Genomic DNA, 56,589 nt, shown 5'->3' on the forward strand with positions numbered 1-56,589 from the left:
CAGCGCGCCGCCCTGACGCACCAACAGCGGGTCGCCAAGCATATCGCGCAGCCGGGCCAACGCGTGGCTCACCGCCGGCTGGCTCAGGTGCAGGCGCTCGGCGGCGCGGGTCACGTGTTGCTCGCTGAGCAAGGCGTCGAGGATCACCAGCAGGTTAAGGTCGATGCGGCGTAGATCATTCATCAGCTGCATGGTCTGTATAAGAACTTGGAATTTAAATCTGCGCGACGAATAGCCTAGAGTCCAGCGAAACTTCTGGGAGCATGGAGATGAGCGTGTTGCATTGGATGGGTTTGTTAGCGCTGGCGGTGATCGCCGGAGCCGTGGTGCCGTTTCAAAGTGCAATCAACGCTAATCTTGGGCGCGGCCTCGGCCATCCATTGTGGGCCACGTTGGCGTCGTTGCTGGTAAGTATCATCGTGCTGCTGCCAGTGATTATCGCTTTGCGTCTGCCCTTGCCGAGCCTGACGTTTATCACCAAGGCTCCGTTGTGGATGTGGGCCGGTGGCGCCTTCGGCGTCTGTTTTATTTCACTGGCGTTGATGCTGCTGCCCAAACTCGGTGCGTCAGGGTTTATTGCGTTGGCGATGGCCGGTCAGATTCTAGCGTCGTTGCTGCTCGACCATTTCGGCCTGTTCGGCCTGGTGCAACGCCAACTGACAACGCCGCGGGTGTTGGGCGCGTTGCTGCTGATCGGCGGCGTGGCATTGATCCAGTTCAGTGGCGCTCAGCCGCCAGGCGATTGATCTGGGCCTGCTCTACCACCGGCTGCGGCGCGCCCAGGCTCGCGGCCTGTAACATTGCCCGGCCGACAGTCTCGGTGCTCACCACCCAAGCCGGTTTTACCCGCCGCACAAACGAAAGCACCGGCCCCAGTAGGCTATAGAAAGCTTGATACAAGGGCGTCTTTGAGCGCACGCCGTGCAACGGCTGAATGATCCCCGGACGGAACAGGTACACCGCCTTGAACGGCAGGCGCAGCAAGGCGCTTTCCGTCTTGCCCTTGACCCGCGCCCACATCAATTGGCCCGTCTCGGAACTGTCCGTGCCGGCGCCGGAAACGTAGATAAAGGTCATCTGCGGATTAAGCCGCGCCAGGGTACTGGCAGCTACCAGGGTGAGGTCATAGGTGAGGTGGGTATACCGGGCTTCGTTCATGCCCGCCGACGAGACACCGAGGCAGAAGAAACACGCATCAAACCCTTGCAGCAGGTTCTCCAGGGGCTGGAAGTCGAGCATGTCGCTGTGCAGCACCTGGTGCAGCTTGCTGTGTTGCTGGGTCAGGGGCGTACGGCCGACGGCCACCACTTCCTGCACATCCGCCGCCAGCAGGCACTCGCGCAGCACGCCTTGGCCGACCATGCCAGTGGCGCCGAATAACAGAACTCTCATTAGGTAACCTCAGCGGCACGCCGCAAGCTTGCTCAAGTAGAACGCGTTGAGCGTGTAGCTTAACGCCTGCCGCCTGAGGCTGCCCTATCAAAACGCGCTACGAAATATCTCCTCAATCTGACGCTGATCCGCCCGACGTGGGTTGGTCAGCCCGCACGCGTCCTTCAGGGCGTTGGCGGCCAGCACTGGGATGTCCTGCAACTTGGCACCCAGCTCACGCAGGCCGGTGGGGATTTCCACGTCCTGGGACAGCCGACGGATTGCCGCAATGGCGGCCTGGGCGCCCTCCTCCACGGTAATGCCCTTGATGTCCGCGCCGAGGGCGCGGGCCACGTCGCTCAGGCGCTTGGCACTGACGCTGGCATTGAAGCTTTGTACGTGGGGCAGGAGCACGGCGTTGCAAACGCCATGGGGCAAGTCGTACAGACCGCCCAGTTGGTGAGCCATGGCATGCACAAATCCCAGGGACGCGTTGTTGAATGCCATGCCGGCGAGGAACTGCGCGTAAGCCATGTTTTCCCGTGCGGCCATGTCGTTGCCGTCGCGCACCGCCAGGCGCAGGTTGGCACTGATCAGCTCGATGGCCTTGATCGCACAGGCGTCGGTGATCGGTGTGGCGGCGGTGGACACGTAGGCTTCGATGGCGTGGGTCAGCGCATCCATCCCCGTGGCGGCGGTGAGGCCCTTGGGCATACCGACCATCAGCGCCGGGTCGTTGACCGATAGCAGCGGCGTGACGTTGCGATCGACGATGGCCATTTTCACGTGACGGGTTTCGTCGGTGATGATGCAAAACCGCGTCATCTCGCTGGCAGTGCCGGCGGTGGTGTTGATGGCGACCAGTGGCAGTTGCGGCTTGCTCGACTGGTCAACGCCTTCATAGTCGCCGATGCGTCCACCGTTGGTGGCGCACAAGGCGATGCCCTTGGCGCAGTCATGGGGCGAGCCGCCGCCCAGGGACACCACGAAATCGCAGGCCGTCTGTTGCAACAGCGCCAGCCCCTTCTCGACGCTTTCCACCGTGGGGTTGGGCTTGGCGCCGTCGTAGATCACCGAGTCGATATCCTGCATCGCCAGCTTCTCGGCGATCATGCTGGCCACGCCAGCCTTGGCCAGGCCGGTGTCGGTAACGATCAAGGCTTTACGAAAGCCGTAGGCGCGAATGGCGGTCATGGCTTCGTCGAGGCAGTCGCTGCCCATGATGTTGACGGCGGGGATGAAGAATGTGCTGCTCATGGTCGATCCTCAGAGGCTTTATGCCGACAGAATCCACCGGTACCGCATGGCGCATCTTGATCAGGATCAACTTCAGCTCGTGATAAAGTCACCCTCCAGCCGATTTCGAGTAGACCCGCCGCAATGAAGGATTTCCAGGATATTGACGCCCACCTTGAAGACTGGAGCGCCCTGCGCGACGCCATCGACTTCAACGGGATTCTGATCGGCAACGGCGCCAGCCGCACGATCTGGGAAGACTTTGCCTACGACTCGCTGTTTGAAAACGCTCGCACCGTTGAAGAAAAACCCCTGAGCCAATCCGAACTCAGCGTGTTCGATGCCCTGCAAACCCGCAGTTTCGAGCAAGCCCTGGGCGCCTTGAAAACCACCAGCCGGGTCAACAAGGCCCTGGCGGTCAGTTCGGCGGCGCCGCGTAATCGCTATTACGCGATCAAGGAAGCGTTGATCAACACCATTCACACCGTACACATCCCCTGGCGCCTGGTGCAGCCATCGACCCTGGCAACGATCAACAATGAGTTGGCACGCTACGCCACCGTCTTCACCAGCAACTACGATTTGCTCAACTACTGGGCAATCCTGCACACGCCCGGGATCGACGACCTGTTCCGCAGCGCCGATTCAAGCTTCGACCTGTGCAATACCCACACCGACACCACGCGCATTCTCTACCTGCACGGCGGCCTGCATCTGGTGCGCAACCTTGACGGCACAGCGCGCAAACTGCCGTCCACCGACAGCACCTTGCTCAGCAGTTTCGCGATCAACAACACGATCAAGACGCTGGACGATGTGCCGCTGTTCGTCAGTGAAGGCAAGGTGGAAGAAAAGCTCAAGAGCATTCGCAGTTCGGATTATCTGTCGTTCTGTTATGAGCAGTTGCTGAGCCATGAAGGCGCGTTGTGCATTTTCGGCCATGACTTGGGGCCGCAGGATAAACACTTGGTGGATGCGATTCGCCAGGCCGGTATCACCACCCTGGCGATCTCGGTGTCGGGGCGCACTGATGGCTTTATTCGTCAGCAGAAGCAGCGGTATTCAGAGTTGTTTGAGGGCAGTGGCGCAACGCTGAGATTCTTTGCAGCGCGCACGCATGCGTTGGGTAATCCAGTGCTGTCAGTACCGGTCGAACACTGAGCAAAATGTGGGAGCGGGCTTGCTCGCGAATGCGGTGGGTCAGTCAACATTTTCAGTGACTGACACTGCGCTTTCGCGAGCAAGCCCGCTCCCACATTTGATTGCATTTCAAATCGGGATCAGCGTCATTCCTCAGCGCTGTGCACCACCACCAGCAACTGCGCCTGCACCTCTCCCACCGAGCGAATCCGGTGGGGTTTCTGCGCATTGAAATGCAGCGCATCGCCGCGCTTCAACAGCACCCGCTCGCTCATGAAATCCACTTCCACCTGACCTTCATGCACGAACAGAAACTCTTCCCCCAAATGCTCCTTGAAGGTCTTGTCGGTAAACTCCGCCGGCGGGTAGATGATGAACGGCAACAGGCTGCGCTCGCTCACCTGATGGGCAAGTACCGCATAACCCGGTGACGTGTCGGGCCGTTCATGGCTGCGCACCAGGCTGTAGCTGTCGAGGCTGACGTTGCCTTCGCTGAACAGCTCTTCGACTTTCACGTTCAGCGCCTTGGCCAGTTTCAGCGCAGCGGCAATGGACGGTGTGTTGAGCCCACGCTCCACTTTCGACAGGTAACTCTTGGTCATCCCGGATTTTTCGGCCAGGGCCTCCAGGGTTACGCCAAGTTTTTTTCTCAGTAATTTCAAACGGATAGACATTTGCTGCGGTTAATCCATGCAGAAAGCGATGAGCCGTGCTTGCTAATGACACAAGGTGTCATATAGCATCTTTAGTGTCATTTGCAGTCACCCAACGACCTTGCGAGCAGCGGGCGAGCAGCAAATCCGACGTCCATTGAACTACCCAAAGGACACCGATATGGCCAAGACATTAGCACTCCCAAAAGACCAACTGGTCAAGCAAGCCCTGAGCCAGATGCAAAACAGCCTGGCAGATAATACGTGGACCGAGCGCCAAAAGCTGGCGCTGACTTGCCGAATTCTGTTCGAACACGGCCATGACTCCGGCCTGGCCGGGCAAATTACCGCACGCGGGCCTGCGCCTGGCACCTACTACACTCAGCAACTGGGCCTGGGTTTTGACGAAATCACCGCCAGCAACCTGCTGCTGGTCAACGAAGACCTGGAAGTGCTCGAAGGTCATGGCATCCCCAACCCGGCCAACCGCTTTCACACCTGGGTGTACCGCGGGCGCCCGGATGTAAACTGCATCATCCATACACACCCCACGCACATTGCCGCGCTGTCGATGCTGGAAGTGCCGTTGCAGGTGTCGCATATGGACCTCTGCCCGCTGTATGAAGATTGCGCGTTCCTGGAGGCCTGGCCCGGCGTGCCGGTGGGCAATGAAGAGGGGGAAATAATCACCACGGCGCTGGGCGACAAGCGCGCCATCCTGCTCTCGCACCACGGCCAGTTGTCCACCGGGGCCAGCATCGAAGAAGCCTGTGTCATTGCGCAGTTGATCGAGCGGGCGGCCAAGTTGCAGTTGCTGGCGATGTCTGCGGGCACCGTCAAGCCGATCCTGCCAGAGCTGGGGCGCGAGGCCCACGACTGGATTTCCAAGCCCAAGCGCCACGGCGCTGCGTTCAATTACTACGCGCGGCAGAATCTGCGTAAACATGCCGATTGCCTGAACTGATCGCCCCCTTTTTTCGACCGGAGTTTTCCCATGTCCAATCCAACTATTCACGGCATCATCGGCTACACCATCACCCCGTTCAGTGCTGATGGCCAGCGTGTTGACTTCGACGCACTCGGGCGTTCTATCGACCGCTTGATCGACAGCGGCATCCACGCTATCGCGCCGCTGGGCAGCACCGGCGAAGGCGCTTACCTGAGCGATGCCGAGTGGGACGAAGTCAGTGCCTACAGCATCGAGAAAGTCGCCAAACGCGTACCGACCATTGTCAGCGTGTCCGACCTGACCACCGCCAAGGCCGTTCGCCGTGCGCGCTATGCCGAGGCGCACGGTGCCGATGTGGTCATGGTGCTGCCCGCCTCATACTGGAAACTCAGCGAAGCGCAAATCCTCGCCCACTACGCCGCAATCGGAGACAGCATCGGCGTGCCGATCATGCTCTACAACAACCCGGCCACCAGCGGTACCGACATGTCGGTGGAGTTGATCCTGCGCATCCTCAAGCAGGTCGACAACGTGACCATGGTCAAGGAGAGCACGGGCGACATCCAGCGCATGCACCAGTTAAAACTGGAGAGTGACGTGCCGTTCTACAACGGCTGCAACCCGCTGGCCCTGGAAGCCTTCGCGGCCGGTGCCAAAGGCTGGTGCACCGCGGCGCCGAACTTGATCCCCCAACTCAATCTGGACCTGTATCAGGCAGTGCTGGCCAATGACTTGAATAAAGCGCGAGAGCTGTTCTACCGACAGTTGCCGTTGCTGCAATTCATCCTCAAGGGCGGGTTGCCGACGACGATCAAGGCCGGGTTGCGCTTGACTGGGTTGGAGGTGGGGGATCCAAGGTTGCCGGTGTTCCCGTTGGGTGAGGCGGGGATCGAGCAACTCAAAACACTTCTGAAATAAACTCAGGGCCTGTGTGGGAGGGGGCTTGCTCCCTCCCACAGTTGAATTGAGTACAGCCTTTAAATAGAGACAAATAGCAATAATTCTCGATATCATTCACGACCTTTCCACCTCGTGCTTCGTCAAGAAGGATATCCATGTCTCGTCCCAAGCCCGACCCGTCGTCGGCCGATGCCTGTCGCGGGTTTTATGCAGATATTCTGTATTTCCTGCGTAAACGCACGGACAACGCCAGCGACGCGGCGGACATGACTCAGGATGTCTTTACCCAGTGGCTGGGCTACCGCGACCGAGCCAAGGTCGAGCAGCCCCGGGCGTTTCTGTTTCAGATGGCGCGCAATCTGTTGCGCGATCACTGGCGCAAACAGAAGGTACGGCACACCGCCCATCCCGATCACGCCGAAATGGATACCGAGCCGGTCACCGACGAACAGCACGACCCCATGGCCGCCGCCCTGCGCCTGCAACGCCTGGAACAGTTGAAAGAAGTCCTCGCCGAACTCTCGCCCCGCCGGCGAGAAGCCCTTATGCTGCACCGCTTCGAAGGCTTGAGCCAGGCACAGATCGCCGAACGCATGGGCATTTCGACCAGCATGGTAGAAAAGCACATTGCCTTGGCCCTGCTGCATTGCAAGCGACGCCTTCAATCCGACCCCGGCACGGAGCAGCCAGAATGAACCGCCTGAGCGACATCGACGCCCTGGACAGCCAAGCGAGCGACTCCATCGACGCCCAGGCCGCCAGTTGGTTTGCACGCAACCGCAACGCTGCCAGCCGTGCCGACCGCAAAGCCTTTGCCGCCTGGCAGGCGGTGCCAGCCCATGCGCGTGCCTATGCCGAATTCGAACAGCTGTGGGCCGACCTGGCCCAGTTGCAACAACTGAACAAACCGCTGCCGCTGGCCAAACGCAAACGCCCCCTCTGGCGCCCAGCCCTTGCGGTGGCCGCTGCCGTGCTGTGCGCCGTGTTGGCGACCCACATCGGCGCGCCCCGCGAGCTGTATCACACCCAGGTCGCCGCTCATGCCAAAGGTATGCGTACCTTGAACCTGCCCGATGGCAGCACCCTGTACGTGAATGCCAACACCCGCATCCGCGTGGACTTCAGCGCCCATCAACGTGTCCTGCATCTGGACAAAGGCCAGCTGTATATCGAAGTGGCGGCCGACAAGGAGCGGCCACTCTACGTGCAAGCCGGCGAGTCGATCATACGGGTGGTGGGCACTGGTTTTGACGTGCGTCGCGGCCAGCAGCAACTGGTGGTGAGCGTTGCCCATGGCCAGGTGGCGTTCGAGCCGGACAGCAAAAGCCCCACCACCCTGCTCGGCGCCCGGCAACGTGCCGCTTACAGCTACGCCAAAGGCACCCTGCAACAACAAACCCTCAGCGCTGAAGAAGTGGCCGATTGGCGCAGCGGGCATTTATCGTTTCGCAATCGCGAACTGGCCAGCCTGATCGACGAGCTGAGCCTGTACCGTCCCCAGGCGCCGTTGCAGGTCAGCAAGGCCGTGGCGCAACTCAAGGTGTCGGGCAACCTGGATGTGAATGACCCCGATGCCCTGCTCAACGCCTTGCCCGCCCTGTTGCCGGTAAAAACCGTGGTCTTGGCCGATGGCAGTGTGAAAATCGAGCCGAGCAAATAGCCTGCACACTGCCACATGAGAATATTTTGCATTCGCATGTGTGGTTTTTTTGGTCTGCCCCGTCTTCCTCCTGTCCGTGTTTGATACGCACACCTTTTTGGCTATTTAGCCGCTCCGGGGGATTTCATGTTTCGCGCGCCTCGCCACGCTTCGCACCTGTTTCTTCGACCCACGCTCCTGGCCACGTGCCTGGCCTTCAGCCTCAACGCCCAGGCCGAGTCGTTCACCCTGCACCTGCCGGCCCAGTCACTGGCCACGTCCCTGAGCCTGGTGGCACAGCAGGCGAAAATCCAGCTGCTGTTCGATGAAAGCCTGCTCAAAAACCTGAAAGCGCCGGCGCTCGATGGTGACTACACCGCGGAAGTAGCGATTCGCTCCCTGCTGAAAAACGGCGAGTTCACCCTGATCAAGGTCGGCAGCACCTACGTAGTGCGCCCCGATGAGGGCAAGGCCACCAGCAGCACCGCGATCCAGCTGGACACGCTGAGCGTGATCGGCACCGGCAACGAAGTGAACGCCGGCACCGTCAACCGCTCCACCCTGACCCAGGCCGATATCGACCGCTACCAGTCCAATAACATTCCGAGCCTGTTGCAGACCCTGCCCGGTGTCAGCCAGGGCGGCTCGCTCAAACCTGGCGGGCAGACCATCAACATCCGTGGTTTCGGCGATGCCGAAGACGTGCCGTTGACCGTGGACGGCGCCACCAAGACCGGCTTTGAGCGCTACCAGCAAGGCACGGTGTTTATCGAACCCGAGCTGATCAAGCGCATCGAAGTGGAAAAAGGCCCCAACTCGCCGTTCACCGGCAATGGCGGCTTCGGCGGCACCGTCAACATGATCACCAAGGACGCCCCGGACCTGCTCCAGGACGGTCGCAACAGCGGCGCGATGCTCAAATACGGCTACTCCAGCAATGATCATGAACAGGTCTACAGCGGTGCCGTGTATGGCCGCACCGACGATGGCCGTTTCGACGCCCTGGCCTACCTGACCCAACGCGACGGCGGCGATATGAAGGTGGCCGCCAAGTTGCCCAACGACAACAACGAGTACCCGATCAACCCCCAGCGCTTGCCCAACAGCGCGCAGGATGTGGACGGCAAGTTGTTCAAGGTCAACGCGTACTTCACCGATGAGCAGAGTGTCGGCCTGTCGTACTCGCGTTCTCACAGCAACCGCTGGACACCGTTTTCCGCCGCGAGCTACCCGACGCCGCCCACCCAGTTCAACATCGACCGCTACGGCTACGAAGGGGCGTTGAAGCGTTTCCTCGCGCACCGCGATACGGTCGATACCACCTGGTCGGGCAAGTATCACTACCAGCCGCTGGATAACCCGCTGGTGGACCTCACTGTCAAATACTCCCAGTCCAATACCGAACAGACCGACGAGCGTGACGCTACCGCGTTTTTCCAACTCGCTACCGGCGGGCGCAAGATGGACACCGCCTACACCGACAAAAACCTCGACATCCGCAACGTCAGCTTGTTCGACACCGGGCCCTTGCAGCACGCGGTGACCGTCGGCGGGCAGATCCGCAAGCACATCCGCGAAACCGAAATGTGGATGCCCGGCACCACCTACAACACGCCGCGCTACAACTATGGGCACTTCCAGCCGGGCTTCATGCCCCAAGGTAAGGTCGATACCAACAGCTTCTTTATCCAGGACGCGGTCACCCTGGGCGACGTGACGATCACGCCGTCGCTGCGCTATGACCACGTGCGCAATCGCGGCGAGGGCAACGATGCGCCCTACTACAACAACCCCGACCCCGCGGTTGGCCACGATTACAGCGACCGCACCTACACCGGCTGGTCGCCACGCCTGGCGCTGTTCTGGACCGTGACGCCGAATGTGGGGTTGTTCGCCAACTGGAGCCAGACCTGGCGCGCCCCGGTGATCGACGAACAATATGAAGTACAGGGCCTGGGCAGCCGCACCGCCACCAGCGTGGACCTGGACCCGGAGCGCATCACCTCGATCACCCTGGGCAACATCACCAACTTCGACAACCTGTTGGTCCAGGACGATAACCTGCAACTGCGCACTACCCTGTTCCACAACAAGATCGAAGACGAAATCTTCAAGGCCACCGGCGTGGGCTGCCAGAACCAGGCCATCAACGGCGGCAGCATCTCCTCAGCGTGCCCGCCGGGGCCGATGTCCAACTATCGCAATATCGGTGGCATGACCATCAAGGGTGTCGAACTCGAATCGATCTATAACTCCACCTACCTGTTTGGTTCGGTATCGTTTGCCTATGCCAAGGGCCAGCACCAGGGCGCCTACACCAACCCCTGGGGCCCGGATGTGGCGGCACGGGATATCCCGCCGACCAAATGGGTGCTGGTACTGGGCACCAACATCCCGGCCTGGGATGCCCAGGTGGGCTGGATGGGTCAATTCATCGGCGCTACCGACCGCTTGCCCAGCGACAAATACTCCGGTGGCCCGGGCTCCGGCGTGGGTGATTTGTTCTTCGACCAGTACGGCAACAAGCGTTACAACACCCAGGGCCTGTTCGCCAAATGGAAACCGCAGCAGGCTTACCTCAAAGGCACCGAGGTGAACTTCACGGTGGACAACCTGTTCAACGAAAACTTCCGCCCTGCGTTGAGCGGCGACCGCGCCTATACCAAGGGGCGCGATGCGAAGATCAGCGTGACGCGATTCTTCTGACCACACACGCATTCCAAATGTGGGAGCTGGCTTGCCTGCGATAGCCGTGGTACAGCCACCATCATCATCGCAGGCAAGCCAGCGCCCACAGGGAACGCGCTCACTTCAGGCCAGGTAGCCATCCCCGCGCAGCAGGGTTTCCAGGCAGTGCTCAGTGATGTGGTAGAACGCCTTGAGCTCCTGGATTTTCACCAGCAACTGCGCGTTGTCCAAAGGCTGCGCACGCTTGACCGCAAGAATCATCTTGTTCTTGTTGGTGTGCTCCAGCGAGATGAACTCGAACACCTTGGTCTCGTAGCCACAGGCTTCCAGGAACAACGCACGCAAGCTGTCGGTGACCATTTCTGCCTGCTGGCCCAGGTGCAGGCCGTATTGCAGCATCGGCTTGAGCAGCGCCGGGCTCTGGATCTGCAGGCGGATCTGCTTGTGGCAGCATGGCGAGCACATGATGATCGACGCGCCGGAGCGGATGCCGGTATGGATCGCGTAATCGGTGGCGATGTCGCAGGCATGCAGGGCGATCATCACGTCCAGCTCGCTCGGCGCCACACTGCGTACATCCCCGCATTTGAATACCAGCCCCGGGTGCTCCAGGCGTGCGGCAGCACTGTTGCACAGGGTGACCATGTCTTGGCGCAATTCAACACCGGTAACCTCGCCCTCGGCCTTGAGGGTATTGCGCAGGTAATCATGGATGGCGAAGGTCAGGTAGCCCTTGCCCGAGCCAAAATCGGCAACGCGCACCGGTTGGTCGAGTTTCAACGGCGACGACGTCAGCGCATGGCTGAACACTTCGATGAACTTGTTGATCTGCTTCCACTTGCGCGACATCGATGGAATCAGTGCCTGCCTGGCATCGGTCACCCCAAGATCGGCGAGAAACGGCCGGCTCAGGTCGAGGTAGCGGTTCTTCTCACGGTTATGCTCGGCCGACGGTGCTTCGCGCAGTTGTTGCGGTTTGCTTTTGAACAGCGAGCTTTTGTTCTTCTTGCTGTATTCCAGCTGGGCTTCGTCAGTCAGCGACAGCAAGTGCGCGTTCTTGAATGACGCAGGCAACAGCTCGGCAATCACCGCCACGCCGTCGGCCGAGGGGAAATTCTTGGTGATGTCGCGGGTCTTGTAGCGGTACACGAAGGACAGGCACGGCTGGTCTTTGACGGTGACCGGCTTGATGATCAGCCGTTGCAGCTCGGCTTCCTCACCGACGTACTTGGCCAGCACCAGCTTGATAAAGGCGTTTTGCGCAAGGCTTGCGCTCAGCAATTGGATGAACTGGGCGTGATGATCCGGCGCAGGGTTGGCGGGTTGAGCGGTGACGGACATGAGCAAAAACGCCTCGGGCAAAGAATGCCGGGCATTTTAGGGGGGATAACCCTCAACGGCACGGAGTTATTTGACCAATGGTCAGTTCCAGCAGCCACAGTAGATCCAAATGTGGGAGGGGGCTTGCCCCCGATATAGGTGGATCAGCCAACAGATTCATTGACTGGTGCATCGCCATCGGGAGCAAGCCCCCTCCCATATTTGGAACTGAGTTGGCCGGGCTATTCGAGTACCACCAGGCGATTGGGCAGCTCATTGCGCGTTTGCGTCACCGGCACATGCACCTTGAGCAACTCGCCGCACGCCTCGATGCACGCAATAAACCCGGCCAGCGTCTGCCCCTGTTTCACCTGCTGGGTGAACGTCTTGACGATGGCGTCCCAACTGCTGTCATCCAGGCGTTTGGAAATGCCGTCATCGACGAGGATCTCCACGTAGCGTTCCGCCTCGCTGACAAATATCAGCACGCCAGTACTGCCCAACGTGTGATGCAGGTTCTGCTCCAGAAACTGCCGACGCGCCAGGTTAGAGGCGCGCCAGTGGCGTACGGAGCGGGGAATCAGGCGGGTGGTGACCTTGGGCAAGCGAAACACCAGGCACAACACAATAAACGTCGCCCATTGCGCCAACAGCAAGGTGTACATGGTCAGGTAGCCCGACAAATAATGCACCACGCCCGGTACCACCAACGCGATCAGGCTGGCCCACAGCAACGGGATGTAGGCGTAGTCGTCGGCACGCGCCGCCAGCACGGTCACCAGTTCTGCGTCGGTGTTTTTTTCGACCCGGGCAATTGCTTCGGCGACTTGGCGCTGCTCATGTTCAGTCAGTAATGCCATGGTTGTAGATGCTCTTTTCTCGTTATTGTCATTACCAGCCGCCCGAAGCCCCGCCACCGCCGAAGCCACCACCGCCGCCACGGAAACCACCGCCACCGCCGCCCCCACCACCGCCACGTCCGCTGCTGCTGAGAATGGCCAGCAGGATAGCGCCTACCGGCAAGCCCATGCGATTGCACAGCCACAACACGCCGATCAGCAGAATAAACAGGCCGATGGAAAAACCGGGGTTATCCTTGGCGAAATTCGCATCCGCCACATGGGCGGGCACCGCCAGGGGCTCACCGCCCACCACCTGGATCATCGCCGCCACGCCGTCGCTGATGCCCTGGCTGAAATTGCCGGTCTTGAACTTGGGCAGGATCACCTGGTTGATGATCACCCAGGACTGCGCATCCGTCAGCACGCCTTCCAGGCCGTAACCGACTTCGATGCGCAATTGGCGCTCATCACGGGCAACGATCAACAGCGCGCCGTTGTCCTTGCCCTTCTGGCCGATGCCCCATGCGCGCCCCAATTGATAACCGTAGTCTTCAATCGGGACGCCCTGCAGGTCGGGCACGGTGACCACCACAAGCTGGTCACCGGAGGTCTGCTCCAGCGCCTGCAGCTGTTGAGTGAGCTGCTGGCGCGTTGCCGGGTCGATCATCTGGGCGTTGTCCACCACCCGCCCGGTCAGTGCCGGGAAGGTCAGGGCCGCCTGGGCCATGCCCATGCAGGCCAGTAGCCAGAATGCCAGGCCTATCCGTAATAAACGCATCGACACCTCAAGGCAGCGTTATTTGAATTTCACCTGCGGCGCCTTGTCGGCATCGGCGCTGGTGGCTTCAAACGTGGCGCGGATCGGCAAGTCGCTGTACATCACGCTATGCCACAGACGGCCCGGGAAAGTACGGATTTCGGTGTTGTACGCCTGCACGGTCTGGATGAAATCACGACGGGCCACGGCGATACGGTTCTCGGTGCCTTCAAGCTGGGATTGCAAGGCCAGGAAGTTCTGGTTGGCCTTGAGGTCCGGGTAACGCTCGGACACTACCATCAAACGGCTGAGTGCGCCGCTCAAGCCATCCTGGGCTTGCTGGAACTGCTTGAGTTTTTCCGGGTTGTCGAGGGTGCTGGCGTCCACCTGGATCGAGGTGGCCTTGGCCCGCGCTTCGATCACGGCGGTGAGGGTCTCCTGTTCGTGGGCGGCATAGGCCTTCACCGTTTCCACCAGGTTGGGGATCAGGTCGGCGCGGCGTTGATACTGGTTCTGCACCTGGCCCCAGGCCGCCTTGGCCTGTTCGTCCAGGGTCGGGATGTTATTGATGCCGCAACCGCTCAGTACGGTGCTGATCAATAGCAAAGCCGCGGCCTTGAAGCCCCAACGGTAAGTCTGTGCTGCTTGCATGGTGTTTCTCCTGCCCAATCTTGATGGAATTTGACGACTAACCCTATAAACCACGCGCTTGGGGCATAATCCGCCACCACTGGAATGCATCGAGCCAATCAGCTACAAAGATGCCCAGCGCGAAAAAGAGTTCAGAGTGTGCTGCATTTATCTGAACAACACCCGAACAACAATAGACGTTCCCCACATTTTGGCCGACAGCATGCGTTTAATGCTGCGCAGTAGCCGAAAAAGGATATTCATGAAAAAGCTGTGTTTGCTCGGCCTTGTTGCCACGCTGGCCACCCACCCCGTCTGGGCAGAAACAAAGCCTGCTGCGCTTAAAGACAAGGACGCCTTCGTCAGCGACCTGCTCAAGCAAATGACCCTGGACGAAAAGATCGGCCAATTGCGCCTGATCAGCATCGGCCCGGAAATGCCCCGCGAGATGATCCGCAAGGAAATCGCCGCTGGCCGCATCGGTGGCACCTTCAACTCCATCACTCGCCCGGAAAACCGTCCGATGCAGGACGCGGCCATGCGCAGTCGCTTGAAGATCCCGATGTTCTTCGCCTATGACGTGATCCACGGCCACCGCACCATTTTCCCGATCAGCCTGGCCCTGGCCTCCAGCTGGGACATGGACGCCATCGGCCGCTCCGGGCGCATCGCCGCCCAGGAAGCCGCTGCCGACAGCCTCGACATCACCTTCGCGCCGATGGTCGATATCTCCCGCGACCCGCGCTGGGGCCGTACCTCCGAAGGTTTCGGCGAAGACACCTACCTGGTCTCGCGGATTGCCGAAGTCATGGTCAAGGCGTTCCAGGGCGCAAGCCCGGCGAATGCCGACAGCCTGATGGCCAGCGTCAAGCACTTCGCCCTGTATGGCGCGGTGGAAGGCGGGCGCGACTACAACGTGGTCGACATGAGCCCGGTCAAGATGTACCAGGACTACCTGCCGCCCTACCACGCGGCGATCAAGGCCGGTTCCGGCGGCGTGATGGTCGCGTTGAACTCGATCAACGGGGTGCCCGCCACCGCCAACACCTGGCTGATGAACGACCTGCTGCGCAAGGACTGGGGCTTCAAGGGCCTGACCGTCAGCGACCACGGCGCGATCTTCGAGTTGATCAAGCACGGCGTGGCCAAGGACGGGCGCGAAGCCGCCAAGCTGGCGATCAAGGCCGGCATCGACATGAGCATGAACGACTCGCTGTACGGCAAGGAATTGCCCGGCCTGCTCAAGTCCGGCGAGATCGAACAGAGCGACATCGACAATGCCGTGCGCGAAGTGCTCGGCGCCAAGTACGACATGGGCCTGTTCAAGGACCCGTACCTGCGCATCGGCAAGGCCGAGGATGACCCGGTCGACACCTACGCCGACAGCCGCCTGCACCGCGCCGAGGCCCGCGACATTGCGCGCCGTAGCCTGGTGTTGCTGAAAAACCACAACGACACCCTGCCGCTGAAAAAATCCGCGACCATCGCCCTGGTCGGCCCGCTGGCCAAGGCGCCGATCGACATGATGGGCAGTTGGGCGGCTGCCGGCCGACCTGCGCAATCAGTGACCCTGCTCGACGGCATGAACGCCGTGATCGGCGAAAAGGGCAAAGTGATCTATGCCCGCGGTGCCAACATCACCGGCGACAAGGCGGTGCTCGACTACCTCAACTTCCTCAACTTCGATGCTCCGGAAGTGGTGGATGACCCACGCCCTGCCCAAGTATTGATCGACGAAGCGGTGAAAGCGGCGAAGAACGCCGACGTCATCGTCGCGGCCGTGGGCGAATCCCGTGGCATGTCCCACGAGTCGTCGAGCCGTACCGACCTGAACATCCCGCAAAGCCAGCGCGACCTGATCAAGGCCCTCAAGGCGACCGGCAAGCCGTTGGTGCTGGTGCTGATGAACGGCCGCCCGCTGTCGATTCTCGAAGAGAACCAACAGGCTGACGCGATCCTGGAAACCTGGTTCGCAGGTACCGAAGGCGGCAACGCCATCGCCGACGTGCTGTTCGGGGACTACAACCCGTCGGGCAAGCTGCCGATCACCTTCCCGCGTTCGGTAGGGCAGATTCCCACCTACTACAACCACCTGACCATTGGCCGGCCGTTCACCCCAGGCAAGCCGGGCAACTACACCTCGCAGTACTTCGATGACACCACAGGTCCCCTGTTTCCCTTTGGCTATGGCCTGAGCTACACCCAGTTCAGCCTGTCGGACATGGCACTGTCGTCCACCACCCTGAACAAGACCGGCAAGCTCGACGCCAGCGTCACCGTGAAGAACACCGGCAAGGTCGATGGCGAAACCGTGGTGCAGTTGTATATCCAGGATGTGGCCGGCTCGATGATCCGCCCGATCAAGGAGCTGAAGAACTTCCAGAAGGTCATGCTCAAGGCCGGCGAAGCGCGCACGCTGCATTTCACCATCACCGAGGACGACTTGAAGTTCTACAACGCCCAGCTCAAGTTCGCGGCGGAACCGGGTGAGTTCAATGTGCAGATCGGGCTGGATTCCCAGGATGTGCAGCAGCAGACCTTTGAACTGCTCTAACGCCTGACGCGGTCAAAAATGTGGGAGGGGGCTTGCTCCCGATAGCAGTGGGTCAGTCAATGAATCTGTTAACTGAAACACCGCCATCGGGAGCAAGCCCCCTCCCACATTTGACCTCATTGTTCTTGTTAGCCGCGCCGGTCGAGCAGATTGACCACCAACCGATCAATCCACCCCCACACCCGCTGCTTCACCCGCTTCCACAACGGCCGCGCCTTCCAGGCCTCCAGGCTCACCACCTGGCTTTGGGCAAAATCCGCTTCGAAACTGCCCACCACCGCCGCCGTCAATCCCGGGTCCAACGCTTCGAGGTTGGCTTCCAGGTTGAAGCGCAAATTCCAGTGGTCGAAATTGCACGAGCCAATGCTGACCCAATCGTCCACCAGCACCATCTTCAGGTGCAAAAAGCACGGCTGGTATTCAAAAATCTGCACGCCTGCACGCAGCAGACGCGGGTAATAACGATGGCCGGCGTAGCGTACTGACGGGTGATCGGTACGGGGCCCGGTGAGCAGCAAACGCACATCCACCCCGCGCCCTGCCGCCCGGCGCAAGGCACGACGCACGCTCCAGGTCGGCAGAAAATAGGGAGTCGCCAGCCAGATACGCCCTTTGCTGCTGTTCAACGCGCGAATCAACGACTGCAGGATATCGCGGTGCTGACGAGCGTCGGCGTACGCCACGCGACCAAGCCCAGGGCCCGTCGCTGGCACTTTCGGCAAGCGCGGCAAACCGAAATGGGTCGCCGGTTTCCATTCACGGCGCGCGGCGTTAGCGTGCCATTGCCGGTCGAACAGGGCCTGCCAGTCCAGTACCAGCGGGCCGCTGATCTGCACCATCACTTCATGCCAATCGGCGCTGTCTTGCCCCGGCGTCCAGAACTCATCGGTGACGCCCGTACCACCGACCACGGCAACGCGCTGGTCGATCAGCAGCAGCTTGCGGTGGTCGCGATACAGGTTGCGCATCCAGCGCCGCCAATTCAGGCGGTTGTAAAAACGCAGCTCCACGCCGGCGTCGGTCAAGCGCTTGCGCAGCCCAAGGGTAAACGCCAGGCTGCCGTAGTCATCGAACAAGCAGCGCACCTGCACCCCACGTTCGGCGGCCAGCACCAGCGCCTGCACCATCGCGTCGGCACAGGCGCCGGCTTCGACCAGATACAGCTCAAGATCCACCTGCTGCTCGGCCCGGGCGATGCCCACCAGCATCTGCGGGAAGAAACTCGGCCCGTCGATCAGCAGTTCGAATTGATTGGCGCTGCGCCACGGGAACACTGCGCCACTCATGTCAGCGCGCCGTGAAGATCAGTACCGCACCCACCGGCACCGACAAACTGATCGACTTGAGCCCCGCCGCCTTGCGCAACGCCGCCACACCCGGCGCCAGATCGAAGTCCTCGGCGTGCAACACCACAGGCTCCAGGGTCACCACCTGGAAACGTCGCTCATCCAGGCGCGTGGCAAGCAATTCGGCGCTGTAGGTCTGGGTCTTGCCGTGCAGGGTGACGCTCAGCGGCAGGCGCAACTCCAGTTGCGCGCCGGACGCCAGGTCGTTGATCGGTTGCAGATTGATCTGTGCGCTGATCAATGCGTCGGGAAAGGCCTTGATCTGGAACAGCTCTTTGCGCATGCGCTCATCGCGCAGCGGGATGCCGCTGTTGATCGACTCCATCTCCACTTGCAACTGCGCCGCGCCTTTGGCATCGACTTTGCCGTGCAGCACCAGGAAGCGGTGGACTTCAGCAACCTCTGTGTTTTTGGTGGTGACGAAAGACAGGCGCGAGGATTCGTTATCCAGGTACCAATCGGCGTGGGCAGGCACGGTGGCGCAGGTCAGCAGGGCGAAGACCAGAGGTTTGACATTGAACATAAAGACTCATGGGGCAAAAAACCTGGGCGAACATTAAGCGCAATCTCACGAACGGCGCAAATCCATTGTGGGAGCTGGCTTGCCTGCGATGGCGGTGTGCCAGGCGAGAAATGGTTGACTGATACATCGCCATCGCAGGCAAGCCAGCTCCCACAGGGTTTTGCGGTGTTTTTAATCCAGCGTTCGCTGAACTTCGCACACCGCCTGTTCAAGGCTGGCCATATGCAAATTCAACACCCGCTCCACCGGCGCCTGATGCATGGGCCAATGCAACGCCATGCTCCCCACCAACCGACCATTGGCGCGCACCGGCAACGCCACCGCCCGAATCAGGAAGGGCAAACGCACCGGGTATTCCCAATAGCCCTCGGTACGCTGGCCGAACCCCTGGTGCTGGGTTTGCTCGCAAGCATGGCTTTGCTCATCGGCGGCCACACGATCGCGACACGCCAGCCGTTGCACTTCATCAAGGGGCAACTGCGTCAGGCATGCCTTGCCCATCGCCGAGTGAAACAGGCTGGCGTACTGACCGACGATCTGGCAGTTGTTCGGGTAGAGCTTGCGCAACACGCCGGGAATCGCGCTTTCCATGACTTCCAGGCGCTCGCCGTCGAAACACGACAAGTCCACCACCAAACCCGTGCGCTCGCTGAGCTCCAATAACCAGGGCGCCGCACTTTCCACCACCTGGCGCTTGAAGCGTTGCTGGGTATCGCCGAACAAACGCCGAGCGCGCAGGCGGTAACGCCGATCGCTCAGGCCGCGGTAGACCCAGCCCTGATCCTGCAAGGTCAGTAACATGCGCGACACCGTGGCCTTGGGCAGCCGCGTAAGGTAGTGCAGTTCTTCCAGCCCAAGGGCCTGGTGCTCGCCCAGCAACTCGACGATTGCCAGTGCGCGCTCAACCGAGCGTACCGTGCCTGTCTCCATGTTCGATCTCCCTGTTGCTGGTGGATGATCTGTTTTACACAGCAAGATACAGGCCCGGTCGCAGGTCAGGTGGTGGTGGCAATGCACGCCGGCGGCCGGCGTTGCACCCATTGAGTCAGCTGTTCATGGGCAAATGCCAGTTGCAACACGGCTCGGTCGGCCTGGGCCGGGCCGATGACTTGCAGGCCCATGGGCAGCCCTTGGGGGTTGAAGCCCACCGGGATGCTCATGCTCGGCAAACCGGCGAGTGTCGGGCCGATCACCACTTCCATCCAGCGGTGATAGGTGTCCATTTCGCGCCCGCCAACGAGGCGTGGCCAAGGCTGTTGTGCATCGAAAGGGAACACTTGGGCGGTGGGCAACAGCAGAAAATCGTAACGCTCAAACAACTTGGCCAGGGCCCGATACCACTCGCTGCGATCCACCGACGCCTGGTACACCTGCTGGGCACTCAGGCCCTGGCCGCCCTCCACTTCCCATTGCGCTTCGGGCTTGAGCAATGCGCGTTTTCGCGGGTTGGCGTAGGCCGCGCCGAGGTTGCCGTGCACCAGCCAATGGCGGTGTACCAGCCAGCAACGCCACAGGCGCGCCAGGGAAAAGTCCGGCTGGCAGCTTTGCACCTCGCAGCCCAGCGTGGCGAAATCATCGAGTGCCGCCTCGCACAGGCTCAGCACGCCGTCTTGCATCGGCAGATAACCGTTGTAGTCACCCAGCCAACCCAGGCGCGTGCCTTTGAAGTCGCGCTGTAACGACTGGCCCAGCATCGCGGGATCGTCCTGGGATGACAAGGGCACACGGGGGTCGTAACCGGCCTGGATGCTCAGCAGCCGCGCTACATCCGTGACACTGCGCCCCATCGGGCCTTCGGTGCCCAGTTGCTGCACAAACAGCTCCGGCATCGGCCCGTGGGGCACGCGGCCCTGGGACGGGCGCAAGCCGAACACGTTATTGAACGCCGCCGGGTTGCGCAGCGAGCCCATCATGTCGCTGCCATCGGCCACCGGCAACATCCGCAACGCGAGGGCCACCGCTGCCCCGCCGCTGCTGCCGCCGGCCGTCAGGCGTGGGTCATAGGCATTGCCGGTGGTGCCGAACAGCGTGTTGTAGGTGTGGGACCCCAGGCCAAACTCCGGCACGTTGGTCTTGCCGATGATGATCGCGCCACTGGCGCGCACCCGCGCCACGCTGATGGCGTCTTCGCTGGGCACGTGCTCGGCAAACAACGGTGAGCCCAAGGTGGTACGCAAACCTTGGGTCGCCGCCAGATCTTTGATGGCCTGGGGCATGCCATGCATCCAACCGCGGGATTGACCCTGGTACAGCTCACGGTCGCAGGCCCTTGCCTCGGCCAGCACAACCTCGCTGTCGCGCAACGACACCAACGCATTCACACGGGGGTTGAAACGCTGGATCTGCGCCAGGTACGCCTGCATCACCTCTTCGCACGATACCTGCCGCCCATGGATCGCCTGCGAAAGTTGCGTGGCATCCCAATCGACAATACTCAAGGCTTCACCTCTCTGGAAAACGGCAGCGGTTTGCTCGCTCGTGGTGCCTCGCGCATGCAATAAGTGCCGAGCAGCGTCAGCACGCACGCGAACAATACGTAGAACGACGGCGCCACCGGCGTGCCCAGCACCTTACTCAACCAGGTCACGATCAACGGCGCAAAACCGCCGAACACCATCACCGCCACGTTATAGGCCACTGACACGCCGGTCGAGCGCACCTCGATGGGAAACTGTTCAGCCAACGCCGTCGGCGCCGGGCCGAAGAACCCGCCAATGGCCGTGCACAGCATTACCTGCATCACCAGCAAGCGCTCGATGGACGGCGCGGCAGCCACCCATACATACAACGGGTAGACCATCACGAAGAACGCCAGAGTGAAGGCCATCAACACCGGTCGCCGCCCCAAGCGATCCGAGAGCAGGCCGGACAAGGGAATCACCACGGTCATCAGCGCCACCGCAAACATCTGCACCATCAGCACCTGGTCCAACGGCAGGCCGAGATTCTTGTGGGCGAAGGTCGGCATGTTCACCAACACCACATAGAACGACACCGTCGCCCCGCACGCCAGGCCCATGGACACCAGGATGCTGCGCCTATGTTCACGCAGCACCTGCATCAGGCTCGGCGCCGGGCCGGTAGCGTTTTTACGCGCCTGGATAAACTCTTCCGGGTCCTCCATGTGCCGCCGGATCCACAACCCCACCGGGCCGATCAGCAAGCCCAGCACAAACGGCAGGCGCCAGCCCCACAGGTCGAGGGTTTCGGGGGAGAAGAAGTGCGTGACCAGCGCCACCATCGCCGCACCACCAAACACCGCCAGGCACTGCCCCACCAATTGCCAGGAACCATACAAGCCCTTGCGATGGGCCGGTGCGCTCTCCACCAGAAACGCCGTGGCGCTGGCATATTCACCGCCCGTGGCAAACCCCTGAAGCATCCGCGCCACCACAATCAGCAACGGCGCGCCCATACCGATGGCGGCGTAGTTGGGGGCGAAGGCGATCAGCGCGATAGACACGGTCATCAGCCGAATAATCAATTGCATCGCGGCTTTGCGGCCTTTGCGGTCGGCGTAGATACCCAACAGGATCCCGCCCACCGGCCGCATGAAAAAGCCCACGCCAAAGGTGGCCAGGGCCATCAGCAGCGAAGCGTATTCATCCTCCGACGGGAAAAACTGCCGGGCGATGATGCTGGCGAGAAAGCCGTAGACGATGAAGTCATACCATTCCAGTGCATTGCCGATCACGGCGGCCACCACTTGGCGGGTGCGCGAGACGCCTGGTTTTAAAGTCTGCATGAGGAGCACTCCATTCAACCGATAAGGGAAAGGGTCCAGCGGCAGAAAAAAGTGCGGTCGTCAGGCAGGCTTGAGCCAGCTCTCGGCCAACGCGCCCCAATAGGCGGCGCCGGTCAGCAGGATGTCGTCGTTGAAGTCATAGGCGGGGTTATGCACCATCGGCCGCGACACGCCGTTGCCGATAAACAGGTAACTGCCGGGGCAGCGTTGCAGCATCCAGGCGAAGTCTTCACTGCCCATCAGCGTGCGAGTGTTGCCGTCCACCGCATCGGCGCCGAGCAAGGCCACACCGACCTGGCGAGCGAATTCGGTTTCTTCGCCATGGTTGACCAGCACCGGGTAGGCCGGACGGTGCTCGATCTGCACGGTGCAGCCGAAGCTGGCGGCCTGGGTGTTGATGATAGCGTTGACCCGCTCCAGCATCTGTTCGCGCACCTTGGGGTTGAGTGCACGCAGGCTCAGGCGCAGCAAGGCTTGCTGGGGAATCACGTTGGCGGCCTGGCCGGCTTGCAGCGCACCGACCGTAACCACGGCGGCTTCCTGGGTATCGATATTGCGCGCTACTACCGTCTGCAAGGCCATGACCATACTCGCTGCAGCCACCAGTGGATCGACCGTGAGGTGCGGCATGGAACCGTGGCCGCCGACGCCTTCAAGGGTGACAGTGAGCAAGTCCTGGGACGCCATCATCGGGCCAACTCTTAATCCCAAATGCCCAGCCGGCAAGCCCGGCATATTGTGCATGCCGAACAGGCCGTCACACGGGAAGCGCTCCAGCAAACCATCCGCCAACATCGCCTCGGCACCGCCCTGGCCTTCTTCGGCGGGTTGAAAAATCAGATTCAGGGTGCCGTCGAATTGCCGGGTCGCCGCCAGGTAGCGGGCAGCGCCGAGCAGCATGGTGGTGTGGCCGTCATGCCCGCAGGCGTGCATGCAACCGGCGTGCTGGCTGGTGTAGGCCGCACCGGTATTTTCGATGATGGGCAAGGCGTCCATATCGGCACGAATACCCAGCGTGCGCGAACTGCTGCCATTGCGCAGCACGCCGACCACACCGGTTTTGCCAATGCCGGTATGCACCTCATACCCCCAATCCCGCAGGGACTGCGCGACCAGCGCTGAGGTGCGGTTCTCTTCAAAGCCGAGTTCGGGATGGGCGTGGATATCGTGGCGCACAGCGTGCAAGTCGCTGGCGACATCGCTGAGCCAATCCAGAATGTGCTGGTGTGGGCGCATGGTGATTCTCCTCACAGGCGGGTGGTCCCGTTCTTGTTGGCGACACATCGACAGCTAAGCGCGATGTGGGGCTGAGGACAATCAAAGGTGGTTCCACCCTGTGGAACCTCAGGGCCGGTTCTTTTTCCGAGAACCCACGCAGATAATCTAAATGTGGGAGCTGGCTTGCCTGCGATGACGGCGGCACAGGCACCAGTGATGTTGGCTGACCTGACGCTATCGCAGGCAAGCCAGCTCCCACAGGGGAATTTGGGTGTGTCAGGGGTTGAGGCGGCAGCCTTGACGGTCGCCCAACCACCGCGCCGTATGCGTACGCCCCAACCCACTCGCCGTCACTTCACTGCGCTCCGGCGTGTCGATCAACGCACTGGTCGGCACGTACTGCTTCACATACCCACGGCAATACTGCGCCGGGTTGTTCTCCACATACCGACACGAGCAATACTCCTTGGCCGTGTACGCCGCGATGATGTCGGGGAAGGCTTGCAGGTTGACGCGCTCGTGCCATACCCAACCCAATAGGGCCAGCAACAGCAGTAGCAGCAGGCTGGTAAATGGCCGACGACGAATCATGACCGCACCGCCGCCAGCACGCGCTTGAGCAGTTCGTTGTGGCGGTAGCTGCCATCGCGGTCATCGCCGTAGCGCACGATCACCAAGTGCTCGTCGGGCAGTACAAACAGTGCCTGGCCCCAGTGCCCCAGCGCAGCGAAGGTGTCGGTCGGCGCGTCGGGCCAGGGTTGGGGCGTACCCTTGTTGAGCCACCAGTGGCCGCCCGGTACCGCTTCATCCTGGCCGGCTTTGTATTTGTCGAAAGGCCGCCGATTGAAAGCCACCCACTCTTTGGGCAGCAACTGTTGCTCACCCCAGCGCCCATCCCGTGCCATCAGCAGCCCGACCCGCGCCAGATCGCGAGCAGTGAGGTAGGCGTAGGACGAGGCAACAAAGGTTTCGTCGGCATCGGTTTCCCACGTCGCGTTGCGAATGCCCAATGGCTTGAACAGCGCATCCCACGGATAGCTCATGTACGCCTGGTGGCCGAGCATCCCTTTAAGCGCAGCGGACAGAATATTGCTGTCGCCACTGGAATAACGGAACGCCTGGCCGGGCTCGGCGGCGGCTTCGGTATCGGCGGCAAATTGCGCCATATCGTCACGCCCACGGGTATAGAGCATCGCCACAACAGAAGACTTCAACGGGGCGTATTCATAGTCCTCCTGCCAATCCAGCCCCGAAGCCCAATGGAGCAAGTCGGCCATGCTCACCTTGGGGTGCTGCTTCATTGGCGGGTAAAAACGTGCGGCCGGGTCGGTGAGCTTGAAACGGTTTTCGCCGTAGGCCACGCCGAGCACAGTGGCCATCAGGCTTTTGCTCACCGACCAGGTCAGGTGCGGCGTGCTGGCGGTGGTTGGCGCGGCGTAGCGTTCGTAGATGATTTCGCCGTCACGAATGACCAGCAGCGCGTCGGTACGAATGCCTTTGCGGGTGGTGTCGTCACGGGTTGGGAAAGCATAGGCGTTCAGAGCATCGACAGCAGGACCTTCAAGTGACGTGCCCGTGGCCCATTCTTTTTCGGGCCAGGTTTCAGCGCGGACGGTAGCGGTGACTAAAAGCACAATAACGCACAGCAGGCCTCGGACCATGGGCACGAACTCAAGGGGGCATTCAAGCCCGCGAGCCTAGCGCAGACCAATGACAGATTTGCTACACGGGGGCTGTCACCCAACCGTCACCGTAAGTTCATGGAGATGACACCGAGGCTACATAGCCTGACTTTGGACAACAAAGTCGACTGGCCGCAACCTGGCCGGCACCCGGAGACTCGCTATGACTCAGATCGCCCGCATCAGCGACAAAGGCAATGAACGCCGTCTGCAAGCCGAACGCCTGGTGGGCGCCAAGGCCTTGCAGGAAGCCCAGGCCCTGCGGTTCAACGTGTTCAGCGGCGAGTTCAACGCCAAGCTGAAAGGCGCGGAACTGGGCCTGGACATGGATGACTATGATGTTCACTGCAGCCACATCGGCGTGCGGGACTTGAACAGCGGTCGACTCGTCGCCACCACCCGTCTGCTCGACCACCAGGCCGCCAGCACTTTGGGCCGGTTCTACAGCGAAGAAGAATTCAGCCTGCATGGCTTGCTGCACTTGCAAGGCCCGATCCTGGAAATCGGTCGCACCTGCGTCGACCCGGCTTACCGCAACGGCGGCACCATCGCGGTGCTCTGGGGCGAACTGGCCGAAGTGCTCAACCAGGGCAGCTACAGCTACCTGATGGGCTGCGCGAGCATCCCGATGCACGATGGCGGCATTCAGGCCCACGCAATCATGCAGCGCTTGCGCGAGCGCTACCTGTGCAACGAACACCTGCGCGCCGAGCCGAAAAAGCCACTGCCGGCCCTGGACTTGCCGTCCAACGTCATCGCCGAAATGCCACCGCTGCTCAAAGCTTATATGCGCCTGGGCGCGAAGATCTGCGGCGAGCCGTGCTGGGATGAAGACTTCCAGGTGGCCGATGTGTTCATCCTGCTCAAGCGCGATGAGTTGTGCCCGCGCTACGCGCGCCACTTCAAGGCGGCGATGTGATGAACCGCCTGCGCATCTACGGGCGCATCGCCCGCGTGCTGTTGGTGGTGGCGCTGGGCTTGAGCATGGCCAGTGTGTTTGGCCTGTTCGAACGTCTGGGCGTGGCCAATTCGATGGTGCGGCGCCAGCGTTGGTCGCGGTTCTTTATGGCGCGGTTGAGCAACGCCCTGCCCTTTCGCGTAACGGTGCACGGCGAGTTGCCGCAAGCGCCGATGCTGTGGGTGAGCAATCACGTGTCCTGGACCGACATTCCACTGCTGGGCATGGTCACGCCGCTGTCGTTTTTGTCCAAGGCCGAAGTCCGCACCTGGCCGGTAGCCGGCTGGCTGGCGGCCAAGGCCGGCAGTCTGTTCATTCGTCGTGGCGCGGGTGACAGCCAGTTGATCCGCAAACAGATGACCCGCCATCTGGAGCAACAGCACCCGCTGCTGATGTTCCCCGAGGGCACCACTACCGACGGGCGCAGTTTGCGTACTTTTCACGGGCGTTTGCTGGCCAGTGCAATCGATGCGGATGTGTCGCTGCAACCGGTGGCGATTCGTTATCTGCGTGACGGTGGGGTTGATCCGCTGGCGCCGTTCATTGGCGATGACGATTTGCTCTCGCACTTGATGCGCTTGTTTTCCAACGACCAGGGCGATGTGCAGATTCATCTGCTCAAGCCGATTGCCTGCGCCGGGCAGGAACGCGCGGCACTGGCGTATCAGGCGCAGCAGGCGGTGCAAAAGGCGTTGTTTGGCCCGGTGCCGGAAGCTGAGCAAGTGGCTGCTCGACCTGCGTTCGCGGCATAAAGCGGGCACAGTCATATGTGGGAGGGGGCTTGCTCCCGATAGCAGTTGTTCAGTCAACATAGACAGTGACTGACACACCGCAATCGGGAGCAAGCCCCCTCCCACATTTAGACATCGGTGGTCAGTTGGATCTGCGCAAATCTCTGCAATTGGGGATAGAACACCCGGAAATCTTCACTTAACGGCTTATAAAGCTCGCGCAACTCGTGCATCGCAAATCCGAGTGCCTGCGGGTCAGTCAGCCGCCGCGAAATTCCACGCAGCACCTGCTCCATCACCGCGAACTCGCGATACGAACCCAGCCAGTCATCCGCCGCCATATACGGCGCAATCTGCGCCAGCCGCCCCGGTAACTCAGGTTCTGCCGCCAGCACGCGATACACCTGCGAGGTAAAACGCTCCAGGGGCTGCTCGGCATACAACGCCCAATCCCGCGCCAGGCAATGGTCAAAAAACACATCGAGCACGATCCCGGCATAGCGCCTGCGGGTCAGGCTGAAGCGCGACAACGCCTCGCCCACCAACGGGTGGCTATCGGTAAACCGGTCAATCGAACGGTGCAACTGGATCGCTGCTTCGATTTGCGGGCTGAACTGGCCCTGCAGGCGGCCTTTGACGAAGTCGCCATACAGGCTGCCCAGCAGTTGCGCAGGAAGTTGGCCGCCCAGGTGCAGATGTGCGAGATAATTCATGGCGCGCAGTCTATCACTGCCGCACTCATATCGTTATAACCCGATATACCGATTCGCTTTGGCCTCAGATCAAAATCATATTGGTATATCGAGATATGACGATTTAAAGTTCGCCTCATCGCGATATAACGCTTTACGACACCGAGCACCCTGCCATGTCCATCGACCTCGACGAAATAATAAAAGCCCTGGCGCACCCAGTACGACGAGACATCCTCACCTGGCTCAAAGACCCGAAAGTGCAATTCCCCGAGCAACTGCACAACCACGAATACGGCATCTGCGCCGGGCAGATCGACCAGCGCTGCGGCCTGTCCCAGTCGACCGTGTCGGCGCACCTGGCAACCTTGCAACGGGCGGGATTGATCAGCAGCCAGAAGGCCGGGCAATGGCACTTTTTCAAACGCAATGAGGAGACGATCCAAGCCTTTCTCACGGCGCTCATAACCGAACTCAGCGCACCGCAATAACCAAGGAAACGCAAATGCCCCTCTCGCTCCTCATACTGGCCCTGAGCGCCTTCGCCATCGGCACCACCGAGTTCGTCATCATGGGGCTGCTGCCCGATGTCGCGGCGGACCTGGGTGTGTCGATTCCCGGCGCCGGCTGGCTGGTCACCGGCTACGCCTTGGGCGTGGCCATCGGTGCGCCCTTCATGGCACTGGCCACCGCCAGGCTGCCACGCAAGGCCGCTCTGGTAGCGTTGATGGGCATCTTTATTGTCGGCAACCTCCTCTGCGCCTTGGCCAGTGACTACAACGTGCTGATGTTTGCCCGCGTCGTCACGGCGCTGTGCCACGGTGCCTTCTTCGGGATCGGTTCCGTGGTGGCGGCCAACCTGGTGCCGGCCAATAAACGCGCTTCTGCGGTGGCCTTGATGTTCACCGGTTTGACCCTGGCCAACGTGCTCGGCGTGCCGTTGGGCACTGCACTGGGTCAGGAAGCTGGCTGGCGCTCGACCTTTTGGGCAGTGACCGTGATTGGCGTGATCGCCTTGATCGGCCTGATCCGCTTCCTGCCGGCCAAGCGTGACGAAGAAAAACTCGACATGCGCGCCGAACTCGCTGCCCTCAAAGGCGCGGGTATCTGGTTGTCGCTGAGCATGACGGCGCTGTTCGCCGCCTCCATGTTCACCCTCTTTACCTACGTAGCCCCGCTGCTGGGCGATGTGACCGGCGTGTCGCCCAAAGGCGTGACCTGGACCCTGCTGTTGATCGGCCTGGGCCTCACGGTGGGCAACATCATCGGCGGCAAGCTGGCCGACAAACGCCTGGCGGCCACCCTGATCGGCGTGTTCATCAGCATGGCGGTGGTTTCCACGGTATTGAGCTGGACCAGCGTTGCACTGATACCGACCGAAATCACCCTGTTCCTGTGGGCCACCGCCTCGTTTGCCGCCGTACCAGCGCTGCAGATCAACGTGGTGACCTTCGGCAAGGCCGCCCCCAACCTGGTGTCCACCCTGAACATCGGTGCCTTCAACATCGGTAACGCCCTCGGCGCCTGGGTCGGTGGCAGCGTGATTGCCCACGGCTTCGGCCTGACAAGCGTGCCCCTGGCCGCTGCAGCACTGGCGATTCTCGCGCTGCTGGTGACCCTGATTACCTTCCGCCAGAGCGGCGATGCCGACCTGGCCCCCGCGACCAACTGATCAACTTAAAGACAAAGGTGTTTTCCCATGACGACTATTTTCGATCCGATCACACTGGGCGACCTGGAACTGTCGAACCGCATCATCATGGCGCCACTGACCCGCTGCCGTGCCGATGCCGGCCGCGTGCCCAACGCGCTGATGGCCGAGTATTACGTGCAGCGCGCATCCGCCGGGCTGATCCTCAGCGAAGCCACCTCCGTGACGCCCATGGGCGTGGGCTACCCGGACACGCCGGGCATCTGGTCCAACGACCAGGTGCGCGGCTGGGCCAACATCACCAAGGCTGTGCATGGCGCGGGCGGCAAGATCTTCCTGCAACTGTGGCATGTGGGTCGCATCTCCCATGAGTCCTACCTGAACGGCGAAACCCCGGTGGCGCCAAGCGCGATCCAGCCTAAAGGCCACGTCAGCCTGGTGCGCCCACTGGCCGACTACCCTACCCCGCGCGCCCTGGAAACCGCTGAAATCGCCGACGTCGTCGACGCTTACCGCGTGGGCGCCGAAAACGCCAAGGCCGCAGGCTTTGACGGCGTGGAAATCCACGGCGCGAACGGCTACCTGCTCGACCAGTTCCTGCAAAGCAGCACCAACCAGCGCACCGACCAATACGGCGGTTCCCTGGAAAACCGTGCGCGCCTGCTGCTGGAAGTGACCGACGCCGCCATCGAAGTGTGGGGCGCCGGCCGCGTGGGCGTGCACCTGGCACCGCGTGGCGATGCGCACGACATGGGCGACGCCAACCTGGCCGAAACCTTCACCTACGTCGCCAGCGAACTGGGCAAGCGTGGCATCGCCTTCATCTGCTCCCGTGAAAAAGAAGGCGCGGACAGCCTCGGCCCACAACTGAAAAAAGCCTTCGGCGGCGTCTACATCGCCAACGAACGTTTCACCAAAGACAGCGCCAACGCCTGGCTGGCGGCGGGTAAAGCAGATGCGGTGGCCTTCGGTATTCCTTTCATCGCCAACCCGGACCTGCCGGCGCGCTTGAAGGCTGATGCGCCGTTGAACGAACCGCACCCAGAAACCTTCTATGGCAAAGGCCCGGTGGGTTACATCGACTACCCGACGCTGCCGATCTAACCTGATTCGCAAAACCAATGTGGGAGGGGGCTTGCCCCCGATAGCAGTGCTTCAGTCAACACATCAGTGACTGATACACCGCAATCGGGGGCAAGCCCCCTCCCACATTTGCCTGTTTGTAGCGCCTGCGGAAACATTGCTTCACAGAACGGCAACAATATCGCTACAAAATACTTAGCCGGCTACCTATCAACGGCCCGCCAGCCCGTATATAACGTCACCCCACAAATCAGGCAGAAGGACGATTGACGATCCTTAGGCTTTACTGTTGACACAACTGGTCGCAATTACGCATTTTGTCTCAATTGCGCAGGCTGGGGCTCAGGCGCAGCATGTCCAGCCCTATATCAGCCCAACGCTCGGCGTCCTGATGCAATTGAAAACTGTCAGGCACCAGCAGCCACTGGCCGATCAAGCCGTGGATAAAGGCATGAATACACACAGCGCCGCGGGTGGTATCCAGCGTGGCTGGAAGTTGCCCGCGATGGACCGCGTTACGCAACGTCAAGCCGATGCGCAGGTTGCACTCAAGGGTGTGGGTCTGGCGTTGGCGGCGCATGTCACACATTTCATCGGTGAACTCGCACTTATGAAACAGAATCTCGTTGATGCGCCGGGTTTTCGGGTCCAGGGCCACTTCATGGTAGAGATGAATCAGCAGCTTGCGCATACAGCCCAGCGGGTCGGCTTCGTCCTCGCTTTCACTGGCCCGCGCCAGTTCGTCCAGGGGCTCGTGCAACGTGTCGAGCAGTGCCTGAAGCAAGTCGGACTTGTTGCTGAAGTGCCAGTAGATAGCCCCGCGCGTCACCCCTGCCAGCGTGGCGATGTCCGCCAGGGTGGTCCGCGCGACGCCGCGCTCATAAAAGGCTTGCTCGGCGGCTTGGAGAATCTGGCTGCGCGTTTCCTGAGCTTCCTCTTTGGTGCGACGAACCATGGCAGTAAAACCTCAATCGGGACACTGTGGATGGTACTTGACCATCATCTGAATAATTATGGGACGACGCCGTCATGGGCACCGAACGTACTAGAATCGAGGCTTGCGGCAGTGCTTTGTCAACAATGCGCCAAGCCTGTCAAGAGTTTACAAACAACCATGAACGTAAGTATATTGCGTAGCAAGCTACTTATCCACTCACGGCTTGTTTTTTACCCTTCCACACTTCTTGTGCGCACTCTGCGCGCCTGACCCGAGGATCTTCATGCAACTTAAGCCAGCTGTTACCGCTCTGGTCACTGCCGTCGCCCTGGCATCGCTGCTCAGCGGATGTAAAAAGGAAGAAGCGGCACCGCCCGCTCAAACCCCTCAGGTCGGCGTGGTCACCATTCAACCGCAAGCCTATACCCTGACCACCGAGCTGCCAGGCCGCACCACGGCCTTTCGCATCGCGGAAGTGCGGCCTCAGGTCAACGGCATCATTCTCAAGCGCCTGTTCAAGGAAGGCGCCGACGTGAAGGAAGGGCAACAGCTCTACCAGATCGACCCGTCGGTGTATGACGCCACCCTGAAAAGCGCACAAGCCAGCCTGTCCCAGACCAAGTCCATCAGCGACCGCTACAAGCAGTTGGTCGATGAACAGGCCGTCAGCCGTCAGGAATACGACACCGCCGTCGCCAACCGCATGACCGCCGAAGCAAACGTTCAAACCGCCCAGATCAACGTGCGCTACACCAAAGTGTTTGCACCGATCTCCGGGCGCATTGGTCGTTCTTCGGTGACCGAAGGCGCGCTGGTCAGCAATGGCCAGGCCGATGCCATGGCCGTGATTCAGCAACTGGACCCGATCTACGTCGACGTCACGCAGTCCTCGGCTGAAATGCTGAAACTGCGCCGCGACCTGGCAAGCGGCCAGCTGGAGAAGGCCGGCGAAAACGCCGCCAAGGTCAAGCTGACCCTGGAAGACGGCACGCCTTACGCCCAGGACGGCAAGCTGGAATTCTCCGAAGTGTCGGTCGACCAGACCACCGGTTCCGTGACCCTGCGTGCCGTGTTCCCCAACCCTGACCACGTGCTGCTGCCGGGCATGTTCGTGCATGCCCAGTTGCTGGCCGGCGTGAACAGCAAGGCCATCCTGGCTCCGCAGCAAGGCGTGACCCGTGACCTGCGCGGCATTCCGACGGCGCTGATCGTGAACAAGGACAACAAGGTCGAGCAACGCGAACTGGTTGCCAACCGTACCGCGGGTGCCTACTGGCTGGTGGAAAAAGGCCTCAATGCCGGTGACCGCGTCATCACCGAAGGCTTGCAATACGTCAAGCCGGGCGCCGAGGTGAAGGTCACGGAAGCTGCCAACGCTAAACCCGCCGGTACTGCTGCAGCGCCTGCTGCCGCTGCTGGTCAAGGGGAGTAATCCATGTCGAAATTTTTTATCGACCGTCCCATTTTCGCCTGGGTAATTGCCCTGGTGATCATGCTGGTCGGGGCACTCTCGATCCTGAAGTTGCCCATCAACCAATACCCGGCCATTGCGCCAACGGCCATTGATATCCAGGTGACCTACCCGGGCGCTTCCGCACAAACCGTGCAGGACACCGTGGTGCAGGTCATCGAGCAACAGCTCAACGGTATCGACAACCTGCGTTATGTTTCCTCGGACAGTAACTCCGACGGCAGCATGACCATCACCGTGACGTTCAACCAGGGTACCAACCCGGATATCGCCCAGGTTCAGGTACAGAACAAGCTGAACCTGGCCACCCCACTGCTGCCCCAAGAAGTGCAGCAACAGGGTATCCGCGTGACCAAGTCGGTGAAGAACTTCCTGATGGTGATCGGTCTGGTGTCGGAAGACGGCAGCATGACCAAGGACGACCTCTCCAACTACATCGTGTCCAACATCCAGGACCCGATCTCCCGTACCGCGGGGGTGGGTGACTTCCAGGTGTTCGGTTCGCAGTACGCCATGCGTATCTGGCTCGACCCGGCCAAACTGAACAATTACCAGCTCACGCCAGTGGACGTCAGCAATGCCATCAAGGCCCAGAACGTGCAGGTGGCCACCGGCCAACTGGGCGGCCTGCCTGCCCTGCCCGGCACCCAACTGAACGCCACGATCATCGGCAAGACGCGCCTGCAAAGCACAGAGGAATTCGCCAAGATCCTGATGAAGGTGAACACCGACGGCTCCCAGGTTCGCCTGGGTGACGTCGCGCGTATCGAACTGGGCGGCCAGAACTACAGCATCAGTGCGCAGTTCAACGGCAAGCCGGCCTCGGGTATGGCGATCAAGCTGGCGGCCGGTGCCAACGCACTGGACACCGGCAAGGCCATCCGCGAAACAGTGAAGTCTCTGGAACCGTTCTTCCCGCCAGGCATGAAGGCGGTGGTGCCCTATGACACTACGCCGGTCGTGACCGAGTCGATCTCCGGCGTGGTTCACACCCTGGTCGAAGCGATCGTGCTGGTGTTCCTGGTGATGTTCCTGTTCCTGCAGAACTTCCGCGCCACCATCATCACCACCATGACCGTACCGGTGGTATTGCTGGGTACCTTCGGGATCCTGGCCGCGTGCGGCTTCACCATCAATACCCTGACCATGTTCGGCATGATCCTGGCCATCGGCTTGCTGGTGGACGATGCCATCGTCGTGGTGGAAAACGTCGAACGGGTCATGGCCGAGGAGCACCTGTCGCCCAAGGAAGCGACGATCAAGTCCATGGGCCAGATCCAGGGCGCCCTGGTGGGTATTGCCCTGGTACTGTCGGCGGTACTGCTGCCGATGGCGTTCTTCGGTGGCTCCACCGGTGTGATTTACCGGCAGTTCTCCATCACCATTGTTTCGGCGATGGCGTTGTCGGTACTGGTTGCTCTGATCTTCACCCCGGCCTTGTGCGCCACCATGCTCAAGCCGATCGATCCGGAAAAGCACGGCCAGCCCAAGCGCGGCTTCTTTGGCTGGTTCAACCGCACCTTCGACAGCGGCGTACTCAAGTACGAGCGCGGCGTGGGCAACATGATCAAGCACAAGATCCCGGCGTTTCTGGTGTATGTGCTGATTCTGGCCGGCATGATCTGGATGTTCACCCGTATTCCGAGCGCGTTCCTGCCTGAGGAAGACCAGGGTGTGATCTTCGCCCAGGTGCAGACACCGGTAGGCGCTTCGGCTGAGCGCACGCAAAAAGTCGTCGATGACATGCGCGCCTTCCTGCTGAACGACAAGGAAGGTGAGCCAGGCGAAGGCAAGTCGGTGAACTCGGTGTTTACCGTAAACGGCTTCAACTTCGCCGGCCGTGGCCAGAGCTCGGGCCTTGCGTTCGTGATGCTCAAGCCGTGGGACGAGCGTGACTCGACCCAATCGGTATTCGAAGTGGCCAAGCGTGCCCAGGGTTACTTCTTCGGGGCCTTCAAGGACGCCATGGTATTTGCCATCGTGCCGCCTTCGGTTCTGGAATTGGGTAACGCCACCGGTTTCGACGTGTTCCTGCAAGACCAGGGTGGCGTGGGCCACGACAAGCTGATGGCTGCCCGTAACCAGTTCCTCGGTGCGGCGGCGCAAAGCAAGGTGCTGGCGGGCGTACGTCCCAACGGCGTGAACGATGAACCGCAGTACGAGCTGACCGTCGACGACGAGAAAGCCAGTGCCCAGGGCATCAGCCTTGCCGATATCCAGCAGACCCTGGCCATTGCCTTGGGTGGCAGCTACATCAACGACTTCATCGACCGTGGTCGTGTGAAGAAGGTGTATGTGCAAGGTGACGCCGCCAGCCGCATGTCGCCGGAAGACCTGGACAAATGGTACGTACGCAGCGGCGACGGAAAAATGGTGCCGCTGTCGGCCATCTCGTCGGGCCAGTGGATCTACGGTTCGCCCAAGCTTTCGCGATACAACGGTGTAGCGGCGATGGAAATCCTCGGTACCCCGGCACCAGGCTACAGTACCGGTGACGCGATGGCCGAAGTCGAACGCATTGCCAAAGAACTGCCGGCCGGTGTCGGCTATGCCTGGACCGGCCTGTCGTACGAAGAACGCCTGTCCGGCTCCCAGGCGCCAGCCCTGTACGCATTGTCGCTGCTGGTGGTGTTCCTGTGCCTGGCGGCACTGTACGAAAGCTGGTCGATCCCGATCGCGGTGATTCTGGTTGTGCCACTGGGTGTGATCGGTGCACTGATCGCTACCAGTATGCGGGGCTTGTCCAACGACGTGTTCTTCCAGGTGGGCTTGCTGGTGACGGTGGGCCTGGCGGCGAAAAACGCCATCCTGATCGTGGAATTCGCCAAAGAGCTGCACGAGCAAGGCAAAGGCATCGTCGAGGCGGCTATCGAAGCGTCCCGTATGCGTCTGCGCCCGATCATCATGACGTCCATGGCGTTCGTGCTCGGCGTACTGCCGCTGGCGATTTCCAGCGGTGCCGGCTCAGGCAGCCAGCACGCGATCGGTACCGGCGTGATCGGCGGTATGATCACCGCCACTGTGCTTGCCATTTTCTGGGTGCCACTGTTCTACGCAACCGTGTCCTCGGCCGGCGAACGCAAAAAGAAAGACACTACTGAAACTCCTAAAGAGGCTGGCCAATGAGCAAGTCGCTACTTTCCCTAGCCGTCACGGCATTCGTGCTCAGTGGCTGCTCGCTGATACCTGACTATCAGCGCCCCGATGCGCCGGTGGCTGCACAGTTCCCGCAGGGGCCGGCGTATTCGTCGGCCCAGGCGCCGAACCAGGCCGCTGCCGAGCAGGGCTGGAAGCAGTTTTTCCATGACCCTGCCCTGCAACAGCTGATCCAGACCGCGTTGGTGAACAACCGTGACCTGCGTGTCGCGGCCCTGAACATCGACGCCTATGCAGCGCAGTACCAGATCCAGCGTGCCGACCTGTTCCCGGCGGTATCGGCCACCGGTAACGGCAGCCGTTCGCGCACCCCGGCCAAGCTGTCACAGACCGGCGAATCGTCTATCGCCAGCCAGTACTCGGCGGGCCTGGGGATCAGCTCTTATGAGCTGGACCTGTTCGGTCGCGTGCGCAGCCTGAGTGAAGAAGCGCTGCAGAAGTACTTCGCCACTGAAGAAGCGCGGCGCAGTACCCAGATCAGCCTGGTGGCCAGCGTGGCCAATGCCTACCTGACCTGGCAGGCCGACAAGGAACTGCTCAAGCTGACCCAGGACACCCTGGGTGCGTTCGAGCAGAGCTTCAAGCTCACCTCGCGCAGCAACGAAGTCGGCGTGGCGTCGGCGCTGGACCTCAGCCAGGCACGCACCTCGGTGGAAAACGCCCGGGTGCAACTGGCACGTTATACGCGCCAGGTGGCTCAGGACGAAAACAGCCTGACCCTGTTGCTGGGCACCGGCCTGCCGGCGAATATCGCCAGCAAGCCGCTGTCCGATGACCTGCTCAGCGAAGTGCCTGCCGGCTTGCCGTCAGACCTGCTGCAACGTCGTCCCGACATTGTGCAGGCCGAGTACAACCTCAAGGCTGCCAATGCCAATATCGGCGCGGCCCGTGCGGCGTTCTTCCCGAGCATCAGCCTGACGGCCAGTGCCGGTACCGCCAGCCCAACACTGGGCGGCCTGTTCAAAGGCGGTTCGGGTACCTGGGCGTTTGCCCCGCAGATCAACATCCCGATCTTCAACGCCGGTAGCCTGCGCGCAAGCCTGGACTACTCGAAGATCCAGAAAGAGATCAACGTGGCCAACTACGAGAAAGCCATCCAGACCGGCTTCCAGGAAGTCTCCGACGGCCTCGCTGCGCGTCAGACCTACAAGCAGCAACTGGATGCCCAACGTGGCTTCGTCGAGGCTAACCAGGATTACTACCGCCTGGCCGAGCGTCGCTACCGCATTGGTGTCGACAGCAACCTGACTTTCCTCGACGCCCAGCGCCAACTGTTCAGTGCCCAGCAATCGCTGATCACCGACCGCCTGGCGCAGCTGACCAGCGAGGTCAACCTGTACAAGGCCCTCGGCGGTGGCTGGAATGAGCAGACCGCCAAGAACGAGCCGTTGAAAGAACAAGCACCGCCGTTGAAGTTGTTCTGATAGCGCGTGTGTAAGAAAACCGCTTCCCTTACCGGAAGCGGTTTTTTTATGCCTGGTTTTTTACCTCGCCAACTTGCGTTCGATCACCGCCCACAACCCGCCCTCCCCCACTTTCATCGCCCCCATACCGCCGCGCACCATGGCCGCCACCTGCATAAACCCAATAACAACAGGTCCAACACCATGAGCACTTTTCACCCGCGCCAGCTGTTGCTGGCTGCCGCTGTCGGCAGTCTTGCCGTTCCTGCAATCGCCGAAGAACACGGTTTTCTTGAAGATGCCAGCGCCAACCTCAACCTGCGTAACTTCTTCTTCAACCGCAATTACACCAACCCGACCAAGGCCCAGGGTGGCGCGCAGGAGTGGACGCAGAGTTTCATCCTCGACGCCAAGTCCGGCTTTACCCAAGGCACCGTGGGTTTTGGTGTGGATGTGCTGGGCCTGTACTCGCTCAAGCTTGATGGCGGGCGCGGCACGGGCGGCACCCAGTTGCTGCCGCTGGACCATGATGGCCGTCCGGCGGATGAGTTCGGGCGCCTGGGCGTGGCGTTCAAGGCGCGGTTTTCCAAGACAGAGCTGAAGGTAGGCGAATGGATGCCGGTGCTGCCGATCTTGCGTTCCGACGACGGCCGCTCCCTGCCGCAGACCCTGCGCGGCGGGCAGATCACCTCGAAGGAAATCGACGGCCTGACCCTGTATGGCGGCCAGTTCCGCGCCAACAGCCCGCGTGACGACGGCAGCATGAGCGACATGTCGATGTTCGGCAAAACCGCCTTCACTTCCGACCGTTTCAATTTCCAAGGTGCCGAGTACGCATTCAACGACAAGCGCACCCAGGTCGGCGTATGGAATGCCCAGCTCAAGGACATCTACAGCCAGCAGTATCTCAACCTGATCCACAGCCAGCCTGTCGGCGCCTGGACCCTCGGCGCCAACCTCGGGTTCTTCTACGGCAAGGACGATGGCAGCGCCCGCGCAGGTAACCTGGACAACAAAACCTGGTCCGGCTTGCTTTCTGCCAGGTACGGCGGCAATACCTTCTACGTTGGCTTGCAAAAACTCACCGGCAACAGCGCCTGGATGCGCGTCAACGGCACCAGTGGCGGCACCCTGGCCAACGACAGCTATAACTCCAGCTACGACAACGCCGAGGAAAAATCCTGGCAAGTGCGCCACGACTACAACTTTGCCGCCCTGGGCATTCCTGGCCTGACCCTGATGAACCGCTATATCAGCGGCAGCAACGTGCACACCGGCACTATCACCGACGGCAAGGAGTGGGGCCGCGAAAGTGAAGTGGGCTACACCGTGCAGAGCGGCGGCCTGAAAAACCTCACGGTGCGCTGGCGTAATTCGAGCATGCGCCGCGACTACAGCAACAACGAATTCGACGAAAACCGGTTGATCGTCAGCTACCCCATCAGTCTGCTGTAAACCGGCGCCGGACTTGCTGTATGGTGCGCGCCTGCCGCTGCTGATCCCCCCAGCAGCGGCCTTTATCGAGCCTGCGTACCTGATGAAACCCTTTGCCGCAGCGAGCGTAGTGTTTGCCTTGGCCCTGAGCCTGAGCGGCTGCATCGGCGCGCCCATTGCCCTGACGCCGGCAACCCAGCAACGCTTGCAAGCCCAGGCGCCGATCCGCTTTCTGCTGACCTTCGATGACGGCCCCAGCGCCTCGGGCTACAACAACCCGAGCCGTTCGGTCGTGGCGGATCTGGCGAATAACCCGGTATTGCCGGGGATCAAGGCGGTGTTCTTCTTGCAGACCGAAGCGGCCCGCTCCGGCGGTAGCTCTCGAGGGCGCAAGACCATGGAACGTGAATTCGCCGCTGGCCATGTACTGGCCTTCCACACGGCGACGGCGTTTCATACCAATCACCGCTGGCTGAACGATGCAGAGCTGGAATACACCCTCACCGAAGGTGCGACAGACATTGCCGCCATCACCGGCACGCCGCCCGTGCTGGTACGCCCTCCGTTCTGGAACTACGACCGCCGTACCTTCGCCGCCTACCAGCGGCATGGCATGCACGTACTGCTGACGGACCTCAGTGCCAATGACGGCAAGATCTGGGGCTTCAACGCCAGCCCGCGCCGGCGGGCCAATTTGTATCGGCAGCTGTCGGTCGTGCGTGAGCGCATCGCGCTGGGTGAACTGCCGATGGTGGAAGGCGTGATACCGGTGGTAGTGACCTTCCATGACATCAACCGCTACACCGCCCGGCATATGCAGGAATACATGCAGATCCTGATGGACAGCGCGCGAATCAACGGAGTGAAGACTGCTTCCGAGCCGTTCTACACCGACACCGCCATGCTGGAACGCGCAGCACTGGCACGTACCGTGAAGGATGTGAATGAAGAGGTCCATTTGCCGGGTGTATGGAACTGGATATGGGATGCGGACTCACACTGAAAGCTACAAACAATTACAACAGTAAGATATTTAAGTCAGACAGGTAGTCCCATCCTGCCCCACCACGCCCACCTTATTAACCACCCACTGACCATAAGCCCTTTGAATACGTAGGAAAGTGAAACAAGTGGCGTTGGAACTCAGTACTCCTTCCCGCCCACTATCGGATCAGTAGTTCGCAAGACTTACCGCGCACTGCCCAACCTTCTCACACTTCCCAACCTTTAAAAGGACTTAGTCATGTTGACAACTCCCTTACAGAACAACTATTCGCACAGCCTTTACAGCCCTAACGAAAAATCCATTCACCGCGATAAAAAACACTCAGACTCCCTCCACCCGCGGCACCGCAAAGAAAATAACTTTCTACCGGCGAACACCGCCAAACCTGCGCGCTTCGCAAAGGATCAGGTTGCTACCTCGCTGGCCGGCCAGCGTGTTAACTCCTCGATGGATAAACCCGTCAATTCCGCAGCTACGGCTCCAGCACAACAGCCCATGGAATCACGCCCCATCACCGAAGTACCACGCGCCCTCACCAGTACCCCGACCACTCACACGTACGATAACGGCAACGTCAAGATCACCTCGGCAACGGCTCATGAAGGCAGTTTTCACGGCGTTCCCATGCTGCGCAACAAAGTCACCATCGAAACCGGTAATAGTGCAGACAACGTTCACCTCAAGAGTCTTCCGGACATTGGGGTCGTCGCAGAAATAAACGGCAGGCGATACCTGTTACCGGTTCAGAATGCTGGCGGCATGACCGAGACCGTGGAAATAAAAACCAAGGGTGGCGATGACCACGTCACGATTGCAGACGACATCTGGTTCCAAACCACTGTGAGTCTTAACGACAACCACACGGTTTCCGGGACCAATGGCTATACCTCCGCCCCCGAGTCAGCGGGCGTGAAAACATTCTCGCAACCCGGAATCATCGCCATTGCACCTCACCTGCAAAAAGGCGCCGAGTTCAAACATGACGAGACCACCTTCAAGTTCTCGCCAAACGCCAACCCAAGACAGTTCGGCGACGGCGTCATGCAAATAACCGCCGGCAGCGGCAATGACACTATTCGTATCAGCGCAGCAGAAGACAATTCATTGTTAGCTGAAGTGAATGGGCAACAATTCCTCCTGCCTATTAAAAACGATCCAGCAGGTGGTTCCAGGCTGTTCATTCAAGCCGGAGACGGAGACGATAAAGTCACCATCGACTCTAATGTAAAGAACTATGCCTTTATCAACATGGGCGAGGGTAAAGCAGGCACTTTGTACAGTGGCGGCGGGTTCGTTTCGGGTGAAGAAGAGCCCAATTTGAGGCAGCGCTATACCACGCAAAACTACAAACCTGTCGGGACCAGTGCCTGAACCCCACGCTGGCGTAATCTCATGAATACTGCCCGCCCGATGATCACGGGCGGGTCTTCTCGCCAATTACGCGCGCGATTCAACCCCGAGCTCATCCCACACCGACTCGGCCAAGTGAAACGTCGCATTCGCCGCCGGTATTCCGCAATAGATCGCACTCTGCATCAGCACTTCCTTGATCTCGGCGCGGGTCACACCATTGCTGGCGGCCGCACGCAGGTGCAGTTTCAGCTCTTCACTGCGGTTCATGCCGATCAGCATGGCGATGGTGATCAGGCTGCGGGTATGCCGAGGCAGCCCGGGGCGCGTCCAGATATCGCCCCAGGCATGGCGCGTGATCATTTCCTGGAACTCGCTGTTGAACTCGGTGAGGGCATTAAGGCTGCGGTCGACATGAGCATCGCCCAGCACTTCGCGGCGCACCTGCAGGCCATCGGCATAACGTTGTTTCTCGTCCACAAAACGCTCCTCAGCGAGCCAGCAGAAAGTTGATCACGCGGTCGCTGAAGGCAGCGCCGGCTTGCACGTTGGACAGGTGCGCCGCATAGAACTCGGCGTATTCGGCGCGCTGCACATGGTGCTGGATAAAGTGGCTGCCAGCCGGCGGTGTCACCGCATCTTCAGTGCCGGCAATCACCAGGGTCGGCACCTTGATCAACGACAGTTGCTCACGAAAATCCGCGTCGCGCACGGCGCCGCAATTGGCGGCGTAGCCCTCGGGCGATGTGGCCGCGAGCATGTCGGTGATCTGCTTGGCCTGGTGCGGGTTGGCCGCAGCGAAATCCGCGGTAAACCAGCGCGCAATCGAAGCATCGCGTAGCGCCACCATCGCAGCGGCGCCGTCACGCAGGACCATTTCGATGCGCGGGTTCCAAACCTCAGGCGTGCCGATCTTGGCGGCGGTATTGCACACCACCAGACGCCGCAAACGCTCGCCGGCGTGGATGCCCAGCCATTGGCCGATCAAGCCGCCCATGGACAGGCCGCAAAAATGCGCACGCTGGATATCCAGCGCATCCAGCAACGCAAGCACGTCTCGCCCCAGTTGTTCGATGCTGTAGGGCCCCTCGGTCACCAGGGACTTGCCGTGACCGCGGGTATCGAAACGCAACACGCGAAAATGCTCGGTGAACGCCGGGATCTGCACGTCCCACATGTGCAGGTCGGTGCCCAGGGAGTTGGACAGTACCAGCACCGGTGCATCCACCGGCCCGTCCAATTGGTAATGCAGTTCGCCCTCGGCGAGTTGTACAAAAGCCACAGCGGTCTCCTCAGGCAGTCAAAGCAAAGTGTTCGGTCACGGCACGCGTGACCCAGGTCTGGGCCTGGCCCAGGTAATGAGCCGGGTCGAGCAGGCGGTCCAGTTCAGCCGCTGACAACTCGGCAGTCACCTGGGACTCATCCGCCAGCACGGCGCGCAAGTGACGTTGCTCGGCCACGGCGCGTTTGCAGCATTGCTCCAGCAGGTGGTGTGCGGTATCGCGGCCCAGGCGTTGGGCAAGCACGATGCTGACTGCTTCAGCCAACACCAGGCCCTGGGTCAGGTCGAGATTCTGCGCCATGCGCGCGGTATCGACCTCCAGCCCTTCACTCACCAGCAGCGCCTGTTGCAAGGCGCCGGACACCAGGCGGCAAATCTCTGGCAAGGTTTCCCATTCGGCGTGCCACAGGCCCAGGCTGCGTTCGTGCTCCTGGGGCATGGCGCTGAACATGGTCGCCACCAGGCCCGGCACGCGGGTGGCAGCGCTGATCAATACGGCGGCGCCTACGGGGTTGCGTTTGTGCGGCATGGTCGATGAACCGCCCTTGCCCGGGGCGGCGGGCTCAAACACCTCTGCCGCCTCGGTTTGCATCAACAGGCTGATGTCGCGCCCCAGTTTGCCGAGGCTGCCGGCGATCAGACCGAGCACGCTGGCAAATTCCACCAGGCGATCGCGCTGGGTGTGCCAGGGCTGCTCCGGCAAGCCCAGTTGCAATTCGGCGGCCAAGGCTTCGGCAACAGGCATGGCGTGTTCGCCGAGCGCAGCCAAGGTGCCGGACGCACCGCCAAATTGCAGCACCAACAGGCGCGGTTTCAATTCGGCAAGGCGCTGACGACTGCGTGTCACGGCGCCCAGCCAACCGGCGATTTTCATGCCCAGGGTGACCGGTGTCGCGTGCTGCAGCCAGGTGCGGCCAGCCAACGGCACGGCGGCGTGGCGCTGCGCCTGGGCAGCCAGCACGTCCCCCAGGCGCGCCAAATCCGCCTCGATCAGCACCAGCGCCTGACGCACTTGCAGCACCAGGCCGGTGTCCATCACATCTTGACTGGTCGCGCCCAGATGCACATAACGCTCGGCGTCGGCATCTTCGCTGGCGATCAACTTACCCAGCGCCTTCACCACTGGAATCGCGGAATTACCCGCCGTGGCAATGGCCGCGCCAAGCGCATCGACGTCATACAGCGAAGCCAGGCACGCCTGGGCAATCGGCGCGACGGCAGCCTGGGGAATCAACCCGACCCGAGCCTGGGCCCGGGCCAGCGCCGCCTCGAAATCCAGCATGCCCTGCAAGCGTCCCTGGTCACAGAACACTTCGGCCATGCTGGCGGCGGTGAAGTAAGCGTCGAACAGTTGATTGCTCGTGCGCAGCGTCATAACTCATCCCTTACAAATCGTGATGCAGGTACGCCGCCTGTTTAGGCAGGCGCAAGCTGAACAGGAAGGCCACCGCCATCATCGCAGTGACGTACCAATAGAAGGTGTTTTCCATGCCGATGGATTTCAGGCTCAGTGCGACCACTTCCGCCGAACCGCCAAACACCGCGTTAGCCACGGCATATGCCAGGCCCACACCCAAGGCACGCACCTGGGGCGGGAACATCTCGGCTTTGACCAGGCCGCTGATGGAGGTGTAGAAGCTGACAATCGCCAAGGCCAGGGTGATCAGTACAAACGCCAGGAACGGGCTGGTCACGGTTTTCAAGGTCAACAGGATCGGCACAGTGAACAAGGTGCCAAGGCCGGCGAACCAGAGCATGGAATTACGTCGCCCGATCTTGTCGGCCAACATGCCGAACAGCGGCTGCATGCACATGTACAGAAACAGCGCGCCGGTCATGATGTAGCTGGACGTCTTGGCGTGCATACCGACAGTGTTAACCAGGTACTTCTGCATGTAAGTGGTGAACGTGTAGAAAATCAGCGAACCGCCAGCGGTGTAGCCCAGCACAGTGATGAAGGCTTTGCCGTGGTCACGGAACAGCGCGACGATGCTGCCGGCGTCCTTGTCCTGACGCATTTCCTTGCTGGTTGTTTCTTTCAGGGTGCGACGCAGCAGCAGGGAGATCACCGCGGCGATGGCGCCGATTACAAACGGAATGCGCCAGCCCCAGGCACGCAGTTCTTCTTCGGTGAGGATCTGTTGCAGGATCACCACCACCAGCACCGCCAGCAACTGGCCGCCAATCAGGGTCACGTACTGGAACGAAGCGAAGAAACCGCGCTGGCCCTTGAGCGCAACTTCACTCATGTAGGTCGCCGTGGTGCCGTATTCGCCACCCACCGACAAGCCCTGGAACAGCCGCGCCACCAGCAGAAGCGCCGGGGCCCAGGCACCGATGTCGTTGTAGGTGGGAAGGAAGGCGATGACCAGGGAACCGGCGCACATCATCAGCACCGAGATCATCATCGAGTTCTTGCGCCCGTGCTTGTCGGCCACCCGGCCAAACAGCCAGCCGCCGATCGGCCGCATCAGGAACCCGGCGGCGAACACACCGGCGGTGTTGAGCAGTTGCACCGTGGGGTCGTCCGAGGGGAAAAACGCCGGGGCAAAATAGATTGCGCAGAAGGCGTAGACGTAGAAGTCGAACCATTCGACCAGGTTGCCGGAGGAAGCCCCGACAATCGCAAAAATCCGTTTGCGGCGTTCTTCTCCGGTGTAGTGACTCGTTGTTGTTGTCATGGTTTTTTACTCAGTGGGAACGGTTATAGCCTAGACATACTTTGCAACAACCATGTTCCGCAAGCAGACTTTTGGGTATGTAGTGACTGGGAGGGCCTCATCGGGAGCAAGTCGAATCGTCGCACCGCCCCCGATGAGGCCCTGCAGCCAACTCAGTAATCGAAGAACACCGTTTCCTTGTCTGTCCCCTGCAAAATCACATTCCACTGATACACACCCTGCGCATCCGGCTTGGCAATCAAGGTGCTACGACGCTCAGCCGGTACACACGCCAACAGCGGGTCATCGCCGTTGAGCGCCTCACCGTCAAAATAAATCCGCGTGAGCAAGTGCTTTACCAACCCCCGGGCAAACACCAGTACCACCAGATGCGGCGCCTGGGTCGTGCCTTTCAATCCCGGCACACTGCCTGGCTTGATGGTGGTAAAGCGGAACCGCCCTTCAGCATCCACCGGCACCCGGCCAAAACCTTCAAAGTGCGGATCGACCGCCTTGTCCTGTTCATCCTCAGGGTGGTCATATTTACCGGCAGCATTGGCCTGCCAGACTTCCAGCATGGCGTCGTTGACGACATCACCGTTGCCGTCCACTACCTGGCCGCTGATCGCCACGCGCTCGCCGAGTGTGGCGGCTACAGTCATGTCTTCGCGGTTCAGCCAGGTCAGGCCAATGTGGTAATACGGCCCGACGGTGTGGGACGTGGTCGCGTTGAGTGTCATCTCATTTCTCCATCGGCGTAGCGTCGCGGCCGCGCAGGACGATGTCCCAGCGGTAACCGAGGGCGTAGGAAGGGACGGTCTTTTCCAGGTCGAAGCGCGCGATCAGGCGTTCCTTGGCCCGCGTATCCGGCACGCAGTTGTAGATCGGGTCGTATTCGAGCAATGGGTCGCCAGGGAAATACATCTGCGTCACCAAGCGCGTCAGCACACTGGGGCCGAACAGCGAAAAATGGATATGCGCCGGGCGCCATGCATTGTGATGGTTGCCCCACGGGTAGGCGCCGGGCTTGATGGTTTGGAACTGGTACCAGCCATCGGCGTCGGTAACGGTACGCCCGGTGCCGGTGAAGTTCGGGTCCAGCGGCGCGTCGTGCAGGTCACGCTTGTGGTTGTAGCGCCCGGCGGCGTTGGCCTGCCAGATCTCCACGAGAATGCCCGGCACCGGCAGGCCATTCTCGTCCAGCACACGGCCATGAATGATGATGCGCTCGCCTTGGGGCTCGCCTTCATGCTGGGCGGTCAGGTCGTTGTCCTTGTCATTGATGCGCTCGGCGCCGATCGTCGGGCCGGTGATTTCCGACAAGGAATGGGGCAGGAACACCAACGGCTGGGACGGCGAACGCAGGTTCGTCGACTGATACGCCGGGTGCAGGTAATCAGGTTGAGTGCCCGCTTGCGGGCGCCGGTAACCAGGCTTGTCACTCATGGAGCCATCCTCTTTTATTAGACGCGTTCAATCGCCAGGGCCAGGCCTTGGCCGACGCCCACGCACATGGTCGCCAGGCCTTTGCTGCCGCCGGTTTTTTCCAACTGGTGCAGGGCCGTCAACACCAGCCGCGCACCGCTCATGCCCAGGGGATGACCCAGCGCAATGGCACCGCCGTTCGGGTTGACCTGAGGTGCATCGTCGGCAATACCCAGCTCGCGCAGCACCGCCAGACCCTGGCTGGCGAAGGCTTCGTTAAGCTCGATCACGTCGAAGTCGGTGACCGCCAACCCCAGGCGTTCCACCAGCTTGCGCACCGCCGGCACCGGGCCGATACCCATTACGCGCGGTGCGACACCGGCACTGGCCATGCCCAGCACCCGGGCGCGCGCGGTGAGGCCGTGTTTCTTGACGGCGTCGGCGGATGCCAGAATCAGCGCGGCGGCACCGTCATTGACCCCCGAGGCATTGCCGGCGGTGACGGTCTTGTCCGGGCCGTTGACCGGCTTGAGTTTGGCCAGGGCTTGCAGGCGGGTGTCACGCGGGTGTTCGTCGTGTTCCACCAGGGTTTCGCCTTTTTTATGGGCAACCCGTACCGGCACTATTTCCTCGGCGAAGAAACCGGCGGCTTGCGCAGCGGCGGTCCGCTGCTGGCTGCGCAAGGCGAAAGCATCCTGGTCGGCGCGGGAAACCTGGTAGTCGTCGGCGACGTTATCGGCGGTCTGCGGCATGGCATCCACGCCGTACTGGGCCTTCATCAACGGATTGATGAAACGCCAGCCGATGGTGGTGTCTTCCAGCTTCATGCTGCGCGAAAACGCCGCATCGGCCTTGCCCATCACGAACGGAGCACGGGACATCGACTCGACGCCGCCAGCAATCGCCAGCTCCATTTCGCCACTGGCAATAGCGCGAAAGGCCGTGCCGATGGCATCCATGCCCGAGGCGCACAAACGGTTGAGGGTCACGCCCGGAATGCTGTCCGGCAGCCCCGCCAGCAACAGTGCCATGCGCGCCACGTTACGATTGTCTTCGCCGGCCTGGTTGGCACAGCCCAAAAAGACTTCGTCCACCGCGTCCCAGTCCACCGACGGGTTGCGCTCGATCAGGGCCTTGATCGGCAGCGCCGCCAGGTCATCGGCACGCACCGTGGACAGCCCACCGCCGAAACGACCGATAGGTGTGCGAATGGCATCACAGATAAATACCTCGCGCATCAGGCTTCTCCCGGTGCTTGGCCATGGGCGGCGGCGGTGCGGGCTTCAAGCTCGCGCAGCGCGGTCAGTTCTGTCTCGGTCGGTTCTGCCGTGGTGCTGACCTGGTCGGCAAAGCGAATCGCCCAGCCGGTGGCAGCGACCACTTGCTCGCGGGTCACGCCGGGGTGCAGCGCGGTGACCACGAACTCATGGCTGCCCTCCTCCGGTTCCATGATGCACAGGTCGGTAATGATGCCGACGGGGCCGGCACCGGGCAGGCCAAGACGTTTGCGTGAGTCGCCACCTTCGCCGTGACCGACGGAGGTGATGAAGTCCAGTTTGTCGACAAACGAACGGGACGACTGTTTAAGGATGATCAGCACGCTCTTGGCGGAACCGGCGATCTCCGGCGCCCCACCGGCACCCGGCAAACGCACTTTGGGCTGGTGATAATCACCGACCACGGTGGTGTTGATATTGCCGAAACGGTCGACCTGGGCCGCACCGAGAAAGCCCACGTCAATGCGCCCGCCCTGCAGCCAATAGCGAAAGATCTCACCGGTGGGCACCACAGTGTCGGCGGTCTCGGCCAACTCGCCATCGCCGATTGACAGCGGCAACACGCTGGGCTTGGCGCCAATCGGGCCGGACTCGTAGATCAGCACTACATCGGGTGAGGACGTCAGCCGCGCCAGGTTGGCGGCCTTGGACGGCAGGCCGATACCGACGAAGCACACTGAACCGTTCTTCAAGCGGCGTGCAGCGGCTACGGTCATCATTTCATTGGTGGAGTAGGTCATTACTTGGCCTCCTGCGCGGTGGCCAGCTTGGCCTGGAACTCGCTGAAATCAGCAGTGCCGTGGATGAATTCATCAATCCAGGCGGTAAAGGTCCCACGGTCGCGAGCAATCGGGTCCCACGCCTGGTAGAAGCGGTTATCCCGCTCGTTGTAGCCATGAGCGTAGGAAGGATGTGCGCCACCCGGCACATGGCACACCGCGGTCAGTGCCCAGGTCGGCAACACGCAACTGTTCATCGGCGCATTGAGGTCATCGACGATTTCTTCCACGGTGACAATGCAACGCTGAGCCGCCAGGGCCGCTTCCTTCTGTACCCCGAGAATGCCCCAGAGCAACACGTTGCCCTTGCGATCGGCTTTCTGCGCGTGAATCACGGTGACATCCGGACGTACCGACGGCACCGCCGCCAGCACTTCGCCGGTGAATGGGCACGTGACGGTCTTGATCAGCGGGTTGACCTTGGGCAAGTCGGAACCAGCGTAGGCACGCAGCACCGCGAACGGCAGGCCCGAGGCACCGGCGACGTAGGCATTGGCCAAGTCGGCGTGGCTGTGTTCTTCGATCTCCAGCGGTTGCGGCCATTGCTTCTCCACCGCGTCGCGCAACCGATGCAGGGAGCCCACACCCGGGTTGCCGCCCCAGGAAAAAATCAACTTGCGCGCGCAGCCAGCACCGATCAATTGGTCGTAGATCAGGTCGGGCGTCATACGCACCAGCGTCAGGTCTTTCTTACCCTGACGAATGATTTCATGACCTGCGGCCGTTGGGATCAGGTGGGTAAAACCTTCGAGAGCGACGGTATCGCCGTCGTTCACAAAGCGCTTGACCGCATCACGCAGGGTGAGGATTTCAGCCATGGGGTTGGGCTCCCGGTGTTGATCGAAAAAGGCGCTGAGGTGGCGCCGAAGTGCTTGAAGATTAAGCCGGGGAAATGGGCCGAACAATCCGATAATCGACTCAGCGTTCGATTATCGAACAGATTGTTGTCTAGCTAATCGTCTAAGCGAACGCAATTCAAATGTGGGAAGGCTTGCTCCCGATAGCGGTGGATCAGCCAACAAATTTTTTGACTGACACCCCGCAATCGGGAGCAAGCCCCCTCCCACATTTGAGTCCCATCAAGGCTTAAGTGGCGTCGGCATGGCTGACCATGCCCTTGATCAACACGGCTGCAGTGGCGAGTGCCGCCGGAATCACCAGTGCCGTGAGCACCTGCTCGAAATTCCAGCCCAGGCCCAGCAAGGTGGCCCCCATCCACGCACCCAGGATCGCGCCGAAGCGGCCAATGCCAAGCATCCACGACACACCGGTGGCACGCCCCTGGGTAGGGTAAAAACGTGCGGCCAGAGACGGCATCGCTGACTGCGCACCGTTGACGCACATCCCGGCGATCAGCACTAACGTTGCCAATAAAGTGATATTGCCAAGGCTTTGCCCTACCGCGTAGGCAAACACCCCGGCCAGCAGGTAGAAAGTCCCGATCACTTTGTGCGGGTTGAACCGATCCATTGCCCAGCCCACGCCCACTGCGCTCAACACCCCGCCGAACTGGAACAACGCGCCGATAAATGCCGCCTGCTCCATGCTGGCGCCACTGTCGCGCATCAAGGTGGGCAGCCAACTGGTCAGCAGGTAAACAATCACCAGGCCCATGAAGTAAGTGAGCCACAGCAGCAAGGTGCCGGCGCTGTAGGTGCCCGAGAAAATCACCGCGAACACGTTGCGAGCCTTGACGGTTGCTTGCTCCGGCACGCTGAAGCTGCCGGCCTGGGCCACGATATTGGGCTCAATGGGTGCCAGGGCCTTGCGTACCTTGTCGGTACCGCGATTACGCACTACCAGGTAACGCGCCGACTCCGGCAGCCACACCAACAGCACCCCCGCGAGGATCAATGGCAGGATGCCGCCGATCAGCAACAAGCTGTGCCAGCCAAACGCCGGGATCAACTTGGCCGAGATAAACCCACCACCGGCCATGCCCAGGTTGAAACCGCAAAACATGCTGGTGACCAACAACGACTTATGACGCTCGGGGGTGTATTCGGAGAGCAAGGTCGTGGCATTGGGCATACCCGCGCCCAGACCCAGCCCGGTCAGAAAGCGCAGCACCAGCAACTGGTCGACATTGGTGCTGTAGGCCGAGGCCAGGCTGAACGCGCCAAATACCAGTACCGCGCCGACCAACACGACTTTGCGGCCAAAGCGGTCGGCCAGCGGGCCGGACCCGAGTGCGCCGAACACCATGCCGATCAACGCGGCGCTCATCACCGGGCCAAGGCTGGCGCGGTCGATGCCCCAGTCCTGGGACAGGGCCGGCGCAATAAAACCCATCGCCGCCGTATCGAGGCCGTCAAGAAAGACAATCAGGAAACACAGGATCACCACGCGCCACTGGTAGCGTGACAATGGCTGGGTGTTGATAAAGGACTGCACGTCCAGGGGGGTACCGACAGAAGGCTGATTCATTATTTTTATTCCACACCGATGGCGGGCCGATGACCTCAGGTCATCATTATTGTTAGGCGGCGCTTTGAAGCGCTGCCGCACATTAATAAGCCAGGGGAAACACCGTCAATCGAGCCGACCGGGATCTGTGCGGTCACCGAACAGCTTAGGCAAACAGTTGCGCGCTCAACTCACGGCTGGCGGTGAGCATACTCGGCAGAAAACGCTGTTCCAGCTCGCTGCGGCTGACGCGCCCGGCATGGGTGCTGACGTTCAGTGCGGCCAACACCTGGCCGGATGCGTCATACACCGGCACCGCGATGGAACGCAGGCCCTGCTCCAATTCCTGATCGACGATGCACCAGCCTTGCTGACGTACCTGTTGCAAGCATTCGAACAAGGCTTGGGGAGTCGTGAGCGTGCGGCTGGTCTTGGTTTGCAGGTCTGCGTGGTCGAGGTAATCCTGCAGCGAGGCATCATCCAGGGCCGCCAGGAGGATGCGCCCCATGGACGTGCAATAGGCCGGCAGCCGACCGCCGACGGAAAGGTCCACGGAAATCAGGCGCTGAGTCGTGGCCGAACGTGCGATGTAGAGAATATCGTCGCCTTCAAGGGTGGCCATGTTGCAGGCTTCATGGAGCTGCTCGCTCATGCGGTCCAGATAAGGTTGGGCCGAGACGGCCAACGGTGTGGACGACAAATAGGCATGACCGAGCGTCAGCACTTTAGGCAATAGCGAGTAGGTACGCCCATCCGTGGTGGCGTAGCCGAGTTTGATCAAGGTATGCAGGCAACGGCGCACAGCGGCGCGGGGGATTTCCGTGCGGTGGCTGATCTGGGCGATGGTCAGGTGACGCTTGCGCTCCTGGAACGCTTGCACCACGGCCAGGCCACGGGCCAGGGACGTCATGAAGTCCGGATCACCGGTGAACGCCTGGATGCGCTTGGCCGGTGAAGCCACGATCGGCGGCGCCACTGATGCGAAGGAGTTGCGCAATTGATCGTTCATTTCCAGGGTCCTGTCTCTTGTTCTTACCACGGGAGGGTTGGCCGCTATTACAAGCCGTGCCGATCGCGATGCACAAGCCAGCGCCAGCAACATTGGGCGATTATCGGACGATCATGCGATTATCGCAATTTGTCAGGCTAGGGCAGCCGCCGCCGCGGCCAAGTTTCAGATTTGCCTGATGACCTGGGAAGTGCGGAGATTTACGCTTTTATTTAGAACAGGTGGCGACAATATGATGACGCTGTTCACAAATAGTGATGCCCCTCCATAACACCCTCCCCTGCACCGTTGACGCTTTTTAACTTTATGATGATAGTGTTATTCAAATGCGCCGCTATAATGCAACCTGTGCAGAGGTCGGCCCGGTATCACTATCGGGATGGGAGCTCGCCAGGCGCTGGAGGACGTAAGCCGCGCTGGCCACAAGTAGCCGCTTAAAAGAACTGCCCTCAGGCCTGCTTTTCAACTTGAACGGTTTTCTACTGTTTTATTTGGAATCGCCCGAGGACGACTGTTGAAGCGCGACACTGCGCAATCAATAAACTTCACACAATTAGGTAATACTGTGACGAAAGATGAACTGCGCGCCGAACTTGAGCGCCAGGAGCAACGTTACAAGGACGTCTACGGCGGGGAGGTCACCACCTACGCCGCGCAACCTGAGCCGGAACGCAAGCCATGGCGCAAACGCGCCAGCCTGCTGGATCAGGCATTTGCCCAGGAAATCCAGAAGATCGAACAGGAACTCAAAACCGAAGAGCCATAAGCGCTTCGGTGCGAGTAGGCGGGGCCCTGCTGTCTCTGCCGGTCCACCACCGGCAGGGAGCCCCTCGCGTCAGCGCCCGTTGGTCAGTCACCTACAGCCGCGCACGAAATTTCATACAAATGTTTCAGGCATGACGTTTTCATGACAAATGCCGGCCTTTTGCGGCCTGCGCTTTATAAATCAAAGACTTGCCAAAGCCCCGAAAACCCTGGGATGCGTCCGTTTTGCCCGGGCTTGTGCGACGAAGATTGTTACCGATGAGCAGTCAATGCATCGATTACCGATGTTTTCTGGCATAATCGCGCCCCCTTACGACCGGGTCAGAAAACCTTCATGATCGATTTATTCAGCGGACTGGATGCTTGGGTTCTAGTGAGCCTGCTGCTCGCCCTGGCCTTTGTCCTCGCCTTCGAGTTCATCAATGGCTTTCATGACACCGCTAACGCGGTGGCCACAGTCATCTATACCAAAGCCATGCCGCCACACCTGGCCGTGTTCTTCTCCGGGGTCTTCAATTTCCTCGGCGTGTTGCTCGGTGGTGTCGGTGTCGCCTACGCCATCGTGCATTTGCTGCCGGTGGAGTTGCTGATCAATGTGAACACCGGCCATGGCCTGGCGATGGTCTTCTCGTTATTGGCGGCGGCGATCACCTGGAACCTGGGCACCTGGTACTTCGGTATTCCCGCCTCCAGCTCCCACACCCTGATCGGCTCGATCCTCGGTGTCGGCCTGGCCAACGCCCTGATCAACGACATCCCCCTGGCTGACGGTGTGAACTGGCAAAAGGCCGTGGATATCGGTGCGTCCCTGGTGTTCTCGCCGATGGCCGGCTTCCTGGTCGCAGCCCTGGTGCTGATCGGCCTGAAGTGGTGGCGCCCGCTGTCGAAGATGCACAAGACCCCGGACCAGCGCCGCAAGCTCGACGACAAGAAGCACCCGCCGTTCTGGAACCGCCTGGTATTGGTGATCTCGGCCATGGCCGTGAGCTTCGTGCACGGCTCCAACGATGGCCAGAAAGGCATCGGCCTGATCATGCTGGTGCTGATCGGTATCGTGCCGGCGCAGTTCGTATTGGACCTGGGCAGCACCACCTACCAGATCGAGCGTACCCGTGACGCAACCCTGCACCTGAACCAGTTCTACCAGCGCAACCACGAGACCCTCGGCGAGTTCCTGGCCCTGGGCAAAAGCGTGAAGGATGATCTGCCGGGCAAATTCCGCTGCAACCCGCAGCAGACCGAGCCGACGATCAACGCGCTGCTGGGCACCCTCAAGGGCGTCTCGGACTACCACTCGCTGACCGCAGATCATCGCATCGAAGTGCGTCGCTACCTGCTCTGCCTGGACGACACCGCGAAGAAAGTCGGCAAACTGCCTGGGCTGGATTCCCGTGAGAAATCCGACCTCGACAAGCTGCGCAAAGACCTGACCGCCACCACCGAGTACGCCCCGTTCTGGGTGATCCTCGCGGTTGCACTGGCCCTGGGCCTGGGCACCATGGTGGGTTGGAAGCGCGTGGTACTGACCATTGGCGAGAAGATCGGCAAGCAGGGCATGACCTATGCCCAAGGCATGTCGGCCCAGATCACCACTGCCACCATGATCGGCTTCGCCAATATTTTCGCCCTGCCGGTGTCCACCACCCACGTGCTGTCTTCGGGCGTCGCGGGCACCATGGTTGCTAACAAAAGCGGCCTGCAAGGCGGCACCGTCAAGACCATCCTGATGGCTTGGGTATTGACCCTGCCAGCCACCGTGGGCCTGTCGGCCGGGTTGTTCTGGTTGGCATCCAAGGCATTGGGCAACTGACTGATAGCCACTGGCAATAAAAAAGGTGCGATCCGCGAGGGTCGCACCTTTTTTTATATTCACTTTTAGAGAAAAACCGAGCAAAAAAAAAGGGCGACCGAAGTCGCCCAAAATGCCTTGCGTGCCCATGTAATCTGAAAAGACCTACGGTTTTTTACGCTTGTTAGCGTCTTTCCAGATAAAAAATCCAAACCCTACAAAAAACAGCACCATGAGGCTTACAGTCAGCACTCCGGCAAAAACCACATTATCGATAAACATGACCGGCCTCCTGCACTTGCCCTGTTGCGATAGGGCTAAGTTAATGGAGAAGGCGCAGTGGGAAATTGACCAGGATCAATGTCGCCCGCAACGGGGCGTAAAGAGGGGTAATAACTGATCTGCATCAATAGATGCAGACCCTTTCAACGCTTTTTCGGTTTGTTCTTCGACTTTTTCTTGGGTTTGCCCAAGGGCATGGCTTGTTCAAAGGCTTGACGCACTTCATTCAAGCGTTTGTCATTGAGGTCGTGCACGCGCTTGGCGCGTTCAGCATTCAGGTCGATCAGCTTGTCGTCATCACTCATGGCTTGGCTTACGTCGTGGCGGGAATGGCCCAATAATGCGGCCTGCCCCGCCCGACGGCAAATCAGCGGGCGACAAAATGCAGGTCATCGACCAAAATCGGCACTTTCCCCCTTACCCAGGAGGCGCCATCCGGTGGCCTTGCACAACGACCTTCCACCGCTGTTGGCCCTGCGCGCCTTCGAGGCCGTGGCACGGCACTTGAGCTTTATCAAGGCAGCGGGCGAATTGTCGGTGACCCAAAGTGCGCTGAGCCACCAGGTGCATAAGCTTGAACAGCATTTGGGCAAGCCGCTGTTTATCCGGCGTACCCGTGCGATTGATCTGACCTTGGCCGGGCAACATTACTACGACCAAATCCGCCCAGCCCTGGACGCCATCGCTACTGCGACACGCAGCCAACGGGGTGTACCCAGCACCAGCGTGTTGCGCATCGGCGTACTGGCGTCTTTCGCCACGCTATGGCTGGCACCGCGTCTGGCCGAGTTTCTGCAGCGCTACCCGCATATCCAGGTGGAGTTGCTGCCCGCGATTCAACTGGCCAATGTCGCCACGGCCGAAGTTGACCTGGCCATCCGTTACGGCAAGGGCGATTGGCCCGACGTGCAGGCCACGCGCCTGATGGCCGAAACCTTGTCACCCGTGTGCAGCCCCGCGTTCAAGGCCAGCCAGGTAAGCAAAGGCCCCCTACTGATGGCGACCTCGCACCGTCCTTTCGAGTGGACGGATTGGGCCGCCCATTACCAGGTCAACCTCGATCACCACCCCAGGGTGATGCTGCATGACTACAACATCGTGGTCGAGGCTACCGTGGCCGGCCAAGGTATCGCCATGGGCCGCCATCGCCTGATCGAACGCAGGCTCCAGGACGGCAGCCTGGTGGAGGCCTTTGACTGGCCGCCCTATCACAGCGAAATCGGCTATTGGCTGATCGCTCCCCAGGGCCCACTCGGCGAACCAGCCGAATGCTTCAGCCAGTGGTTGAAGCACCTGTGTGCGGATGGGTGAGTTTTTTCGATACGTCGATTGAGATCTATCCGTTTGTCGTCCATCGCAACAGCCAACATGCTCAAACCTCCTGAACCCAGAGGTTTTCAGCATGACCGATTCCATTCGCCAACGCGTACACACACTCGGCCTGACACTGCCCACACCCAGTCAACCGGCTGCCAATTACATCAACCATCTCGTCAGCCAACACCAGCTGTTCATTTCCGGGCAAATTCCCATGCTCGATGGCAAACCTGCCTACATAGGCCGGCTGGGCGATTCCCTCAGCGATGAAGAAGGCGCCCAGGCGGCGGAACTGGCGGCGCTGGGCCTGCTGGGGCAATTGAGCGATGCGCTGGGCGATGACCTGTCGCGCGTGGTGCGCACCCTGCGTCTGGGCGTCTTCATCGCCAGCAGCGCTGATTTCCAGCGCCAGAGCGTGGTCGCCAATGGCGCCTCGAACCTGCTGGTCAACGCCCTCGGCGACAAAGGCCGGCACGTACGCACCGCCGTAGGCGTCAGCAGCTTGCCGGCTGGCGTCGCCGTGGAGGTGGATG

54 protein-coding genes (2 of these 54 cut by a window edge) are annotated in these 56,589 nt (G+C 60.8%); 23 read left to right on the forward strand and 31 right to left on the reverse strand.

What is annotated here, in order from left to right:
• Window positions 1–192, reverse strand: partial view of a LysR substrate-binding domain-containing protein gene (locus tag JH25_RS20215; RefSeq protein WP_177327396.1) — the 5' portion only. 726 nt of this gene lie to the left of the window's left edge; 192 of the gene's 918 nt are visible here — the first part of the coding sequence; its start codon is at window positions 190–192; its stop codon lies off the left edge, out of view.
• 77 nt (window positions 193–269) lie between these two features.
• Here JH25_RS20215 and JH25_RS20210 point away from each other — a divergent pair, with 77 nt between their 5' ends.
• Window positions 270–746 (forward strand): DMT family transporter, encoded by a 477-nt coding sequence (locus JH25_RS20210; RefSeq protein ID WP_032877293.1) that lies wholly within the window; start codon window positions 270–272, stop codon window positions 744–746.
• Here the strand turns inward: JH25_RS20210 and JH25_RS20205 are convergent.
• Both JH25_RS20205 and yiaY read right to left on the reverse strand, forming a co-directional pair.
• Window positions 718–1,392: an NAD(P)H-binding protein gene (locus JH25_RS20205; protein WP_032877294.1), complete on the reverse strand. Its 675-nt coding sequence runs from the start codon at window positions 1,390–1,392 to the stop codon at window positions 718–720. The genes JH25_RS20210 and JH25_RS20205 overlap by 29 nt on opposite strands.
• An 87-nt stretch (window positions 1,393–1,479) precedes the next feature.
• A complete protein-coding gene (gene yiaY / locus JH25_RS20200) occupies window positions 1,480–2,628 on the reverse strand; it encodes an L-threonine dehydrogenase (RefSeq protein WP_032877295.1) in 1,149 nt (382 codons plus the stop codon).
• A gap of 123 nt (window positions 2,629–2,751) precedes the next feature.
• Here yiaY and JH25_RS20195 point away from each other — a divergent pair, with 123 nt between their 5' ends.
• Entirely contained in the window at window positions 2,752–3,768 is a 1,017-nt protein-coding gene (locus JH25_RS20195) for a DUF4917 family protein (protein WP_032877296.1), read from the forward strand.
• A gap of 125 nt (window positions 3,769–3,893) precedes the next feature.
• Here JH25_RS20195 and JH25_RS20190 read toward each other — a convergent pair whose 3' ends face one another.
• Window positions 3,894–4,421, reverse strand: coding sequence for a helix-turn-helix domain-containing protein (locus tag JH25_RS20190; RefSeq protein WP_032877297.1), 528 nt, complete (start codon window positions 4,419–4,421; stop codon window positions 3,894–3,896).
• 160 nt (window positions 4,422–4,581) lie between these two features.
• On the opposite strand from JH25_RS20190, the gene JH25_RS20185 reads away from it, so the two are divergent.
• The 5 genes from JH25_RS20185 to JH25_RS20165 all read left to right on the forward strand — a co-directional run bounded on the left by JH25_RS20185 (window position 4,582) and on the right by JH25_RS20165 (window position 10,594).
• A complete protein-coding gene (locus JH25_RS20185) occupies window positions 4,582–5,364 on the forward strand; it encodes an aldolase (RefSeq protein WP_005785944.1) in 783 nt (260 codons plus the stop codon).
• Between the two features lie 30 nt (window positions 5,365–5,394).
• Window positions 5,395–6,267, forward strand: coding sequence for a dihydrodipicolinate synthase family protein (locus JH25_RS20180; protein ID WP_005785942.1), 873 nt, complete (start codon window positions 5,395–5,397; stop codon window positions 6,265–6,267).
• A 137-nt stretch (window positions 6,268–6,404) separates the two neighbouring features.
• Entirely contained in the window at window positions 6,405–6,944 is a 540-nt protein-coding gene (locus JH25_RS20175; protein ID WP_032877298.1) for an RNA polymerase sigma factor, read from the forward strand.
• Window positions 6,941–7,909 carry a FecR family protein gene (locus JH25_RS20170; RefSeq protein ID WP_032877299.1) on the forward strand — a complete coding sequence of 323 codons (969 nt, stop codon included), beginning with the start codon at window positions 6,941–6,943 and terminating at the stop codon, window positions 7,907–7,909. Before JH25_RS20175 ends, JH25_RS20170 begins: the two co-directional genes overlap by 4 nt.
• Before the next feature lie 126 nt (window positions 7,910–8,035).
• On the forward strand, window positions 8,036–10,594 hold the full coding sequence (locus JH25_RS20165) for a TonB-dependent receptor (RefSeq protein ID WP_032877300.1): 2,559 nt from the start codon (window positions 8,036–8,038) through the stop codon (window positions 10,592–10,594).
• Window positions 10,595–10,699: 105 nt separating this feature from the next.
• Here JH25_RS20165 and JH25_RS20160 read toward each other — a convergent pair whose 3' ends face one another.
• From JH25_RS20160 to JH25_RS20145, 4 genes are all read right to left on the reverse strand, one after another.
• Window positions 10,700–11,917, reverse strand: coding sequence for a class I SAM-dependent methyltransferase (locus tag JH25_RS20160; RefSeq protein WP_032877301.1), 1,218 nt, complete (start codon window positions 11,915–11,917; stop codon window positions 10,700–10,702).
• Window positions 11,918–12,138: 221 nt separating this feature from the next.
• Entirely contained in the window at window positions 12,139–12,756 is a 618-nt protein-coding gene (locus tag JH25_RS20155) for a TPM domain-containing protein (RefSeq protein WP_005785935.1), read from the reverse strand.
• A gap of 31 nt (window positions 12,757–12,787) precedes the next feature.
• Window positions 12,788–13,516, reverse strand: a complete 729-nt coding sequence (locus tag JH25_RS29195; protein WP_032877302.1) for a TPM domain-containing protein — start codon at window positions 13,514–13,516, stop codon at window positions 12,788–12,790.
• A gap of 18 nt (window positions 13,517–13,534) precedes the next feature.
• Window positions 13,535–14,146 carry a LemA family protein gene (locus JH25_RS20145; protein ID WP_032877303.1) on the reverse strand — a complete coding sequence of 204 codons (612 nt, stop codon included), beginning with the start codon at window positions 14,144–14,146 and terminating at the stop codon, window positions 13,535–13,537.
• Between the two features lie 241 nt (window positions 14,147–14,387).
• Here JH25_RS20145 and bglX point away from each other — a divergent pair, with 241 nt between their 5' ends.
• The gene (gene bglX / locus JH25_RS20140) at window positions 14,388–16,679 is read left to right on the forward strand and encodes a beta-glucosidase BglX (protein WP_032877304.1); all 2,292 of its coding nucleotides are present in this window, start codon (window positions 14,388–14,390) and stop codon (window positions 16,677–16,679) included.
• A gap of 128 nt (window positions 16,680–16,807) precedes the next feature.
• On the opposite strand, the gene JH25_RS20135 is transcribed toward bglX, so the two are convergent.
• The 8 genes from JH25_RS20135 to JH25_RS20100 all read right to left on the reverse strand — a co-directional run bounded on the left by JH25_RS20135 (window position 16,808) and on the right by JH25_RS20100 (window position 25,172).
• On the reverse strand, window positions 16,808–17,965 hold the full coding sequence (locus JH25_RS20135) for a phospholipase D-like domain-containing protein (RefSeq protein ID WP_005785930.1): 1,158 nt from the start codon (window positions 17,963–17,965) through the stop codon (window positions 16,808–16,810).
• A gap of 1 nt (window position 17,966) precedes the next feature.
• Complete coding sequence (locus tag JH25_RS20130) at window positions 17,967–18,548, reverse strand: YceI family protein (RefSeq protein WP_032877305.1); 582 nt, start codon at window positions 18,546–18,548, stop codon at window positions 17,967–17,969.
• A gap of 171 nt (window positions 18,549–18,719) precedes the next feature.
• Entirely contained in the window at window positions 18,720–19,478 is a 759-nt protein-coding gene (locus JH25_RS20125) for a helix-turn-helix domain-containing protein (RefSeq protein ID WP_005785926.1), read from the reverse strand.
• Window positions 19,479–19,543: 65 nt separating this feature from the next.
• On the reverse strand, window positions 19,544–20,986 hold the full coding sequence (locus JH25_RS20120) for an amidase (RefSeq protein ID WP_032877306.1): 1,443 nt from the start codon (window positions 20,984–20,986) through the stop codon (window positions 19,544–19,546).
• Window positions 20,983–22,293: a citrate-proton symporter gene (locus tag JH25_RS20115; RefSeq protein WP_032877307.1), complete on the reverse strand. Its 1,311-nt coding sequence runs from the start codon at window positions 22,291–22,293 to the stop codon at window positions 20,983–20,985. The genes JH25_RS20120 and JH25_RS20115 overlap by 4 nt, the downstream gene beginning before the upstream one ends.
• 60 nt (window positions 22,294–22,353) lie before the next feature.
• Window positions 22,354–23,529: a M20 aminoacylase family protein gene (locus JH25_RS20110; protein ID WP_005785919.1), complete on the reverse strand. Its 1,176-nt coding sequence runs from the start codon at window positions 23,527–23,529 to the stop codon at window positions 22,354–22,356.
• 258 nt (window positions 23,530–23,787) lie between these two features.
• Window positions 23,788–24,102 carry a hypothetical protein gene (locus JH25_RS20105; protein WP_032877308.1) on the reverse strand — a complete coding sequence of 105 codons (315 nt, stop codon included), beginning with the start codon at window positions 24,100–24,102 and terminating at the stop codon, window positions 23,788–23,790.
• Window positions 24,099–25,172, reverse strand: coding sequence for a serine hydrolase domain-containing protein (locus JH25_RS20100; protein ID WP_032877309.1), 1,074 nt, complete (start codon window positions 25,170–25,172; stop codon window positions 24,099–24,101). The genes JH25_RS20105 and JH25_RS20100 overlap by 4 nt, the downstream gene beginning before the upstream one ends.
• A gap of 184 nt (window positions 25,173–25,356) precedes the next feature.
• On the opposite strand from JH25_RS20100, the gene olsB reads away from it, so the two are divergent.
• Window positions 25,357–26,112, forward strand: a complete 756-nt coding sequence (gene olsB, locus JH25_RS20095; protein WP_005785912.1) for an L-ornithine N(alpha)-acyltransferase — start codon at window positions 25,357–25,359, stop codon at window positions 26,110–26,112.
• The gene (locus JH25_RS20090) at window positions 26,112–26,903 is read left to right on the forward strand and encodes a lysophospholipid acyltransferase family protein (RefSeq protein WP_032877310.1); all 792 of its coding nucleotides are present in this window, start codon (window positions 26,112–26,114) and stop codon (window positions 26,901–26,903) included. The genes olsB and JH25_RS20090 overlap by 1 nt, the downstream gene beginning before the upstream one ends.
• Window positions 26,904–27,010: 107 nt before the next feature.
• Here JH25_RS20090 and JH25_RS20085 read toward each other — a convergent pair whose 3' ends face one another.
• Complete coding sequence (locus tag JH25_RS20085; RefSeq protein ID WP_032877311.1) at window positions 27,011–27,595, reverse strand: acyl carrier protein phosphodiesterase; 585 nt, start codon at window positions 27,593–27,595, stop codon at window positions 27,011–27,013.
• Between the two features lie 155 nt (window positions 27,596–27,750).
• Here JH25_RS20085 and JH25_RS20080 point away from each other — a divergent pair, with 155 nt between their 5' ends.
• Genes JH25_RS20080 through JH25_RS20070 form a run of 3 tightly spaced genes read left to right on the forward strand, consistent with a single transcriptional unit; the run spans window position 27,751 to window position 30,329 of the window.
• Window positions 27,751–28,065 (forward strand): ArsR/SmtB family transcription factor, encoded by a 315-nt coding sequence (locus tag JH25_RS20080; protein ID WP_032877312.1) that lies wholly within the window; start codon window positions 27,751–27,753, stop codon window positions 28,063–28,065.
• A 14-nt stretch (window positions 28,066–28,079) separates the two neighbouring features.
• On the forward strand, window positions 28,080–29,246 hold the full coding sequence (locus tag JH25_RS20075) for an MFS transporter (protein ID WP_005785906.1): 1,167 nt from the start codon (window positions 28,080–28,082) through the stop codon (window positions 29,244–29,246).
• Window positions 29,247–29,273: 27 nt separating this feature from the next.
• Window positions 29,274–30,329 carry an alkene reductase gene (locus JH25_RS20070; protein ID WP_032877313.1) on the forward strand — a complete coding sequence of 352 codons (1,056 nt, stop codon included), beginning with the start codon at window positions 29,274–29,276 and terminating at the stop codon, window positions 30,327–30,329.
• Between the two features lie 301 nt (window positions 30,330–30,630).
• Here JH25_RS20070 and JH25_RS20065 read toward each other — a convergent pair whose 3' ends face one another.
• Complete coding sequence (locus JH25_RS20065) at window positions 30,631–31,263, reverse strand: TetR family transcriptional regulator (RefSeq protein WP_005785903.1); 633 nt, start codon at window positions 31,261–31,263, stop codon at window positions 30,631–30,633.
• Window positions 31,264–31,528: 265 nt separating this feature from the next.
• Between JH25_RS20065 and JH25_RS20060 the strand changes: the two genes are divergently transcribed.
• The 6 genes from JH25_RS20060 (at window position 31,529) to JH25_RS20035 (ending at window position 41,086) form a co-directional block, all read left to right on the forward strand.
• On the forward strand, window positions 31,529–32,677 hold the full coding sequence (locus tag JH25_RS20060; RefSeq protein WP_032877314.1) for an efflux RND transporter periplasmic adaptor subunit: 1,149 nt from the start codon (window positions 31,529–31,531) through the stop codon (window positions 32,675–32,677).
• A 3-nt stretch (window positions 32,678–32,680) separates the two neighbouring features.
• On the forward strand, window positions 32,681–35,842 hold the full coding sequence (locus tag JH25_RS20055) for an efflux RND transporter permease subunit (protein WP_032877315.1): 3,162 nt from the start codon (window positions 32,681–32,683) through the stop codon (window positions 35,840–35,842).
• The gene (gene adeC, locus JH25_RS20050) at window positions 35,839–37,296 is read left to right on the forward strand and encodes an AdeC/AdeK/OprM family multidrug efflux complex outer membrane factor (RefSeq protein ID WP_032877316.1); all 1,458 of its coding nucleotides are present in this window, start codon (window positions 35,839–35,841) and stop codon (window positions 37,294–37,296) included. The genes JH25_RS20055 and adeC overlap by 4 nt, the downstream gene beginning before the upstream one ends.
• A 183-nt stretch (window positions 37,297–37,479) precedes the next feature.
• Window positions 37,480–38,730 (forward strand): OprD family porin, encoded by a 1,251-nt coding sequence (locus tag JH25_RS20045; protein ID WP_032877317.1) that lies wholly within the window; start codon window positions 37,480–37,482, stop codon window positions 38,728–38,730.
• Between the two features lie 82 nt (window positions 38,731–38,812).
• Entirely contained in the window at window positions 38,813–39,712 is a 900-nt protein-coding gene (locus JH25_RS20040; RefSeq protein ID WP_032881064.1) for a polysaccharide deacetylase family protein, read from the forward strand.
• A gap of 240 nt (window positions 39,713–39,952) precedes the next feature.
• Window positions 39,953–41,086: a hypothetical protein gene (locus JH25_RS20035; RefSeq protein ID WP_032877318.1), complete on the forward strand. Its 1,134-nt coding sequence runs from the start codon at window positions 39,953–39,955 to the stop codon at window positions 41,084–41,086.
• A gap of 66 nt (window positions 41,087–41,152) precedes the next feature.
• On the opposite strand, the gene pcaC is transcribed toward JH25_RS20035, so the two are convergent.
• From pcaC to pcaR, 11 genes are all read right to left on the reverse strand, one after another.
• Window positions 41,153–41,545, reverse strand: a complete 393-nt coding sequence (pcaC, locus tag JH25_RS20030; protein WP_005785883.1) for a 4-carboxymuconolactone decarboxylase — start codon at window positions 41,543–41,545, stop codon at window positions 41,153–41,155.
• Window positions 41,546–41,555: 10 nt separating this feature from the next.
• A complete protein-coding gene (pcaD, locus tag JH25_RS20025; RefSeq protein ID WP_032877319.1) occupies window positions 41,556–42,347 on the reverse strand; it encodes a 3-oxoadipate enol-lactonase in 792 nt (263 codons plus the stop codon).
• A gap of 10 nt (window positions 42,348–42,357) precedes the next feature.
• Window positions 42,358–43,722, reverse strand: coding sequence for a 3-carboxy-cis,cis-muconate cycloisomerase (locus JH25_RS20020; RefSeq protein WP_032877320.1), 1,365 nt, complete (start codon window positions 43,720–43,722; stop codon window positions 42,358–42,360).
• A gap of 10 nt (window positions 43,723–43,732) precedes the next feature.
• Complete coding sequence (locus JH25_RS20015; RefSeq protein WP_032877321.1) at window positions 43,733–45,028, reverse strand: MFS family transporter; 1,296 nt, start codon at window positions 45,026–45,028, stop codon at window positions 43,733–43,735.
• A 152-nt stretch (window positions 45,029–45,180) separates the two neighbouring features.
• The gene (gene pcaG, locus JH25_RS20010; RefSeq protein ID WP_032877322.1) at window positions 45,181–45,747 is read right to left on the reverse strand and encodes a protocatechuate 3,4-dioxygenase subunit alpha; all 567 of its coding nucleotides are present in this window, start codon (window positions 45,745–45,747) and stop codon (window positions 45,181–45,183) included.
• A gap of 1 nt (window position 45,748) precedes the next feature.
• Window positions 45,749–46,453: a protocatechuate 3,4-dioxygenase subunit beta gene (gene pcaH / locus JH25_RS20005; RefSeq protein ID WP_005785874.1), complete on the reverse strand. Its 705-nt coding sequence runs from the start codon at window positions 46,451–46,453 to the stop codon at window positions 45,749–45,751.
• Between the two features lie 17 nt (window positions 46,454–46,470).
• Window positions 46,471–47,673, reverse strand: coding sequence for a 3-oxoadipyl-CoA thiolase (pcaF, locus tag JH25_RS20000; RefSeq protein WP_177327420.1), 1,203 nt, complete (start codon window positions 47,671–47,673; stop codon window positions 46,471–46,473).
• Complete coding sequence (locus JH25_RS19995) at window positions 47,670–48,449, reverse strand: CoA-transferase subunit beta (RefSeq protein ID WP_005785870.1); 780 nt, start codon at window positions 48,447–48,449, stop codon at window positions 47,670–47,672. Before JH25_RS19995 ends, pcaF begins: the two co-directional genes overlap by 4 nt.
• Window positions 48,449–49,306, reverse strand: a complete 858-nt coding sequence (locus JH25_RS19990; protein WP_005785868.1) for a CoA transferase subunit A — start codon at window positions 49,304–49,306, stop codon at window positions 48,449–48,451. The genes JH25_RS19995 and JH25_RS19990 overlap by 1 nt, the downstream gene beginning before the upstream one ends.
• Before the next feature lie 268 nt (window positions 49,307–49,574).
• Entirely contained in the window at window positions 49,575–50,915 is a 1,341-nt protein-coding gene (locus tag JH25_RS19985) for an MFS transporter (protein WP_032877324.1), read from the reverse strand.
• A gap of 145 nt (window positions 50,916–51,060) precedes the next feature.
• On the reverse strand, window positions 51,061–51,903 hold the full coding sequence (gene pcaR / locus JH25_RS19980; protein WP_032877325.1) for a pca regulon transcriptional regulator PcaR: 843 nt from the start codon (window positions 51,901–51,903) through the stop codon (window positions 51,061–51,063).
• Window positions 51,904–52,468: 565 nt separating this feature from the next.
• On the opposite strand from pcaR, the gene JH25_RS19975 reads away from it, so the two are divergent.
• Entirely contained in the window at window positions 52,469–52,669 is a 201-nt protein-coding gene (locus tag JH25_RS19975; protein WP_003189295.1) for a hypothetical protein, read from the forward strand.
• Between the two features lie 333 nt (window positions 52,670–53,002).
• Entirely contained in the window at window positions 53,003–54,478 is a 1,476-nt protein-coding gene (locus tag JH25_RS19970) for an inorganic phosphate transporter (RefSeq protein WP_003189291.1), read from the forward strand.
• Window positions 54,479–54,622: 144 nt separating this feature from the next.
• On the opposite strand, the gene ccoM is transcribed toward JH25_RS19970, so the two are convergent.
• Window positions 54,623–54,739, reverse strand: a complete 117-nt coding sequence (gene ccoM / locus JH25_RS29230) for a cytochrome c oxidase subunit CcoM (RefSeq protein ID WP_017530457.1) — start codon at window positions 54,737–54,739, stop codon at window positions 54,623–54,625.
• Window positions 54,740–54,882: 143 nt separating this feature from the next.
• Window positions 54,883–55,044 carry a hypothetical protein gene (locus tag JH25_RS28595; RefSeq protein ID WP_005785860.1) on the reverse strand — a complete coding sequence of 54 codons (162 nt, stop codon included), beginning with the start codon at window positions 55,042–55,044 and terminating at the stop codon, window positions 54,883–54,885.
• Between the two features lie 133 nt (window positions 55,045–55,177).
• Here JH25_RS28595 and JH25_RS19960 point away from each other — a divergent pair, with 133 nt between their 5' ends.
• Together JH25_RS19960 and JH25_RS19955 are read left to right on the forward strand one after the other, a co-directional pair.
• Window positions 55,178–56,050: a LysR substrate-binding domain-containing protein gene (locus tag JH25_RS19960; RefSeq protein WP_032877326.1), complete on the forward strand. Its 873-nt coding sequence runs from the start codon at window positions 55,178–55,180 to the stop codon at window positions 56,048–56,050.
• A gap of 91 nt (window positions 56,051–56,141) precedes the next feature.
• A protein-coding gene (locus JH25_RS19955) for a RidA family protein (protein WP_032877327.1) crosses the window boundary here: on the forward strand, window positions 56,142–56,589 show its 5' portion. Its footprint extends 23 nt past the window's final position; 448 of the gene's 471 nt are visible here — the first part of the coding sequence; the start codon lies at window positions 56,142–56,144; the stop codon falls past the right edge of the window.

It is taken from the genome of Pseudomonas sp. BRG-100 (assembly GCF_000737955.1).
GTDB lineage: Bacteria > Pseudomonadota > Gammaproteobacteria > Pseudomonadales > Pseudomonadaceae > Aquipseudomonas > Aquipseudomonas synxantha_A.

What these genes read in the sequence shown, in the direction of transcription:
- JH25_RS20070 (WP_032877313.1), top strand. Translation starts at nt 29,274, where the DNA reads ATGACGACTATTTTCGATCCGATCACACTGGGCGACCTGGAACTGTCG.
- JH25_RS20185 (WP_005785944.1), top strand. Translation starts at nt 4,582, where the DNA reads ATGGCCAAGACATTAGCACTCCCAAAAGACCAACTGGTCAAGCAAGCC.
- JH25_RS20115 (WP_032877307.1), bottom strand. Translation starts at nt 22,293, where the DNA reads ATGCAGACTTTAAAACCAGGCGTCTCGCGCACCCGCCAAGTGGTGGCC.
- JH25_RS20055 (WP_032877315.1), top strand. Translation starts at nt 32,681, where the DNA reads ATGTCGAAATTTTTTATCGACCGTCCCATTTTCGCCTGGGTAATTGCC.
- JH25_RS20155 (WP_005785935.1), bottom strand. Translation starts at nt 12,756, where the DNA reads ATGGCATTACTGACTGAACATGAGCAGCGCCAAGTCGCCGAAGCAATT.
- JH25_RS19985 (WP_032877324.1), bottom strand. Translation starts at nt 50,915, where the DNA reads ATGAATCAGCCTTCTGTCGGTACCCCCCTGGACGTGCAGTCCTTTATC.
- olsB (WP_005785912.1), top strand. Translation starts at nt 25,357, where the DNA reads ATGACTCAGATCGCCCGCATCAGCGACAAAGGCAATGAACGCCGTCTG.
- JH25_RS19970 (WP_003189291.1), top strand. Translation starts at nt 53,003, where the DNA reads ATGATCGATTTATTCAGCGGACTGGATGCTTGGGTTCTAGTGAGCCTG.
- JH25_RS20165 (WP_032877300.1), top strand. Translation starts at nt 8,036, where the DNA reads ATGTTTCGCGCGCCTCGCCACGCTTCGCACCTGTTTCTTCGACCCACG.
- JH25_RS19990 (WP_005785868.1), bottom strand. Translation starts at nt 49,306, where the DNA reads ATGGCTGAAATCCTCACCCTGCGTGATGCGGTCAAGCGCTTTGTGAAC.
- JH25_RS20170 (WP_032877299.1), top strand. Translation starts at nt 6,941, where the DNA reads ATGAACCGCCTGAGCGACATCGACGCCCTGGACAGCCAAGCGAGCGAC.
- JH25_RS20135 (WP_005785930.1), bottom strand. Translation starts at nt 17,965, where the DNA reads ATGAGTGGCGCAGTGTTCCCGTGGCGCAGCGCCAATCAATTCGAACTG.
- JH25_RS20180 (WP_005785942.1), top strand. Translation starts at nt 5,395, where the DNA reads ATGTCCAATCCAACTATTCACGGCATCATCGGCTACACCATCACCCCG.
- JH25_RS20045 (WP_032877317.1), top strand. Translation starts at nt 37,480, where the DNA reads ATGAGCACTTTTCACCCGCGCCAGCTGTTGCTGGCTGCCGCTGTCGGC.
- JH25_RS20105 (WP_032877308.1), bottom strand. Translation starts at nt 24,102, where the DNA reads ATGATTCGTCGTCGGCCATTTACCAGCCTGCTGCTACTGCTGTTGCTG.
- pcaG (WP_032877322.1), bottom strand. Translation starts at nt 45,747, where the DNA reads ATGACACTCAACGCGACCACGTCCCACACCGTCGGGCCGTATTACCAC.
- JH25_RS20205 (WP_032877294.1), bottom strand. Translation starts at nt 1,392, where the DNA reads ATGAGAGTTCTGTTATTCGGCGCCACTGGCATGGTCGGCCAAGGCGTG.
- JH25_RS20145 (WP_032877303.1), bottom strand. Translation starts at nt 14,146, where the DNA reads ATGCAAGCAGCACAGACTTACCGTTGGGGCTTCAAGGCCGCGGCTTTG.
- JH25_RS20080 (WP_032877312.1), top strand. Translation starts at nt 27,751, where the DNA reads ATGTCCATCGACCTCGACGAAATAATAAAAGCCCTGGCGCACCCAGTA.
- JH25_RS20020 (WP_032877320.1), bottom strand. Translation starts at nt 43,722, where the DNA reads ATGACGCTGCGCACGAGCAATCAACTGTTCGACGCTTACTTCACCGCC.
- ccoM (WP_017530457.1), bottom strand. Translation starts at nt 54,739, where the DNA reads ATGTTTATCGATAATGTGGTTTTTGCCGGAGTGCTGACTGTAAGCCTC.
- JH25_RS20175 (WP_032877298.1), top strand. Translation starts at nt 6,405, where the DNA reads ATGTCTCGTCCCAAGCCCGACCCGTCGTCGGCCGATGCCTGTCGCGGG.
- JH25_RS20040 (WP_032881064.1), top strand. Translation starts at nt 38,813, where the DNA reads ATGAAACCCTTTGCCGCAGCGAGCGTAGTGTTTGCCTTGGCCCTGAGC.
- JH25_RS20035 (WP_032877318.1), top strand. Translation starts at nt 39,953, where the DNA reads ATGTTGACAACTCCCTTACAGAACAACTATTCGCACAGCCTTTACAGC.
- JH25_RS20100 (WP_032877309.1), bottom strand. Translation starts at nt 25,172, where the DNA reads ATGGTCCGAGGCCTGCTGTGCGTTATTGTGCTTTTAGTCACCGCTACC.
- JH25_RS20060 (WP_032877314.1), top strand. Translation starts at nt 31,529, where the DNA reads ATGCAACTTAAGCCAGCTGTTACCGCTCTGGTCACTGCCGTCGCCCTG.
- JH25_RS20190 (WP_032877297.1), bottom strand. Translation starts at nt 4,421, where the DNA reads ATGTCTATCCGTTTGAAATTACTGAGAAAAAAACTTGGCGTAACCCTG.
- JH25_RS20065 (WP_005785903.1), bottom strand. Translation starts at nt 31,263, where the DNA reads ATGGTTCGTCGCACCAAAGAGGAAGCTCAGGAAACGCGCAGCCAGATT.
- JH25_RS19995 (WP_005785870.1), bottom strand. Translation starts at nt 48,449, where the DNA reads ATGACCTACTCCACCAATGAAATGATGACCGTAGCCGCTGCACGCCGC.
- JH25_RS20085 (WP_032877311.1), bottom strand. Translation starts at nt 27,595, where the DNA reads ATGAATTATCTCGCACATCTGCACCTGGGCGGCCAACTTCCTGCGCAA.
- JH25_RS29195 (WP_032877302.1), bottom strand. Translation starts at nt 13,516, where the DNA reads ATGCGTTTATTACGGATAGGCCTGGCATTCTGGCTACTGGCCTGCATG.
- JH25_RS20195 (WP_032877296.1), top strand. Translation starts at nt 2,752, where the DNA reads ATGAAGGATTTCCAGGATATTGACGCCCACCTTGAAGACTGGAGCGCC.
- yiaY (WP_032877295.1), bottom strand. Translation starts at nt 2,628, where the DNA reads ATGAGCAGCACATTCTTCATCCCCGCCGTCAACATCATGGGCAGCGAC.
- JH25_RS20160 (WP_032877301.1), bottom strand. Translation starts at nt 11,917, where the DNA reads ATGTCCGTCACCGCTCAACCCGCCAACCCTGCGCCGGATCATCACGCC.
- JH25_RS20075 (WP_005785906.1), top strand. Translation starts at nt 28,080, where the DNA reads ATGCCCCTCTCGCTCCTCATACTGGCCCTGAGCGCCTTCGCCATCGGC.
- JH25_RS20130 (WP_032877305.1), bottom strand. Translation starts at nt 18,548, where the DNA reads ATGTTCAATGTCAAACCTCTGGTCTTCGCCCTGCTGACCTGCGCCACC.
- JH25_RS20210 (WP_032877293.1), top strand. Translation starts at nt 270, where the DNA reads ATGAGCGTGTTGCATTGGATGGGTTTGTTAGCGCTGGCGGTGATCGCC.
- JH25_RS28595 (WP_005785860.1), bottom strand. Translation starts at nt 55,044, where the DNA reads ATGAGTGATGACGACAAGCTGATCGACCTGAATGCTGAACGCGCCAAG.
- JH25_RS20125 (WP_005785926.1), bottom strand. Translation starts at nt 19,478, where the DNA reads ATGGAGACAGGCACGGTACGCTCGGTTGAGCGCGCACTGGCAATCGTC.
- bglX (WP_032877304.1), top strand. Translation starts at nt 14,388, where the DNA reads ATGAAAAAGCTGTGTTTGCTCGGCCTTGTTGCCACGCTGGCCACCCAC.
- pcaH (WP_005785874.1), bottom strand. Translation starts at nt 46,453, where the DNA reads ATGAGTGACAAGCCTGGTTACCGGCGCCCGCAAGCGGGCACTCAACCT.
- JH25_RS20015 (WP_032877321.1), bottom strand. Translation starts at nt 45,028, where the DNA reads ATGACAACAACAACGAGTCACTACACCGGAGAAGAACGCCGCAAACGG.
- adeC (WP_032877316.1), top strand. Translation starts at nt 35,839, where the DNA reads ATGAGCAAGTCGCTACTTTCCCTAGCCGTCACGGCATTCGTGCTCAGT.
- pcaR (WP_032877325.1), bottom strand. Translation starts at nt 51,903, where the DNA reads ATGAACGATCAATTGCGCAACTCCTTCGCATCAGTGGCGCCGCCGATC.
- JH25_RS20090 (WP_032877310.1), top strand. Translation starts at nt 26,112, where the DNA reads ATGAACCGCCTGCGCATCTACGGGCGCATCGCCCGCGTGCTGTTGGTG.
- JH25_RS20110 (WP_005785919.1), bottom strand. Translation starts at nt 23,529, where the DNA reads ATGCGCCCACACCAGCACATTCTGGATTGGCTCAGCGATGTCGCCAGC.